This window comes from Streptomyces sp. NPDC029674 (assembly GCF_044903205.1).
GTDB lineage: Bacteria > Actinomycetota > Actinomycetes > Streptomycetales > Streptomycetaceae > Streptomyces.
In genome coordinates, this window is record NZ_JBJDPY010000015.1 from 1 (window position 1) to 55,510 (window position 55,510).

At 72.8% G+C, this 55,510-nt stretch carries 54 protein-coding genes (1 of these 54 cut by a window edge); 34 read left to right on the forward strand and 20 right to left on the reverse strand.

What is annotated here, in order from left to right:
- Positions 1–181 precede the first annotated feature (181 nt).
- Positions 182–1,603: an MFS transporter gene (locus ACI2L3_RS30475; protein ID WP_404755603.1), complete on the forward strand. Its 1,422-nt coding sequence runs from the start codon at positions 182–184 to the stop codon at positions 1,601–1,603.
- Between the two features lie 91 nt (positions 1,604–1,694).
- The gene (locus ACI2L3_RS30480) at positions 1,695–2,999 is read left to right on the forward strand and encodes a cation:proton antiporter (protein ID WP_404755604.1); all 1,305 of its coding nucleotides are present in this window, start codon (positions 1,695–1,697) and stop codon (positions 2,997–2,999) included.
- A gap of 51 nt (positions 3,000–3,050) precedes the next feature.
- On the opposite strand, the gene ACI2L3_RS30485 is transcribed toward ACI2L3_RS30480, so the two are convergent.
- The 6 genes from ACI2L3_RS30485 to ACI2L3_RS30510 are packed head-to-tail and all read right to left on the reverse strand — an operon-like array spanning position 3,051 to position 8,221.
- Positions 3,051–4,286, reverse strand: a complete 1,236-nt coding sequence (locus ACI2L3_RS30485) for a cytochrome P450 (RefSeq protein ID WP_404755605.1) — start codon at positions 4,284–4,286, stop codon at positions 3,051–3,053.
- A 13-nt stretch (positions 4,287–4,299) separates the two neighbouring features.
- Complete coding sequence (locus ACI2L3_RS30490; protein WP_404755606.1) at positions 4,300–5,508, reverse strand: cytochrome P450; 1,209 nt, start codon at positions 5,506–5,508, stop codon at positions 4,300–4,302.
- On the reverse strand, positions 5,505–6,116 hold the full coding sequence (locus tag ACI2L3_RS30495) for a GTP-binding protein (RefSeq protein WP_404755607.1): 612 nt from the start codon (positions 6,114–6,116) through the stop codon (positions 5,505–5,507). The genes ACI2L3_RS30490 and ACI2L3_RS30495 overlap by 4 nt, the downstream gene beginning before the upstream one ends.
- Positions 6,094–6,450: a DUF742 domain-containing protein gene (locus ACI2L3_RS30500; protein WP_404755608.1), complete on the reverse strand. Its 357-nt coding sequence runs from the start codon at positions 6,448–6,450 to the stop codon at positions 6,094–6,096. The genes ACI2L3_RS30495 and ACI2L3_RS30500 overlap by 23 nt, the downstream gene beginning before the upstream one ends.
- Complete coding sequence (locus ACI2L3_RS30505) at positions 6,447–6,869, reverse strand: roadblock/LC7 domain-containing protein (RefSeq protein ID WP_404755609.1); 423 nt, start codon at positions 6,867–6,869, stop codon at positions 6,447–6,449. Before ACI2L3_RS30505 ends, ACI2L3_RS30500 begins: the two co-directional genes overlap by 4 nt.
- Positions 6,870–6,871: 2 nt before the next feature.
- On the reverse strand, positions 6,872–8,221 hold the full coding sequence (locus ACI2L3_RS30510) for an ATP-binding protein (protein WP_404755610.1): 1,350 nt from the start codon (positions 8,219–8,221) through the stop codon (positions 6,872–6,874).
- Between the two features lie 660 nt (positions 8,222–8,881).
- On the opposite strand from ACI2L3_RS30510, the gene ACI2L3_RS30515 reads away from it, so the two are divergent.
- Complete coding sequence (locus ACI2L3_RS30515; RefSeq protein ID WP_404755611.1) at positions 8,882–10,723, forward strand: APC family permease; 1,842 nt, start codon at positions 8,882–8,884, stop codon at positions 10,721–10,723.
- A gap of 447 nt (positions 10,724–11,170) precedes the next feature.
- On the opposite strand, the gene ACI2L3_RS30520 is transcribed toward ACI2L3_RS30515, so the two are convergent.
- Complete coding sequence (locus ACI2L3_RS30520) at positions 11,171–12,025, reverse strand: alpha/beta fold hydrolase (RefSeq protein ID WP_404755612.1); 855 nt, start codon at positions 12,023–12,025, stop codon at positions 11,171–11,173.
- Between the two features lie 94 nt (positions 12,026–12,119).
- Positions 12,120–13,253: a glutamate--cysteine ligase gene (locus ACI2L3_RS30525; protein WP_404755613.1), complete on the reverse strand. Its 1,134-nt coding sequence runs from the start codon at positions 13,251–13,253 to the stop codon at positions 12,120–12,122.
- Between the two features lie 137 nt (positions 13,254–13,390).
- Between ACI2L3_RS30525 and ACI2L3_RS30530 the strand changes: the two genes are divergently transcribed.
- From ACI2L3_RS30530 to ACI2L3_RS30555, 6 genes are all read left to right on the forward strand, one after another.
- Complete coding sequence (locus ACI2L3_RS30530) at positions 13,391–14,356, forward strand: LLM class F420-dependent oxidoreductase (RefSeq protein WP_404755614.1); 966 nt, start codon at positions 13,391–13,393, stop codon at positions 14,354–14,356.
- Between the two features lies 1 nt (position 14,357).
- A complete protein-coding gene (locus tag ACI2L3_RS30535; protein WP_404755615.1) occupies positions 14,358–14,771 on the forward strand; it encodes a hypothetical protein in 414 nt (137 codons plus the stop codon).
- Positions 14,772–14,932: 161 nt separating this feature from the next.
- On the forward strand, positions 14,933–15,340 hold the full coding sequence (locus ACI2L3_RS30540) for a hypothetical protein (RefSeq protein WP_404755616.1): 408 nt from the start codon (positions 14,933–14,935) through the stop codon (positions 15,338–15,340).
- Between the two features lie 83 nt (positions 15,341–15,423).
- Positions 15,424–16,143, forward strand: coding sequence for a DUF6766 family protein (locus tag ACI2L3_RS30545; RefSeq protein ID WP_404755617.1), 720 nt, complete (start codon positions 15,424–15,426; stop codon positions 16,141–16,143).
- A gap of 18 nt (positions 16,144–16,161) precedes the next feature.
- Positions 16,162–17,604, forward strand: coding sequence for an MFS transporter (locus tag ACI2L3_RS30550; RefSeq protein ID WP_404755618.1), 1,443 nt, complete (start codon positions 16,162–16,164; stop codon positions 17,602–17,604).
- A gap of 132 nt (positions 17,605–17,736) precedes the next feature.
- The gene (locus ACI2L3_RS30555; RefSeq protein WP_404755619.1) at positions 17,737–19,047 is read left to right on the forward strand and encodes a hypothetical protein; all 1,311 of its coding nucleotides are present in this window, start codon (positions 17,737–17,739) and stop codon (positions 19,045–19,047) included.
- Here the strand turns inward: ACI2L3_RS30555 and ACI2L3_RS30560 are convergent.
- Positions 19,040–20,455 (reverse strand): NAD(P)/FAD-dependent oxidoreductase, encoded by a 1,416-nt coding sequence (locus tag ACI2L3_RS30560; RefSeq protein ID WP_404755620.1) that lies wholly within the window; start codon positions 20,453–20,455, stop codon positions 19,040–19,042. The genes ACI2L3_RS30555 and ACI2L3_RS30560 overlap by 8 nt on opposite strands.
- Positions 20,456–20,701: 246 nt before the next feature.
- Here ACI2L3_RS30560 and ACI2L3_RS30565 point away from each other — a divergent pair, with 246 nt between their 5' ends.
- A complete protein-coding gene (locus ACI2L3_RS30565; protein WP_404755621.1) occupies positions 20,702–21,820 on the forward strand; it encodes an agmatinase family protein in 1,119 nt (372 codons plus the stop codon).
- On the opposite strand, the gene ACI2L3_RS30570 is transcribed toward ACI2L3_RS30565, so the two are convergent.
- The 6 genes from ACI2L3_RS30570 to ACI2L3_RS30595 all read right to left on the reverse strand — a co-directional run bounded on the left by ACI2L3_RS30570 (position 21,769) and on the right by ACI2L3_RS30595 (position 25,405).
- Complete coding sequence (locus ACI2L3_RS30570; protein ID WP_404755622.1) at positions 21,769–22,125, reverse strand: DUF6092 family protein; 357 nt, start codon at positions 22,123–22,125, stop codon at positions 21,769–21,771. The genes ACI2L3_RS30565 and ACI2L3_RS30570 overlap by 52 nt on opposite strands.
- The gene (locus tag ACI2L3_RS30575; RefSeq protein ID WP_404755623.1) at positions 22,085–22,651 is read right to left on the reverse strand and encodes a nitroreductase family protein; all 567 of its coding nucleotides are present in this window, start codon (positions 22,649–22,651) and stop codon (positions 22,085–22,087) included. The genes ACI2L3_RS30570 and ACI2L3_RS30575 overlap by 41 nt, the downstream gene beginning before the upstream one ends.
- A 20-nt stretch (positions 22,652–22,671) precedes the next feature.
- Positions 22,672–23,715: an iron-containing redox enzyme family protein gene (locus tag ACI2L3_RS30580; protein WP_404755624.1), complete on the reverse strand. Its 1,044-nt coding sequence runs from the start codon at positions 23,713–23,715 to the stop codon at positions 22,672–22,674.
- Positions 23,712–23,975, reverse strand: a complete 264-nt coding sequence (locus ACI2L3_RS30585; protein ID WP_404755625.1) for a CDGSH iron-sulfur domain-containing protein — start codon at positions 23,973–23,975, stop codon at positions 23,712–23,714. Before ACI2L3_RS30585 ends, ACI2L3_RS30580 begins: the two co-directional genes overlap by 4 nt.
- The gene (locus tag ACI2L3_RS30590; RefSeq protein WP_404755626.1) at positions 23,959–24,681 is read right to left on the reverse strand and encodes a HemK2/MTQ2 family protein methyltransferase; all 723 of its coding nucleotides are present in this window, start codon (positions 24,679–24,681) and stop codon (positions 23,959–23,961) included. The genes ACI2L3_RS30585 and ACI2L3_RS30590 overlap by 17 nt, the downstream gene beginning before the upstream one ends.
- Positions 24,682–24,904: 223 nt before the next feature.
- A complete protein-coding gene (locus tag ACI2L3_RS30595; RefSeq protein ID WP_404755627.1) occupies positions 24,905–25,405 on the reverse strand; it encodes a DUF6328 family protein in 501 nt (166 codons plus the stop codon).
- Positions 25,406–25,529: 124 nt separating this feature from the next.
- On the opposite strand from ACI2L3_RS30595, the gene ACI2L3_RS30600 reads away from it, so the two are divergent.
- Positions 25,530–25,757 carry a DUF5133 domain-containing protein gene (locus ACI2L3_RS30600; protein WP_404755628.1) on the forward strand — a complete coding sequence of 76 codons (228 nt, stop codon included), beginning with the start codon at positions 25,530–25,532 and terminating at the stop codon, positions 25,755–25,757.
- A gap of 46 nt (positions 25,758–25,803) precedes the next feature.
- Here ACI2L3_RS30600 and ACI2L3_RS30605 read toward each other — a convergent pair whose 3' ends face one another.
- From ACI2L3_RS30605 to ACI2L3_RS30615, 3 genes are all read right to left on the reverse strand, one after another.
- The gene (locus ACI2L3_RS30605; protein WP_404755629.1) at positions 25,804–27,201 is read right to left on the reverse strand and encodes an NADP-dependent succinic semialdehyde dehydrogenase; all 1,398 of its coding nucleotides are present in this window, start codon (positions 27,199–27,201) and stop codon (positions 25,804–25,806) included.
- Between the two features lie 233 nt (positions 27,202–27,434).
- Positions 27,435–27,851, reverse strand: coding sequence for a CBS domain-containing protein (locus ACI2L3_RS30610; protein ID WP_404755630.1), 417 nt, complete (start codon positions 27,849–27,851; stop codon positions 27,435–27,437).
- Positions 27,852–27,977: 126 nt separating this feature from the next.
- Entirely contained in the window at positions 27,978–28,463 is a 486-nt protein-coding gene (locus ACI2L3_RS30615) for a DUF1348 family protein (protein WP_404755631.1), read from the reverse strand.
- Positions 28,464–28,568: 105 nt separating this feature from the next.
- On the opposite strand from ACI2L3_RS30615, the gene ACI2L3_RS30620 reads away from it, so the two are divergent.
- Positions 28,569–29,120 carry a TetR/AcrR family transcriptional regulator gene (locus ACI2L3_RS30620; protein WP_404755632.1) on the forward strand — a complete coding sequence of 184 codons (552 nt, stop codon included), beginning with the start codon at positions 28,569–28,571 and terminating at the stop codon, positions 29,118–29,120.
- 63 nt (positions 29,121–29,183) lie between these two features.
- Here the strand turns inward: ACI2L3_RS30620 and ACI2L3_RS30625 are convergent, their stop codons facing one another.
- Positions 29,184–30,074, reverse strand: coding sequence for a glycoside hydrolase family 19 protein (locus ACI2L3_RS30625; RefSeq protein WP_404755633.1), 891 nt, complete (start codon positions 30,072–30,074; stop codon positions 29,184–29,186).
- A gap of 243 nt (positions 30,075–30,317) precedes the next feature.
- Between ACI2L3_RS30625 and ACI2L3_RS30630 the strand changes: the two genes are divergently transcribed.
- The 17 genes from ACI2L3_RS30630 to ACI2L3_RS30710 all read left to right on the forward strand — a co-directional run bounded on the left by ACI2L3_RS30630 (position 30,318) and on the right by ACI2L3_RS30710 (position 49,054).
- On the forward strand, positions 30,318–31,070 hold the full coding sequence (locus ACI2L3_RS30630) for a FadR/GntR family transcriptional regulator (protein ID WP_404755634.1): 753 nt from the start codon (positions 30,318–30,320) through the stop codon (positions 31,068–31,070).
- Positions 31,063–32,451, forward strand: coding sequence for a CynX/NimT family MFS transporter (locus ACI2L3_RS30635; protein ID WP_404755635.1), 1,389 nt, complete (start codon positions 31,063–31,065; stop codon positions 32,449–32,451). The genes ACI2L3_RS30630 and ACI2L3_RS30635 overlap by 8 nt, the downstream gene beginning before the upstream one ends.
- A gap of 72 nt (positions 32,452–32,523) precedes the next feature.
- A complete protein-coding gene (locus ACI2L3_RS30640) occupies positions 32,524–33,381 on the forward strand; it encodes a GNAT family N-acetyltransferase (protein ID WP_404755636.1) in 858 nt (285 codons plus the stop codon).
- A gap of 81 nt (positions 33,382–33,462) precedes the next feature.
- Positions 33,463–35,364 carry an ABC transporter ATP-binding protein gene (locus ACI2L3_RS30645; RefSeq protein WP_404755637.1) on the forward strand — a complete coding sequence of 634 codons (1,902 nt, stop codon included), beginning with the start codon at positions 33,463–33,465 and terminating at the stop codon, positions 35,362–35,364.
- 86 nt (positions 35,365–35,450) lie between these two features.
- On the forward strand, positions 35,451–36,653 hold the full coding sequence (locus tag ACI2L3_RS30650) for a metallophosphoesterase (RefSeq protein WP_404755638.1): 1,203 nt from the start codon (positions 35,451–35,453) through the stop codon (positions 36,651–36,653).
- A gap of 93 nt (positions 36,654–36,746) precedes the next feature.
- Complete coding sequence (locus ACI2L3_RS30655; protein ID WP_404755639.1) at positions 36,747–37,094, forward strand: DUF6479 family protein; 348 nt, start codon at positions 36,747–36,749, stop codon at positions 37,092–37,094.
- A 111-nt stretch (positions 37,095–37,205) separates the two neighbouring features.
- The gene (locus ACI2L3_RS30660) at positions 37,206–37,622 is read left to right on the forward strand and encodes a CBS domain-containing protein (RefSeq protein ID WP_404755640.1); all 417 of its coding nucleotides are present in this window, start codon (positions 37,206–37,208) and stop codon (positions 37,620–37,622) included.
- Positions 37,623–37,922: 300 nt separating this feature from the next.
- Positions 37,923–38,885: an NAD-dependent epimerase/dehydratase family protein gene (locus ACI2L3_RS30665; RefSeq protein WP_404755641.1), complete on the forward strand. Its 963-nt coding sequence runs from the start codon at positions 37,923–37,925 to the stop codon at positions 38,883–38,885.
- A gap of 162 nt (positions 38,886–39,047) precedes the next feature.
- Positions 39,048–40,709, forward strand: coding sequence for a carbamoyltransferase (locus tag ACI2L3_RS30670; protein WP_404755642.1), 1,662 nt, complete (start codon positions 39,048–39,050; stop codon positions 40,707–40,709).
- A complete protein-coding gene (locus tag ACI2L3_RS30675; protein ID WP_404755643.1) occupies positions 40,709–41,803 on the forward strand; it encodes a glycosyltransferase family 2 protein in 1,095 nt (364 codons plus the stop codon). The genes ACI2L3_RS30670 and ACI2L3_RS30675 overlap by 1 nt, the downstream gene beginning before the upstream one ends.
- A complete protein-coding gene (locus ACI2L3_RS30680) occupies positions 41,800–42,462 on the forward strand; it encodes an HAD-IIIA family hydrolase (protein WP_404755644.1) in 663 nt (220 codons plus the stop codon). The genes ACI2L3_RS30675 and ACI2L3_RS30680 overlap by 4 nt, the downstream gene beginning before the upstream one ends.
- A complete protein-coding gene (locus tag ACI2L3_RS30685; RefSeq protein ID WP_404755645.1) occupies positions 42,459–43,595 on the forward strand; it encodes a glycosyltransferase family 9 protein in 1,137 nt (378 codons plus the stop codon). Before ACI2L3_RS30680 ends, ACI2L3_RS30685 begins: the two co-directional genes overlap by 4 nt.
- Entirely contained in the window at positions 43,592–44,557 is a 966-nt protein-coding gene (locus ACI2L3_RS30690) for a glycosyltransferase (RefSeq protein ID WP_404755646.1), read from the forward strand. The genes ACI2L3_RS30685 and ACI2L3_RS30690 overlap by 4 nt, the downstream gene beginning before the upstream one ends.
- Positions 44,554–45,837, forward strand: a complete 1,284-nt coding sequence (locus ACI2L3_RS30695; protein WP_404755647.1) for a glycosyltransferase — start codon at positions 44,554–44,556, stop codon at positions 45,835–45,837. The genes ACI2L3_RS30690 and ACI2L3_RS30695 overlap by 4 nt, the downstream gene beginning before the upstream one ends.
- 147 nt (positions 45,838–45,984) lie before the next feature.
- On the forward strand, positions 45,985–46,635 hold the full coding sequence (locus ACI2L3_RS30700; RefSeq protein WP_404755648.1) for an SIS domain-containing protein: 651 nt from the start codon (positions 45,985–45,987) through the stop codon (positions 46,633–46,635).
- Positions 46,632–48,050, forward strand: a complete 1,419-nt coding sequence (gene rfaE2, locus ACI2L3_RS30705) for a D-glycero-beta-D-manno-heptose 1-phosphate adenylyltransferase (RefSeq protein WP_404755649.1) — start codon at positions 46,632–46,634, stop codon at positions 48,048–48,050. The genes ACI2L3_RS30700 and rfaE2 overlap by 4 nt, the downstream gene beginning before the upstream one ends.
- Positions 48,047–49,054, forward strand: a complete 1,008-nt coding sequence (locus ACI2L3_RS30710) for a glycosyltransferase family 9 protein (RefSeq protein ID WP_404755650.1) — start codon at positions 48,047–48,049, stop codon at positions 49,052–49,054. Before rfaE2 ends, ACI2L3_RS30710 begins: the two co-directional genes overlap by 4 nt.
- 6 nt (positions 49,055–49,060) lie before the next feature.
- Here ACI2L3_RS30710 and ACI2L3_RS30715 read toward each other — a convergent pair whose 3' ends face one another.
- Positions 49,061–50,344, reverse strand: coding sequence for an MFS transporter (locus tag ACI2L3_RS30715; protein ID WP_404755651.1), 1,284 nt, complete (start codon positions 50,342–50,344; stop codon positions 49,061–49,063).
- A 613-nt stretch (positions 50,345–50,957) separates the two neighbouring features.
- Between ACI2L3_RS30715 and ACI2L3_RS30720 the strand changes: the two genes are divergently transcribed.
- The 5 genes from ACI2L3_RS30720 to ACI2L3_RS30740 form a co-directional block, all read left to right on the forward strand.
- Positions 50,958–51,704, forward strand: coding sequence for an SDR family oxidoreductase (locus tag ACI2L3_RS30720; protein WP_404755652.1), 747 nt, complete (start codon positions 50,958–50,960; stop codon positions 51,702–51,704).
- A gap of 166 nt (positions 51,705–51,870) precedes the next feature.
- On the forward strand, positions 51,871–52,848 hold the full coding sequence (locus ACI2L3_RS30725; protein WP_404755653.1) for an NAD-dependent epimerase/dehydratase family protein: 978 nt from the start codon (positions 51,871–51,873) through the stop codon (positions 52,846–52,848).
- Entirely contained in the window at positions 52,832–53,851 is a 1,020-nt protein-coding gene (locus ACI2L3_RS30730) for a glycosyltransferase family 9 protein (RefSeq protein ID WP_404755654.1), read from the forward strand. Before ACI2L3_RS30725 ends, ACI2L3_RS30730 begins: the two co-directional genes overlap by 17 nt.
- Positions 53,848–54,723, forward strand: a complete 876-nt coding sequence (locus ACI2L3_RS30735) for a glycosyltransferase family 2 protein (protein ID WP_404755655.1) — start codon at positions 53,848–53,850, stop codon at positions 54,721–54,723. The genes ACI2L3_RS30730 and ACI2L3_RS30735 overlap by 4 nt, the downstream gene beginning before the upstream one ends.
- A 31-nt stretch (positions 54,724–54,754) precedes the next feature.
- Positions 54,755–55,510: the 5' portion of a glycosyltransferase family 2 protein gene (locus ACI2L3_RS30740; protein ID WP_404755656.1), read on the forward strand. 198 nt of this gene lie beyond the right edge of the window; the window shows 756 of its 954 coding nt (coding positions 1–756); it begins with the start codon at positions 54,755–54,757; its stop codon lies beyond the right edge, outside the window.

The following is a 55,510-nucleotide window of genomic DNA, read 5'->3' on the forward strand; positions in this document are numbered from 1 at the left end:
CACCATCCCGGCCCCCCCCACTACACCCTTTCCCACACACTCACCCACCCCGGCCGCGGGGGCCCATGTCCCCTACCGTTATTCGGCGGCCAACACCCCCCCCCCCCCCCCCCGCGTGCCGTCAGCAGCGTGGTGCCCCCGAGCGGGGTCGACCAAGAGGAGAGAGGAGAAGTAAGCGATCGTGAGCAAGCACGCGACCTTGCGGAGCGGTGCCGGTGGTGCGGCGGCGTCGGACTTCGGGACCCGGCGATGGGCGCTCCTCGCCATGTCCGTGGGTGTGTTCTGCATTCAGCTCGACTCGTTCGGCCTGAACCTCGCCCTGCCGCGGATCGGTCGCGACCTGCACGCGGACGGGGCCGGCCTGCAGTGGGTGATCAGTGCGTACCTGCTGTCCACCGGGACGCTGATGCTGGGGGCCGGGCGGCTCGGTGACCTGTTCGGGCGACGGCGGCTGCTGGTCGCGGGGCTCGTCGTGTTCGCCGCGTCCACGCTGTGCTGCGCGCTCGCCCCGTCCTTGGCCGTCCTTGTCGGCGCCAGGGTGGTTCAGGGCGCCGGGGCCGCGATGATCATGCCGGTGGGGCTGGCGCTGCTGACCAACGTCTACCCGGTCGAGCTGCGCGGCCGTGCCACCGGCTGGGCCCTCGGCATCGGCGGGATCGCCACCGCCTGCGGTCCGTTCATCGGCGGCGCCCTGACCGCATCGGTGTCCTGGCGCGCCGTGTTCTGGCTCAACGTCCCGCTCGCCGTACTCGGCGCGGTCTGCGCCTCACGTACCGCCGAGAGCCATGACACCGGGGCGCCCCGCAGCGTCGACTGGGGCGGCCTGGCCGCTGCCACGGCCGCGCTCGCCGCGCTCAGCGTCGTCATCGACAGCGGTCCGCGCCGGCCGTGGCCCGCCGCGCCGGTGGGCTTGGCCGTCGCGGCCGCCATGCTGTTCGTGTACGTACGGCGTGAGCGGGCTGCGAGCCATCCGCTGGTGGAGCTCGGCCTGTTCCGCAACGCGCCGTACATGGCGCTCACCGCGGCCGGTGCCGTCGCCAACACCACGACGGTGATGTTCCTGTTCGTCGTGCCGCTCACGCTCCAGGGGCAGTGGGGCCTTCCGGTCGCCCTCGCGGGCACCGCGTTCCTCGCTCCCGCGCTGGCCATGGCCTGTGCCGGGCCGCTCGCCGGGCGGGTGCCGCAGCGGGGCGCGGTGCCGCTGATGGCGGGTTGCCTGTGCGGAGGGGCGGTGGCACTGGCGTGCCTCGCCCTGACCTCCTCCTTCATGTTGTACGTCGCCGTGGCCACCGTGGGTGGCGCCGTCCTCGGAGTGGCCAATTCGCTGACCCTCATCGCCACCCAGGCGGTGGTCCGGCCGGAGCGGGCCGGGGAGGCGTCGGGAGTCACCAAGACGGTCATCACCGTGGCCGCCGGCCTCGGCGTCGGGCCGGCCGGGGCCGTCACCGACCAGAACCCTGGTATGGGTGCGGAAGCGGCCGCCGACACGGCACTGCTGGCCACCGCGGCGGGCTGTCTGGCCGCGTGTGTCGTCCTCGCCGTGTGGATGAGAATGCGTCCCCGCGCCTTCGCCGGTCGCACGTGGAATTGTGAGCAGCGCTGATCAGAGCGACGCGCGGCCGCGCGGGATGCGTGCTGTGTGGTGTGCGGATCATGGGGCACATGTGATCTGTGGAAAGGATGGGCACAGCACAGTGACGCTTGGCGACGGCGTGTTCGTGTGGCTGGGAGCGGGAGCGCTGCTCGCCGCGGTACTGCCACGGGTGGTGGCCGGGCGGCCGCTGTCGTTGCCCGTGGTGTATCTGGTGGCGGGCATCGCCGTCTATCTGCTGCCGCTGCCCCTGCCCGCCGTCGACCCCGTGGAGCACCGGCTGCTGACGGAGCACGTCACCGAAGTCTGCGTCATCATCGCCCTGATGGGTGCCGGGCTGGCCCTGAACCGGCCGGTGGGACCGCGGCTGTGGGCCTCGACCTGGCGGCTGCTCGGCATCACGATGCTCCTGACCGTCGGCGTCACCGCGGTGGTGGCGTGGTGGCTGCTGGACTGGCCGCCCGCCGCCGCGCTGCTGCTCGCGGCGGTCCTCGCGCCGACGGATCCCGTGCTCGCCTCGGAGGTGCGGGTGGGGGAGCCCACCATGGACAAGCATGATGAGGACGAGGTGCGCTTCGCCCTGACCAGTGAGGCGGGGCTCAACGACGGGCTCGCCTTCCCTCTCACCTACGCGGCCATCGCACTGGCCGCCGCCGCGGGCGCCGGCTGGTCGGCCGACTGGGTCGGCGCGTGGGCAGTGGAGGACGTCGTGTTCAAGTGCGTCGTCGGCGTGCTGAGCGGACTGCTGATCGGGCGACTGCTCGGCTGGCTGTTCTTCCGGACCCGTGCGACGGTGCTGCGGCTGTCGGAGTACAAGGAGGGGTTCGTGGCGCTGGCCGCCACGTTCCTGTCGTACGGGGTGACCGAACTCGCGGGCGGATACGGCTTCCTGGCAGTGTTCACCACCGCGTGCACCGTCCGGGCGGCCGAGCGCGCCCACGGCTTCCACAACGTGCTGCACGACTTCGTCGAGCAGGTCGAGCGGCTGCTGACCGCGGTGCTGCTGTTCCTCCTCGGCGCCTTCGTCGCGCTGGGCGGTCTGGCCCCGCTGACCTGGCAGGGCGCCGTCACCGGGCTGCTGCTCCTGCTGGTGGTCAGGCCGCTCGCCGGCTGGGCCGGGCTGCTGGGCGGCCGGGTGCGGGGGCGGGAGCGGTGGGTGGTCGCGGCGTACGGCATCCGGGGCATCGGGTCGCTGTACTACCTCGCCTACGCGCTGGGCAGACAGAGTTTTCCCGTACCGGAGCGGGAGTTGTGGGCGGTGGTGACCTTCACCGTGCTGGCGTCGGTCGTGCTGCACGGCGTCACGGCCGGGCCGGTCGTCTCCCGGCTGGACCGGCGCCGAACCACCGACCCCGCTAAGGAGAGGGGAACGGAACATGTGGTGGACCGCAGCGGGCGCGGCTCGTAAGCAGGCCGTGGCCGACTGGCTGTCGGCCACGGTGATTCTGTGGCTTCCCGGCTACGCGGTCGGGGCGGGCCGGAGGCGGACCGGCAGGGACTGGTGGCCGTTGCTGATCAGGGAGCCGAGCGGCTTCAACTCCGCGGCGGGTACGGCCAGTTCGAGATCCGGGAAGCGGTCGAAGAGCAGGCGCAGGGCCGTGATGACCTCGAGGCGGGCGAGCGGGGCGCCGAGGCAGAAGTGGACGCCGTGGCCGAAGGCGAGGTGCTCCTTGACCGTGCGGGTGATGTCGAAGTCGTCCGCGCTCTCACCGTGCCAGTCGGGGTGCCGGTTGGCGGCCGCGTAGGAGGCGAGGATCGCCTCGCCACGGGCGATGGTCTGACCGTCGGACAGGGCGATGTCGGTCACCGCGTACCGCAGGGGCAGATGCCTGACGGCCGGTTCGAGGCGCAGGGTCTCCTCGACGGCCTCGCTCCAGTCGACCTCGCCCGACCGCAGCAGCGCGAGCTGTTCGGGGTGGGCGAGCAGCTGGGTGATCGCCTGGTCGATGACGTTGACGGTGGTCTCGTACCCGGCGCTGATCATCAGCAGCAGCGTGTCGCGGAGTTCGTCCTCCGACATGCCGCCCTCCTCGTCCTCGTCGCGCGAGGTGATCAGGAGGGAGGTCATGTCGTCGCCGGGCTCGCCGCGTTTCGCGGCGATGAGCTGGTGGAGGGCTTCGTAGAGCGCCTTGGTGTTGGCCTCGGACTGCTCGGCGGTCAGCGTGGTGTCGAAGACGCCGTCGACGACCCGGCGGAAGGCGTCCTGCTGCTCCTCCGGTACGCCCATGAGCCGGCTGATGACGGCGATGGGCAGCGGGTAGGCGAGGTGTTCGCGCAGGTCGACGGTCTCGCCGGGCGGGAGCGCGGACAGCCGGTCGAGGATGCCGGTGACGACCGTGTCTATGTTCTCCTTCAGCGCGGTGATGCGGCGGTGGCTGAAGGCGGGGGCGACCATGCGCCGCAGACGCCGGTGGTCGGCCCCGTAGGCGGTGAACATGTTCTCCACGGCGACCCACAGGGCCAGCGGCCACCGTTGGACGGTGTCGTTGAACTCCGGCCAGTGGGCGCGGGCATCCTTGGAGACGTTCGGACTGGTCAGCAGCTCCTTGAGGAGCGCGGGGTCGGTGACGGACCAGGCGGTCACGCCCAGGATGTCCACGCGGACGGCCTGGCCGTGCGCCCGCAACCGGCGGTGCTCGTCGTGTGCGCGGGCACCGGTGGGGTCGAGGATGATCGGCTGCGTGGGCACGGCCATGGTGGTGGTCCCTTCAGACGGATGAGGCGGTGGGGAACAGGACGGGCAGGGCGGTCAGCGCCCGGTGGAAGGGTCCGGGGCGCCAGACCAGGTCGTCCGGCGCGGCGGCGAGGTCCATCTCGGGCAGTGCGTCGAGCAGGTGCGTGATGGCGGTCTCGGCGATGAGGTAGGCGTGCGGGCGCGCGGGGCAGGCGTGCGGTCCTGTGCTCCAGGACAGGTGGGCGCGGTTGCTGGCGATGCGCTGGTCGCCGAGGGCCGGGTCGTTGTTGCAGGCGGCCATCGAGATGACGACCGGCTGGTGCGCGGGCAGCAGGAAGCCGTCCACGTCGACGGGGTGCGGCGGATAGCTGATGCAGTAGTTCGCCAGCGGCGGGTCGGTGTAGAGCACCGTGTCGAGCGCTTCCCGCACGGAGGAGCCGCCCGCGTGCAGGTCTCCGGAGAACTGGTCGTCGACGAGGATCCTGAGGACGGTGTTGGCGATGAGGTTCGTCAGGGGTTCGATGCCGGCGCCGTAGAGCGTGACGAGCTGGTGGGCCATCTCGACGTCGTCGAGCGCGGCGGCGTGTGCGAGGAGCCGGGAGGTGATGTCGTCCCCGGGCTGCCGTTGGCGCAGGGCCACCAGATCGGCGACGGCCTGGGAGAGGATCTCGTTGCCGCTGGCGGCATCCACCCCCTCGAAGATCTTGGCCATGCCGTCGGCGATGCGCCGGCCCATCTCGTCGGGGCAGCCGAGCAGGGCGCTGAGCACCCGGAAGGCGATCGGCCAGGCGTACTGGGTCAGCAGATCGGCGCCCTCCGAGTCGCGGAACTCGGCGATGGTCGCGTCGGCGACCTGCTCGACCAGCGTGCGCAGTCCGTGCTGGTCGACCCCGTCGATCGCGGCGGTGTTCGCCGACCGGTAGCGGGTGTGCTCGGGGCCGGCCGAGCGCAGCGCGTTGGGGCGGTACTCCATCATCGGCCGGACCGGGCACGTCTCGGGCACGGACTGCTCCCACGTCCGCGGGTCGGCCGGGAACCGCAGGGGGTCGTTGAGGATGCGCCGGGCCTGGGCGTAGCCGATGACGAGGGTCGCGGGGACGCCGGGGATGAGGTCCACCGGGACGAACGGCCCGAACTCCGCCCGCATCTTCGCGTACGCGGCATGCGGGTCGGCCGCGAACTCGGCGTCGTGCAGGGCGATGCGGCGCTCGGACACCGCTTCGGTCGTGGTCGGGCTGGTCACGGGCGGGGCTCCAAAACAGGTGCGTGCAGGTCGGTCAGGTACTCGCAGAGGGTGATCAGGGCCATGACGCTGGAGGTCCCCTCGCGCGCGTCACACGTCGTCAGGGGAGTGCGCTCGTCCAGGTCGAGGGCCTGCCTGACCTCGTCCAGGTCGTACCGGGGCGCCCCGTCGAACAGGTTGATCGCCACGGCGTACGGCGTGCCCTGCTCCTCGTGCAGCGCGAGGATCTCGAAGGAGGCCTCCAGGTTGCGGGTGTCGACCAGGACGAGCGCTCCCAGAGCGCCCTCGGTCAGCCCGGCCCACATGGGGCGGAACCGCCCCTGACCGGGCGTGCCGAAGAGGTACAGCACCAGGGAGTCGCTCAGATGCAGACGGCCGAAGTCCATGCCGACGGTCGTGGTCGTCTTCCGCGGCGTCCGCGCCAGATCGTCCACCCCGGCGCTGGCCTGGGTGATCCGCTCCTCCATGCGCAGCGGCGGGATCTGGGAGACGCTGCCCACGAACGTCGTCTTGCCGACGGCGAAACTCCCCGAGATCACGATCTTCGCGGACCGGGTCACACCGGGTGGCACGTAGATGAGGCCGTCAGACGAGGGCGCGGAGACCACGCAGTACCTCCTGGAGCAGATCGGTTTGGGGTTGGTCGTCACCGGCGGCGACCGGGCGCGTCAGCAGGCCTTCGTCGATGAGCGAGGAGACGAGGATGCGTACCGTGGAAGGCGGGAACTCCAGGGCGGCCGCGATGTCCGCGACCGCCAGGCCCCCGCCCCCGGCGTGGGTGAACAGGCCCATCACCCGCCGGGCGTCCGCGCTCAGGCCCTCGCCGGTGCCGCTCGCGGCGATCACCACGGTCTCCAGGCGCACGTCCGGATCGGCGCGGACCCGCCCGTCCGTACGGACGTACGGCCTGACCAGGTCCGGGTCCCGCCGCGGTCCACTCACGTCGTCGGCAGGCCGAGCGCAGGCGGCTGCGGCTGCCGCGGCGCGACCTTCATCTCGTGGCCCACCCGCTGGGCCAGCTCCAGCATGTGATGGGTGATCAGGCCGATGTCCGCGTCGGGGCCGCTGGTCTGCACCGACAGCATGGTGTTGCCGCCGGCCTGCGTGATCAGGCCCACGTGGTTGGTCAGCTCGATCAGCGCCTGCCGGGTGCCCCCGCCACCGGTCTCCTCGTCGTAGGCGAGCGCGGCGGCGCGGACGGCCGCGGTGATCGCGGCGAACTTCTCCGCCTCGTCCTGCCCGATCCCGGACGTCCGGGAGTGCAGCAGACCGTCGGAGCTCATGAGCACCGCGTGCCGGACGCCTTCGACGGACCCCAGTGCTCGGTCCAGCAGCCAGCCAAGTTCGTTGCCGGTGGTCACGGTCAGGCTCCTTCATGCGTGGTGGTCGGGTCTTCGGTGCGGGCGCTGCGGGTCCCCTTCGCCCAGGCGGCGGCGATGGAGGGCCGCCCGGGCGCCGCGGGCCGGTCCTCGGACGACGGCGTCCGCGGGCCCGCGGCGGCGGACGTCCGCGACCGCCCCGCGGACGACCGGGAGCGGACGGTCAGCCCGCTGGCGGTGGTGCGCTTGGCGGGGGCCGGCTCGGCGACCGCCGCGGGAGCGGGCGGGGGAGCGGCGGACGCGGTCAGGAGGCTCTTGGGGATGAACATGTACACGCGCGTGCCGCCGAACGGATTCGGCGCCTCCAGGTCGATCCGGAAGCCGTAGTCGGCGGCGAGGGCGGCGGCCGCCCGCAGACCGGTCTGCGGATGCGCGCCGAGCTGGTTGATGTCGTCGCGCTGCGTACCCGTCAGGATCCGCCTGGCCCAGGCCAGCTGCTCGTCGTTCATGCGCAGGCCGGCGTCGTCCACGATGACCGAGACACCGTGGTGCCCCTCCTGGAAGGCCACATGGACGCGCGCGGAGGAGGGGGAGTAGCGGACCGCGTTGTCCAGGAGCACCGCCAGCGCGTGCACCACGGGCCCGACCGCCCGGCTGGTCAGCGTGACGTCGAGCTCCTGGTGCTCGACGCGCTCGTACTCCTCGATGCTGCCCATCGCCGCCCGAACCACGTCGGTCAGCGGGGTGGCAGGCCAGCGACGCGACAACTTGCCTCCGGACAGGACCACGTAGTTCTGGGCGACGAGCAGCATCTGCTGGGTCGGGTGGTCGATGCCGACCAGCGTCTCGTACGCCTCGTCCCCCTCGTGCCGCCGCACGCCCTGGCTGACGCGCTGGCTCAGCTTGGAGGCCATGCCCACCATCGCGGAGGAGACGGCACGCACCGCCGCCCGGCTGGACTCCTCGGCGCTCTGCCGCGCGCGGGCGACCTCGTCCCGCGCGCTCTCCCGCACCTCGTCGATCTGGGCGCTCGTGCTGGTCTGCGCGTCGTACTGGACCTTGCGCACCGTGTGGGCCGCGGAGTCGGCCAGCTCCGCGAGGCGCTGCGCGAGCACCGTGTTCACCAGCGCGTCGGGCAGTTCGATGTCGACCCCGTGGCCGGTGCCCAGACGCTCCGCCTCGGCCCCCAGCCTGGGAATGACACCGCCGGCGAACTGCCTCAGCACGTCCTCGGTGGCGCGCTGCCGCCTGGCGGACTCCTCGGCCTCGCCACGGAGGCGGCCGCTCGTGGCGCGCTCGCCTCGGTACTGGTCCCAGAACCGCCAGGCCGCGCCGCCGGCGGCCAGGGCGAGAACCGAGGGCACCACGGTGGTGGCCTGTATCAGGTCTGTCATCACGTCCTCTAGAGGGGTCAGAGGTGTCAGAGTGTCAAAGGTTGTGAGGCGGCCGTGCGCCGCCGACCGGACGGGGTGACTGTGGGGGTGCGGGCGCCGGTGCGCACGATCGGCCGCGACGCACGGGATCCGCCCGGGAGGTACGCGGACACGTGGGCCGGCACGCCGGGGGCGGGTGCCAACTACGGCAGCAGCCCGACGGTTTGGCCGTCGGCCCTGGAGTCCGGCCGGAGAAAGGGTGTCCCCGGGAGGCCGAGCCGGTGGGCGCATCGAGGCCGTCCGCAGAGCCCGACCTGTCTCACTGCGCTCATCAGCACTTCCTGGCTTTCCTCGGTCGTGGCAGGCTTCCCACGACATACGTTTTAAGCCAATTGGCAGTTGAAAAAAGCCAGTTGGCCGTCGCTCGTCAACGATATCTTGTCGTGTTCACCGCCCGTGGTCCAGATCAGCAAAGGCCATGCCGAGTGACCTGGTCACCGGCGTGCCGCACCGCGGAGTCGGTACGTCCGCTTCGTCTCCTCACCGTCAGAGCCGCGTATGAAACGCGGCCCCCGGCATGAAGGACCCGTAAGGGGCGGACAATCACCGGCCCGAGCGGACGGAACCTGATCGCACTGACCCATGAAGTGCCCGAGAGGGCGCGTGAAGGAGTGCGCGTACATGTCCGTCCTGACTGTCGAGCCCGGCACCGCCCCCGCCGCGGAGCAACCGCCGGATACCGGCGAGAAGCACCGGCTGACCGCCCTCACCGGACTCGCCGCGCTCTCCCTCGACGCGATGGCGTCCGTCGCGTACGGGCCGGAGGCGATCGTCCTCGTGCTCGCCGCGGCGGGCGGCCACGGCCTCGGGTTCACACTCCCCGTCACCCTCGCCATCGCCGCTCTGCTCGCCGTCCTGGTCGCCTCGTACCGTCAGGTGATCGCCGCGTTCCCGGACGGCGGCGGCTCCTACGCCGTGGCCAAGCTGCACCTGGGGCGCCGCACGAGCCTGGTCGCCGCGGCCTCCCTCGTCCTGGACTACGTGCTGAACGTCGCGGTCGCCGTCACCGCCGGGGTCGCCGCGCTGACCTCCGCCTTCCCGGAGCTGTACGGCGACCGGCTGCTCCTCTGCCTGGGAGTGCTCGCCCTGATCACGGCCGTGAACCTGCGCGGCATCGCCGAGTCCGCCAAGGTCTTCATCGCACCCACCGCGGTCTTCGTCGTGGCGATCTTCACACTGATAGCCGTCGGCCTGTTCCGGGACGGACCCGTCTCTACGGCGACCGCCGAGGGCCATGCCTCCGTCCTCGCGGACAACGCCACCACGGTGGGGGCCCTGCTCCTGCTCAAGGCCTTCGCCTCCGGCTGCTCGGCGCTGACCGGCGTCGAAGCCATCGCGAACGCCGTGCCCTCGTTCCGCGAGCCGCGGGCCAGACGCGCACAGCACGCGGAGATCGCCCTCGGCGGTCTGCTCGGCGCGATGCTGATCGGCCTCGCGGTGCTCATCTCCCGCTTCGGCCTGCGGCCGGTCGAAGGCGTCACCGTCCTCGCCCAGCTCGCCGACGCCTCACTCGGGCACAACTGGGCCTTCTACGTCATCCAATTCGCGACCGCGGTACTGCTCGCGCTGTCCGCGAACACCTCCTTCGGGGGCCTGCCCGTGCTGCTCAAGCTGCTCGCCCGCGACCATTTCCTGCCGCACGTCTTCGCGCTGAAGGCCGACCGCCAGGTGCACCGACACGGAGTGCTGGCGCTCGCGGCCGTCTCGGCCGCGCTGCTGCTGTTCTCCGGCGGCGACACCAATACGCTCGTACCGCTCTTCGCGATCGGCGTCTTCGTCGGCTTCACCGTCGCACAGACCGGCATGGTGCTGCACTGGCGGCGCGAACGCGGCCCCAAGTGGCTGGGAAAGGCGCTGCTGAACGGCCTCGGCGCCCTGCTCACCGGCGTCAGCGCGATCGTCGTGACCGCCACCAAGTTCCACGACGGGGCCTGGCTGATCGTGGTCGCGCTGCCGCTGCTCGTGCTCTGCTTCGAGGCCGTCCACCGCGCGTACGCGCGAATCGGCGAGCGGCTCGGCATCGGCCGCGTGCCCGAACCCCCGCACCGCGACCACTCGTTGGTGATCGTCCCGGTCGGCGGGCTCTCCAAGCTGACCTGTGAGGCGCTGAACGCGGCGGTGTCGCTCGGCGACGAGGTGCGGGCGGTGACGGTCACGTACGACGAGCCCGAGGACCGCGAGGCCGCGGCCGCACTGCGGTGCGACTGGGAGCTGTGGAACCCGGGTGTCGACCTCATCGAGCTCAGGTCGCGGCGCCGCACGGTGGGACGCCCCGTGGCGGCGTACGTCAGGCGGATCTACGAATACCACCCGGGCACCAGGGTCACGGTCCTCATCCCCGAGACGGAGCCGGCCCGCCTCTGGCAGCGGATCCTGCAGAACCAGCGGGGCGCGGTCGTCGCGCACGCCGTACGCCGCGACACCGAGGCGGCGATCTGCCGGCTCCGGTTCCGGCTGACCTAGAGCATCCATAGATCGACGGCAACGATTACCTGATCGAGTGATACCTGGAAATCTGTCCTCGCTGGAGTAGACATTGGGTGGTCACCCGTCTATGGTTTCTCCCGTAGCCGAGATCGAGAAGGGCCCGGCAGACACGAACTGCCGGGCAGTGAACCAGGTGGCCCGCGGAGATCAGGGGCCGCCAGCAGCAGTTGAGCAAAGAGAGGGAAGAACGGAGGAATAGAGCGCCGTCAGGATCGCCCGGGCGGAAAGTGAACCCGGGTACCGCAGGACATCGATAGGCAGGTGGTCTCCGGTCACGCATCCGCGATCCCCGCACCCCCGTCAGTACGACGGACGACCGTGCGGATACGGAAAGCCGACGCAACACTGAGGTCGGCAGATGGTGTTGCAGTTCCTTCGGGGCCCCGGTGCGCTCGGCACCGGGGCCCCTCAACGTGCCGGTACCTACCGGCCGGTCAGCCCCGTGAGAAAGGGGACGACCGCATCGATGAAGTGCTCGTTCCGGTCACCGACCACCATGTGCCCCGCACCGGCCACCTCGACGTGCCGCGCGCGGGGAACGCCCGCACAGAACTCCTCGGCGATGTCCTGACGCACCACGTCGCTGCTCCCGCCCCGGACGAGCAGGATCGGCACGTCGGCGCCGCGCGCGGCGTCGAGGAGGCGCTCCGCCATGCCGGGCGGGTCCATCCGGTCCGCGAAGCTGTCCAGCATCCGCGGGTCCCAGTGCCAGACCCAGCGATCGCCCTCGCGGCGCAGACTGTTCCGTATCCTCTCGACGTCCTCCGGACGTGGCGGCCGGGCGGAGACCGCCGCGGCCGCCTCCTCGACGTCGGCGAATCCGTTCGGACGGCGGCGCATGAACTCGACGATCCGGTCGGTCCCTTGCGGGTCCGGCCGGTGGGCGACGTCGACGAGGACCAAGGCGCGGACGGCCGCCCCGGGCGCCTCTCCGGCGGCCAGCAGCGAACCCAGGCCGCCGAGCGAGGCGCCGACGAGCACCGGGCCGCCGCCGATCTCGGTGACGAGCGCCCGGACGTCGTCGGCGAACAGGCCGAGGTCGTAGTCACCGTCGGCCGACCACCCACTGGTGCCGTGCCCCCGCAGGTCCGGGGCGATGACCCGCCACCCCAGCGCGGCGAGCCGGGGACCGGTCCGGCGCCAGGCGTGCCGCGTCTGGCCGCCGGCGTGCAGGAGGACGAGCGGCGGCGCGGGCGCCTCGCCCCAGACGTCCGCCGTCAGCCGGACGCCGTCGCGGCCCACGAAGTGCCGGGTGCCCGGTGCGGCGCCGGGCGTCATGCCGTGCCCGGGATCCGTGCCGGCGCCGGCGGCACCGACCCTGGTCGGCCCCGCAAGCCCTCTCCGGCCTTCCGCATGTGCGCGCCCCCCTCTGTCACCGCTGCGTTCGGCGTACGCACTCCGTGACCACGTCCCGCAGGCTACCCGTCCGGTGCAGCATGTCCCGCTGGATGCGGGCTCCGTTGCCGTTCTTCAGAAGGTCCGCCACGGTCTCGCGCACCAGCTCGAGGTCGCCGGTCTCCTCCAGGGAGTCCTGTACGTGGTCGACGAGCGCCCGCAGGACCTCGGCGCTCGGCGTGGGCAGCATGGTCGCGGGGTGCAGCAGCGTGTCGTCCAGGCCGGACCGGGCGGCCCGCCACGCGGCGAGGCGGAGCAGGCCGATGCCGTGCGCCAGCGGCGGCCGGTCCGCCCGCCACTCACGCGCGGCCGTCTCGACCAGCCCCCGCGCCAGAGCCGCGATGAGGACGGTCGACGAGGACTCCAGGCAGACGTCAGCGACCCGTATCTCGACCGTGGGATAGCGGTGGGAGAGCCGGGCGTCGAAGTAGATCATGCCCCGGTCGCGCAGCACCCCGGTGTCGACCATGTGTCTGACCTGCTCCTCGTACCGGGCGGCGGAGCCGAAGAGCTCCGTGGGGCCCGCCATCGGCCAGCGGCCCCACACCCTGCTGCGGTAGCTGCTGTACAGGCTGTCGTTGCCCTGCCAGAAGGGCGAGTTGGCGCTCAGCGCCACCAGGACCGGGAGCCAGGGGCGGATGCGGTCTATGACGGCCACGCCCTCCTCGTCGGACTCGACCGACACATGGACGTGGCATCCGCACGTCAGCTGCTCCTGCGTGGTCAGGCCGAACTGCTCCTCCATCCACTGATAGCGGCTGCCCGTGTTGATCGACGGGCTCACGGGCAGGGGAGAGGTGGCGAGGGCGGCGACCGCGCCGCCCACGTCACCCGCGTGCCGTGCCGCCTCCGCCCGCCACCGCCCGATCTCGTCCGCGAGACTCTCCATGCTCGTCCGCGGCTGCGTCGCGAACTCGAGCTGCTGACTCTGCAGTTCCCTCTCGAACGTCTCGTCCTCGGGTTCGCGGTAGTCGTGGTCCTGCTTCTCGGCGTCGGGGTGCTCGCCGGTGTCCCTGGCCGCTCGCGCCAGGACCGCCGAGGAAAGGGCCCGGGGTTCCCCGCTCTCGCGGTCGACCAGGAGGAGTTCCTCCTCCACTCCTACAGTGCGCAAAGGGGACGCCTCTCTTTCCGTGGCCGCCATTGCTGTGATGTCGTTCCCCGGTACCCCCGCTTGCTGTCCGCATCCGTACGGTGGACTAACGATCCGTCGGATGTTTCAGCGGGAGCAGTTCGGCAAAACGATCATTTATGGTGCAAATCGGCTACACAATGATGACTGAGCAAGCCGGACCGCGCGCGCTCGTCGACGATCTGGTCGCCGCGGAACGGGCCGGCTTCGACTTCTCCGTCACCTCCGACCACTACTTTCCGTGGCTCGACTCGCAGGGGCACTCCCCGTACGCGTGGAGCGTGCTCGGCGCGGCGGCGCAGGCGACCTCGCGCATCCCGCTGATGACGTACGTGACCTGCCCGACGGTCCGCTACCACCCCGCCGTGGTGGCCCAGAAGGCCGCGACGATGCAGCTCCTCTCGGAGGGCCGCTTCCGGCTGGGGCTCGGCTCCGGCGAGAACCTCAACGAGCACGTCGTCGGTGCCGGCTGGCCCGCCCCGCAGGTCCGCATCGACATGCTCGAAGAAGCGGTCGGTATCATCCGCGCGCTCTTCACCGGCGACAACGTCAACCACCAGGGCGACCACTTCGACGTGTCGAACGCCCGGCTGTGGGACCTGCCCGACGACCTGCCGCCCATCGGCATCGCCGTCTCCGGCGGCCGGTCCTGCGCACTCGCCGGGCGGCTCGCCGACCTCGTCATCGCGACCGAACCCAAGGCGGAACTGCTCTCGTCCTTCGACGAGCACGGGGGCCGGGGCAAGCCCCGGGTCGGTCAGCTGCCCGTCTGCTACGACACCGACAAGGACGCGGCGGTCGCCCGCGCCCACGACCAGTTCCGCTGGTCCGTCGGCGGCTGGCCGGTCAACTCCGAACTGCCCGGCCCCTCCGGCTTCGCCGGCGCCACGCAGTTCGTCACCCCCGAGGACATCGCGCGGCAGATCCCGTGCGGGGACGACGTCGACGACTTCGTCGAAGCCGTACGCCCCTTCGTCGACGCGGGCTTCACGGAGGTCGCCCTCGTACAGGTGGGCGGCGACCAGCAGCGCCCGTTCATCGAGTGGGCCGAGAAGAAGCTCCTGCCCGCGCTGCGGGAGCTGTGACATGCCGGAGACCCGGGAATCCCGTACACCGCACGACCCGTCCCCGGACCTCGTACAAGTGGTCCTCGGCGAGTGCTCACCGGCCGACGCGGACACCGTCTTCAACGTCCTGCGCGCCCACTTCCCGTCCGACCGCGGGACGGACGCGCCACGTCAGACCGGGGAGTCGTGTCCCGCCGTATGGACCGGCGGGTTCCGCGCCGCCCACAGCCCGGACTCCGTGCGGGGCGTCCTGCTCGCCGGCTCGGTCACCGCGGACCTGCAAGGCGGCCCCGTCGCGGTGGACCGGCTGCGCCGCACGCTCGCATCCGCCTTCGTCGTGTCGACCACCGGGACCGTCTCCGGTGACCAGGAGATCGAGGTGCAGCTGCGGCTGACAGGACCCGAGCACGGGGCGCCGCCCGGGGACGGCTGACCGGGGCGGCGTCCGTTCGGGTGTACGTCCCGCGTGTCGGACGTGCGGGTTCCGTGTGCCGGGACGGTGTGACGGCATCGTCGGAGGGCCTGCACCCTGGCGGACCGCCGTCGCGGTGCGGCGACCACGAGCCGACGGGACCGCGAAGGAGAGCAGAACTGGTGCGCGGAACGAGGCGGGGCGTGGCCGCGGTACTGCTGTGCTGCACACTCAGCGGCTGCGGCGGCGGCATCGAGGCACGTGAGGACGGCGCCGCCCGGGCGGTGACCCGGTTCGAGACGAGTCTGCGCGCCTCCGACGCGGCGCGCGGTTGCGCGGCGCTCGCGCCCGGCACCCGCGACGAACTCGAGCAGTCCGCCGAACTGCCCTGCGCGCGGGCGCTGCCCGACGCGGGCCTGCCCACGGCGGCCGGCGTGCGGCACGTCGACGTGTACGGGCGCCAGGCGCGCGTCGTGACCGACGGCGACACGCTCTTCCTGTCGTCCTTCCCGGACGGCTGGAAGGTCACGGCCGCCGGCTGCACCGAGCGCCCCGAGAAGCCGTATCAGTGTCTGATCAAGGGTGGTTGACCGGTGCGGACGATGTTCACGGTGTATCTGCTGATGGTGGCCGCGGGGCTGACCTACTGCACGGTGCTGGGGCTGATGCAGCGATGAGGCCGAAGCGGGAAGAGAGGGCTGAGGGGGCGCAGGGTGTTCGTGGGTTTCTGCACGACAACAGCCTTACCATCGCCTTCGGCGTCGGCTTCGTCCTCACCCTGGCCGGACAGGCGGTCGCCGGGCACGCCGACTTCAACAACCAGCTCGCCGCGGAGGACCTGGCCCCGATGAGCTTCGGCGGCTATCTCCTGAGCTCCGACTTCGGCGTGGACGTGATGGAGAACTGGCAGTCCGAGTACCTGCAGTTCTTCCTCTACATCTTCGGCACGGTATGGCTCCTCCAGCGCGGCTCGCCCGAGTCCAAGGAGCTCCACAAGGCGGGCACCGAGTCCGACGAGGATCAGAGGATCGGCGAGCACGCGAAGGCCGACTCGCCGCGCTGGGCCTCCGTCGGCGGCGCGCGGCAGGCCTGGTACTCCCGGTCCCTCGGCGTCCTGATGTGCGCCCTGTTCCTGCTCTCCTGGTTCGCGCAGTCCGTCGCCGGCACCGCCGCGTACAACGAAGAGCACCTGCGCGAACTGCAGGCGCCGGTCAGCTGGTTCGAGTACCTCGGCGCCGCCGACTTCTGGAGCCGGACCCTGCAGAACTGGCAGTCCGAGCTCCTCGCCGTGGGGTCGATGGCCGTCTTCGCCGTCTATCTGCGCCAGCGCGGATCCCCGGAGTCGAAGCCGGTCGGCTCACCGCACGGCGCGACCGGCGTCGAGGGCGGCTGACGCCCGGAGGGAGCGCACGTGTCACCCCTGCCCCCCTCCCGGGCCAAGGGCCGCGGGACCGGAACACCCGCGGCCGAGCGCCAGGTCACCGCCACGGTCGCCATCGCCGTCCTCGGGGTGTTCGCGGTCTACCTCCCCATCAACGGGGTGGCCGGAGCGCTGAACGAGATCGCCGCCTCCACGGGTGCCGACACCGCTCAGCTGCAGTGGGTCTCCGACGCCTACGTCCTGCCGATGGCGGCCGCCGTCCTCTCCGCCGGTGTGTTCGGTGACCTCTACGGCCGCCGCCGGATCTTCTCCCTGGGCCTGGCCCTGACCTGCGCGGGAGGCCTTGTCGCGGCGCTGGCCGCACTGCCGGGAAACGGTGCGACGATGCCGATCCTGTGGGCCGGGCAGGCCGTCTCGGGCCTGGGCGCCGGGCTCCTGCTGCCCACCACCCTGGCCCTGATCGCCCACGCCGTCCCCGACGAGAACGACCGTGGGCGCTACATCGGGCTGTGGGCCGCCGGGGTGGCAGCGGGACTCGCACTCGGCCCCCTGCTCTCCGGCGGCATCCTCGAAGCCGGCGCCTGGGGGTGGATCTTCGTCCCCGCCTCGGTCCTCTCCTTCGTCGCGCTCGTGTACGGGCACCTGCGCCTGCCCGAGTCGATGAGCCCGGAGGGCCGCCGCCTGGACTGGCCCGGTCAGATCACCGCCGCCCTGGCCATGCTCGGCCTCATCTTCGGCGCCATCGAAGGCGGTTCCCGGGGCTGGACCTCCGCCCATGCGCTGACCAGCCTCGCCGTCGGCGTCCTCGCCCTGGCCGCCTTCCTCGTCGCCGAGCGCCGCGCCACCGCTCCGCTGATGGACCTGCGGCTGTTCGCCTCGCCCGGCTTCGCCACCGCCGCCTTCGCCTCCGTGATCGCCCTCTTCGCGACCGTCGGCTTCACCTTCCTGATCAGCCTCTACCTGGGCGACGTCCACCACTACTCGGCCCTGGAGATCGGCATCCGGCTCTTCCTCTTCGCCGGGGTCAGCGCGGTCGCCAATGCGCCGGTCGGGCGTCTGATGAGCCGCGTACCACCCCTGACGCTGCTCACCGCCGGCCTCGCCCTGGCCACCGCCGCCGTCTTTCTCTGCACCCAGGTCGGCCCCGGCACCGACCTCCCCGGGCTCGCCTGGCGGCTGGCCCTCTTCGGGCTCTCGGTCTCCCTGATGCTCACCTCCGTCGCCGTCGTCTCCGTCAACGCCGCCCCCTGGAACCTCGCCGGCATGGCCTCCGCCACCAGCACCGCACTGCGTCAGTTCGGCGGCGCCCTCAGCCCCGCCGTCGTGGGCTCCGTGTACGCCATCGGCCTCACCGGCGACGGCGACCCCACCTCGGCCTTCCACACCGCCCTGGTCAGCATCGGGGTCCTGCTGGCCGTCGGGTTCCTCGGCTGCCTCGCCGTCCTGGTGACAGGCCCGCGCCGCACGCCCTGAGCCGGGTTGCCCGATGCCCGGCGGCTCCGATAATGGAATGGTCCATTCGTGGCCGATTCGCTCATGTCTGTCCAAGTATGTGAGCGAGGTGTGAAGCCGTGCGGCGCCGAACGCGGAGCCCCGGGAGGATGCGTGCGTGCTCACGAAGACTCTGCCGGTGAACTGCTCGTCATCAAACAACCCGAACACCCCGAAGACCCCGCGGTCCTGCACCGCTACGACCCGCCCGCGGACTCCCGCCCCCGCCCCGTCCCCGGTAGCCAGGGGATGTGGCAGACGGCGCCCGCAGGCATGCCGGAGCAGGACAAGGCGGTCAGACGCGCGTTCCAGCGTGTGCGGACGCTCGGCGCGTACTTCGGCGCCGACGAGTTCGGCACGGGCACCGACGCGCTGATCGTGCAGAGCCGCAGGGACCGGGCCCACAAGGCGGTCTTCGCCGGAGCCGAGTTCCGCGGCAGCCGCCACCGCCTGCACATCAAGGGGGCGCGGAAACTCACCGGTACCGCCGACGACGCCGACCGTGCGGAACTGGTCAGCGGTGTCTGCCTGTTCAGCCACCGCAATCTGCGGTTCATCGACGAGCACGGCGACTGCGCGGAGCTGCTGCGCGCCGACGCCGCTCCGTCGGCCGCCCCGCTGCGGTCCATCGTCACGGAGGGCGAACTGTCGCTCTACGAGTACGAGACCGTCGTGCGACAGGCACGCATGATCGGTGACGTCGCCGCCATGCTGCCGTCCTCCTTGGCCCTGACGGTCACCGTCGATGTGCCCCGGGTCCAGTACTACCTCTATCTCCTCGACGCCTTCCAGCGCGGCCTGGTCGCCGCGGAGCTGGCCCAGCACTACTTCCGGCTGGTCGACGGCCGCTACACCCGGGTGCACGACCTGTTCCGCCGGCACATCCGCCGCGCGCTGGACGCCGCGGGCCGCCCGGACGCCGCCGTGCGCACCGCGCCCGGCCTCGATCCCCTGGCCGAGTGCCTGTGGGAGGCGGTGACCACCGGGGACATACCGTGCGACGACGACCTGCTCGCGCAGATGATCGCCGGTGGTGACCCGATGTGGAAGGAACTGCGCGAGCTCGACGTCCCGCACGGCCGCCAATGCCTCGGTTACACCAGCTATCTCGTGGAGCTCTTGCGGGCGGCCGGCCTCTCCGATGACGGCAAGGGCACCCTGAGCATCAACGTGGACAGCTTCGGGGAAGCGCTGCTGTTCGACCAGGCACGGCAGTTGCGGGAGCGCCTCGGCGCCCCGGACGACGACCTGCCGTCCCTGGGCATCTACGCCGCGGAGACAGTGCAGACGCTGCGCCCGGACGGCCATGCGGCCTCCCTGTACCTGACCGACCCCGGCCGGTACGCCGTGGACGAGGACGGCGCTTCCGTGGACCTCTTCCACCTGGTTGACGCTCTGTACGCCCACCCGCCGGGCGTCATTTGAGGTACGTGACGAGCAGGGACCACAGGGCCTCGGGCACGGGGGCCTGCTGCCAGGTGCGCCGGACCGCCGCGCCGCGCGGGTCGCTCCCGTCGGCGGCCAGGCCGCGCAGGCTCTCGTGCAGCAGGTCGGCCAGCACGCCCTGCATGGCGGTCGGTGTTCCGTGCGGGGGAAGAAAGAGGTCCACCAGGTCGGGCAGCCAGCGCTCGAGGGTCTCCGGCAGGGCGCTCGGTGTGATCGTGCGGGTGGGGTCGAAGGGGTGCTCGGTAACGGTGTCACCGGTGAGGTGACCGGCGATCATCTCGGCGAGGCGGGGGGCCAGCAGCATGCCGTTGCGGTAGGTGCCCGAAGCGATGAGGACCCGCGGGTCCGCGGTGGGACCGACCAGCGGAAGATGGTCGAGCGTATAGGGGCGGTACCCGACGCGGGTGTCGACGACCTCCCCTTCGTACAGCTTGGTGCTGAGCTCGTCGCCCGACTCCCGCAGCAGGTCGGCGAGTTCCATGACCAGCGGGTAGGGGACGGCCCCCGAGGGGGCGAGCCGGTTGGTGGCCCCCACGTAGACCATGCCGTCGGCGCGGGGCACCAGGTGCATCCCGCAGGCGAAGTCCCGCATGGGGGTACGGATCGCCGTCGGCAGCGGCATGGGCACGTGGCGCAGCAGCGCGCTGACTCCCTTGCCGGCCAGCATCGGCGGCAGCGACAGCGCCAGGTCCGGGCTGCCCGCCAGCAGGTCGGTCAGGCCGACGCCCACGGCCAGGACGACGCGCGGCGCGGTGATCCGGGACGCCTCGGCGCAGGTGATGGACAGGTCACCGGCTGCCGAGGGTGCCAGGGCGGTGGCCTCCGCCTCGGTCCACGCCACGTCGGCGTGGGCGAGCAGCACGTCGGTCAGGGCGCTCATCAGCTCGCCCGAGTCGATGGTCGCCTCACCGGGCAGCCACAGCGCCCCATGAGCGGTGCAGGACCGGGCCGGAGACAGGCCGGGCACCTCGCGGGGGTCGTGGCGCTCCGCCCGGTGGCCGTGGGTGACGGCCGCGTCTTCGATGGCGTCCAGCTCCGTCGCGTCCCCGCGGCCGCCGGTGGTGGCCACCACCCACAGTCCCGGTGTGAGGGGGAGAGGCCGGCCGCTCGCCTCCCGGAGCGGCGGCAGCCAGGAGTCGTACAGGTCCCGGGCGGCGACACGTTCACCCACTTCCAGGGCGACGCGCTGCGGGCTGTCGGAGGCCGCCACCTCACTGAACGGGGCGAGCATCGCGCCGGCCGCGCGGGACGCCTGCCCCCGGTGCTCGCCCGAGCGCGGGCCGATCAGACGCACACGGAGCCCGCGGCGGACCGCCTCCCAGGCCGTGGCAAGGCCGATGACGCCGGTGCCCACGACCGCGACGTCCGCGCCCTCCGGCCTAGCCACCGCACACCGCCGAGGCCCTGGCGCACAGCTTGGGCACGTCACCGCGCAGCATCAGCTCTCCTCTCGGGTGGCTCGGGTGGCACGCCATCAACCATCCGCACGGGGCAGGGCGCACGCACGCCCGGTTGCGCCGTCCGAGGGCTGTCACGGGCCGTACTGGCGGGGTGCCGACCGCCGCGCCGCTCCCTCGGGTTGGGTGACGTCCGCGGAAGCCGGCCGGACACCACCGACAAGTAGGGAGCCCCTGTGGAAGACGTACCGGCGGATGCCTGGAGACAGCGGATCGACCGTACGTCCGGGCCGGGGCGCGAACCCGGCCCGATCAACCTCCAGCGGTACGCGTTCACACCCCCCTACGCCGGTATCGCCACGCTGTTCGGGCTGCCGCTCTGCCTCAACCAGGACGACCTGCGCGCGGGCGAGGTCGACGTGGCGGTGCTGGGAGCGCCGGTGGACATGTCCACCGGGCACCGGGGCGCCGCCTTCGGTCCGCGCGCCATCCGGGCGGACGAGCGGTGCCTTCCGCACACCCCGCAGCTGCTCATCAACCCCAGCACGCGGGTGAAGCCCTTCGAGGAGCTGACGGTCGTCGACTACGGCGACGCGGCGGTGGACTGGTTCAGCATCGACGCCTCCATGGAACCGATCCGCGCGCTGGTCCGTGAGATCGCCGAGACGGGCGCGATCCCGATCGTGCTCGGCGGCGACCACTCGATCCTGTGGCCCGACGCCGCCGCCATGGCCGACGTCTACGGGGCGGGCAAGGTCGGTGTCATCCACTTCGACGCGCACCCGGACTGCGCTCCCCACCTGTCGGGCCACCTCGCCTCGCACGGCACCCCGATCCGCCGGCTGATCGACGACGAACACATCCCCGGCCGCAACTTCGTCCAGATCGGCCTGCGCAGCGCGATCGCACCGGACGACGAACTGCTCGACTGGATGCGCGACAACGGACTGCGCGCGCACTTCATGGCCGAGATCGACCGACGCGGCTTCGACGCGGTCCTGGAGCAGGCCATCGAGGAGGCGCTGGACGGTCCCGAGCACCTCTTCGTGTCCTTGGACATCGACGTGCTCGACCCGGCCTTCGCGCCCGGTACCGGCACCCCCGAGCCGCCGGGTCTGACCAACCGCGAACTGCTGCCGGCCATCCGCCGCATCTGCCACGAGGTGCCGGTCGTCGGCATGGACATCGTCGAGGTGGCACCTCACCTGGACCCCGGCTGCACCACCACGATGAACGCCCGCCGCGCCATCTTCGAGGCGCTGTCCGGAATCGCCATGCGACGCAAGGGCCTGCCGGGCCCCGACTACTTGGACCCGCGGGTCTCCGGACCGCCGCCCGAGGGACGGTCCGGTTGAGCGAACTGCGTCACCACCACTGCCACCTGCTCGCACAGTCCGTCCAGGAAGTCGGCCGTGTGGTCGTGGTTCTGCGGCCCGGTGAGGACGTCGTCGATCCGGGTGCGCACGGCGACCAGCCGCGGTTCGCTCGCCTCCTCCTGTTCGAGCAGTTCCAGCACCCGGGAGGCAGCACCCAGGCAGCGCATCGGCCCGTAGTCCTTCGGCTCGTCCAGCAGTCCGCGAGCGCTGCTCAGCAGGTTCGCGGCGAGCAGCACGAGCTCCTCACGGACCGACGGCTGGAGTGTGCTGTCCGCAGACTTCATAGCTGATCACTTCGCTCCGGGGTCGGCGCTCGGACATCTGACGTTCCCCTGCCGGGTAGCCCAACGGCACCATGAACACGGGCTCGATCTCGTCGGGCAGCGCCAGCAGCACCCGCAGGACTCCCGACCGGAAACTGGTGACGGGGCAGGCGCCGATCCCGTACGCGTGGGCCGTCAGGAGCAGGGTGTTGACGGCCATGGTCACGCACAGCTCCGGCGCGCCGTCGTGCGACGCCTGGTCGAGGCGGCTGCCGTCCACGCACGCGACCACCACGACCTGAGGCTTTCCCACCAGCCCGGGAGAGAACGCCCTCAGGCGCCGCAGGGCGGACGGGTCGCGCACCACGACGAACGACCACGCCTGCGCGTTGCTCCCGGTAGGGGCCGACAGCATCGCGTCCAGCAGCTCCTCCAGGACGTCGTCCTCGATGGGATCAGTGGTGTACTTGCGCACGGCGCTGCGCGTACGCACCACCTGCACGAAGGACTCGGGTGACAGCACGTCACCACGTCGGCCATCAGTCACATTTCAGATATATACGGCCGTCAGTCATGCGGCCACTCGAGCAGCGCGCTCCGCCCCTGCCGCCACGAGTCCAGGAGCAGCGCGCCGAGCCGGTCCTCGAGGAAGCCGGTGGCACGGACCCCGAAGGCGACATCGGCTTCGAGTCCGGGCTCGGCGGCCAGCAGGCCACCGACGACATCGCGGCGCACCACCTGTTCGTGCACGGCGTCCGCCTCCACGTGCTCGTCGTAGAACCGCTGAGCGGCGGGTCCCGCGCCGGTCCGGCGCAGCGCCGCCGACAGCCGTCGGGAGCCGGGCGACGAGGTCACCTCGACCCAGGCGAAATGCCCCACCAGTTCCCCGCGATGGGCGCGGTGCAGGCCGAACAGGGACATCAGGTTGACGGTCGCGAGGACCTCGGCGGGCGCGGCGTTCACGTAGTGGCCGTAGGACGTCTCCAGACCGAGGTCGGCCATGAGTTCGGCGAAGAGGCGGGCGTGGATGTCGTCGGCGCGGCCCGCGCCGAACTCGTCGTACTCGATGGCCACCATCGCCGCCTTGGCCCGGCCGTGCAGCCGGGGGATGACCCAGGCGTGCGGGTCGGCTTCCTTCAGGTGGTACAGGGAGCGCAGCGCCGCGTACTCCTTGAGCTGCCAGAGCTCGCCGTCGCGCTGGAGGTGGTGGCTGACGCTGGACCCGTCGTGCCCGACCGGTTCCACCAGGAGCGCCGACAGGGCCTCTTCCGCGTCCTCGCACGGGGGCACGTCGGCGCGCAGGGCGTTCAGGAAGCGCCGCTCCAGCGCGCGTCGCAGGGCCAGCAGGGCCGGGTCCCACTCCCACTCGTCGGCGACCTCCGCGAACCCTTGGTAGTGGAGTTCGTAGAGGACGTAGAGCGCGAGCTGGAGATCGTCGCCGTACGGGGCCGCCTGCTCGGCGTCGCGCGGTGCGGGGACCGGGCCGCCGTCGCGCAGCGCGGCGAGCACGCCGTGGGACAGATCGCCGCGCGGGGACGGCAGCCGGGGGCTGCGATGACGTGATTCGGATTGGGGCGGGACGGTGGGGCGCGGTTCGGCGGGGGCGGTCATGACGCGTTCTCCTCCCGGTGCTTCACCTTCTCCTCGTGCTGTTCCACCGGATTCTCCTCGTGCTGCTTCACCCGTCGGCGGTGGCTCGTGTCGCACCACGGGTACGTACGGCTGCGGCGGCAGGTGCAGATCGCGACCTGGAAGCGCCGCGAGACGGAAACGGTGCCGTCGTCGCCGACCACCTCGACCGGGCCCTCCACCAGGAGCGGCCCGTCGCGGTCGACGGTGACGCGGCGCGGGCGGTCAGCGGCGTTCGGCACGGATCACCACCAGCTCCTCGCAGGTCTCGTCGTCGCGCAGGAGGTTGCGGCGGCGCAGCCACGACTCGCGGGAGCGCAGCACGGGCCCGAAAGGGACGAACTCCCGGTCGACGACGGCGGGTTCCATGCCCCGGCCCGCGAGCCGTTCGAGCGAGGCGTCCACGTCGCACAGTGCCGAGTGCACCATCAGCAGGACGCCACCGGCCCGCAGGGCGCCGGGAGCGGCGTCACAGACGCGGTCCACGACGGCGCGGCCGGCCGGCCCGCCGTCCCACGCCCGCGCCGGGCCGCGCCGGGGGAGCAGCGGTGAAGGAGAGGGCACGTAGGGCGGGTTGCTGACCACCAGGTCGTACGGTCCTGCCGGCACCCCGGCGGTCATGTCGCCGCGGCGCACGGTGACCGACTGCCCGGCGAGCCGCGCGTTGAGCCAGGTGGACAGGACCGCCCGCCGGGAGATGTCGAGGGCCGTGACACGCGCACCCTGCCGGGCCGCCGTCACCGCGAGGGCCCCGGAGCCGGTTCCCAGGTCCAGTACGGAAGCGCCGTCGTCGATACGCTCGCGGTACAGGGCGCGGGCCAGCATCTCGGTGTCGTACTGCGGCGCGTAGACGCCGGGGAGAGCGACCAGGCGCCCCGGCCGTGCCGGACGGGCCGGGCGTACCGGACGGGCCGAGGACGGCATGGGTGACCGCGTGTGTGTGGTCATGTGGCATCTCCCGTCTCTGGGAACGGCACTAGAGGCTCCTCCTCCCACACTCCGCCCCTTCAGCACCGGCCACCACCCGAAAAGTGACGCATGGTGATTGGTGGTGACTTGTTGCGAACAGTGTGGATTTGCTGCCTGCTTCGGTTCTGACACTGGGTGCCCCGGGCGCAGTGATCCACACCTGGCCCATGGCTGTTCCGCGGCGGGAAGGGCCGAACGCGGGTCAGCCAGCCGTCGTGTACCGGTGCCGCACCCACGCGGGCAGCACGAACCAGCACAGCAGGTACCAGGCGACGACACCGGTCACCAGCCAGGGCACCACGGAGTCGTGCGTGGCGACCCGCAGGACGAGGAGGAGCGCCGTCGTCAGTGTGCAGAGGAGGAGGATCAGGCCCACGAAGGTCAGCCGGGACGCCCACACCACCGCCTGCGGTTTGATCTTCCGGCCCGAGACGATCCGGTGGAACGAGACCGGCCCGATGAGGGCGCCCGTCGTCACCGAGCCGAGGATCACCGTCACGATGTAGATCTTCCGGTCGGTGTCGCCCAGCTCCGCGAACCGCGGCGTGAAGACGACCGTCAGCAGGAAGCCGAAGAGGATCTGCACGCCGGTCTGCGCCACCCGGACTTCCTGGATGAGCTCGGTCCAGCGGCGGTCGGCGCGCTCGCTCGCGGTCTCACGGCGGTCGTCGTCGTTCCGGGGCTTGCTGTTCGACGCGTCCACACCGTCGAGTCTGACCACGAACCGGCGGATCGACAAACGGAAGCGACCATCGTGATTCGAGTCGGTGCGCGGGGGCAGGCGGGACGTTGAGCAACCGTTGTACCCGACCCGAGGGAGGCACCCCGTGCTGCTGGCGCACCCCGCCGTACTGGAAGACCTGCTGGAGCGCTACAAGGCCCTGGCCGTGCTCCGTGCCGACCAGGGAAGTGCCGAGAGCCGGCAGGCGTACGAGGACGTCGCGTACAGCCTGTGCCTGGCCACCGGCACCAGCGACGTCGATGCCGCGGTCGTCGCGGCGGGACTCCGGCTGCCCGGCGCCAGGACCATGGACGACTCGCTGCTGTCGGCGTGACGGTCACCGTCCCGGGGCGCCCGCGGGCACCCCGGGACTCCGTGGTTCACTCCGCGGCGCCGTACCAGACGGTCGTGGCGTTGCAGAACTCGCGGATGCCGTGGCCCGACAGCTCACGGCCGTAGCCGGAGCGTTTGACGCCGCCGAACGGCAGGCCGGGATGGGACGCGGTCATGCCGTTGAAGAACACGCCGCCCGCCTGCAGATCGCGTACGCACCGCGCGATGTCGGCGTCGTCGCGGGTCCACACGTTCGAACTCAGGCCGAACGGCGTGTCGTTGGCCAGCTCCACGGCCTCGTCCAGGTCCGCCACGCGGTAGAGCGTGGCCACAGGCCCGAACGTCTCCTCGCGGTGGATCCGCATCTCCGGAGTGACGTCCGCCAGGACGGTCGGGGAGTAGAACCAGCCGCGCTCCTGCTCCTTGGGGCGCTGACCGCCGCAGAGCGCGGTGGCGCCCCGGGCCAGCGCGTCCTCGACGAGCTCCTCCAGGTCCGCGCGGCCCCGCTCGCTCGCGAGCGGGCCCACGTCGGTGTCCTCGTCCATCGGGTCGCCGACGGTCAGCTCCCGCATACCGGCGACGAACCGGTCGCGGAAGGCGTCGTAGACGTCGGCGTGCACGATGAAGCGTTTGGCGGCGATGCAGGACTGGCCGTTGTTCTGGACCCGGGCGGTCACCGCGGTCGCGGCGGCCCGCTCGACGTCGGCGCTCGGCAGCACCAGATACGGGTCGCTGCCGCCCAGTTCCAGCACCGTCTTCTTGATCTCGTCGCCCGCGACGGACGCCACCGAGCGTCCCGCGGGCTCGCTGCCGGTGAGCGTCGCCGCGGCCACCCGCCGGTCGCGCAGGATGTCCTCGACCTCGCCCGAGCCGATGAGCAGCGTCTGGAAGCAGCCTTCGGGGTAGCCGGCGCGGCGGAAGAGGTCCTGGAGGTAGAGGGCGGTCCTCGGCACGTTCGAGGCGTGCTTGAGCAGCGCGACGTTGCCCGCCATGAGGGCGGGGGCGGCGAAGCGGACGACCTGCCAGAGCGGGAAGTTCCACGGCATCACGGCCAGCACGACGCCGAGCGGCCGGTAGTGGACGACCGCCCTGGAGGCACCCGAATCGGACACGTCGTCCTGCGGAGGATGCTCGTCGGCGAGCAGCCCCTCGGCGCGCTCCGCGTACCAGCGCATGGCCTTGACGCACTTCGCGGCCTCCGCCCTGGCGGCCTTCACCGGCTTGCCCATCTCGGCCGTCATGGTGCGGGCGATGTCCGCGGTGTCCTCCTCCAGCAGGTCGGCGGCGCGGTTCAGTAGCCGGGCGCGCTCGGCGAAGCTGCGGGTGCGGTGCTGGGCGTACGCGGATTCCGCCGTCGCGAGGCGTTGCTCAATCTCGTCGGCGGACAGCGGCTCGAAGGTTTCGAGGGTCTCACCGGTGGCCGGGTCGACCGTGGCGATGGGCATGCGGTTCCTCCTCGGGGTGCCCGGGGCCCGGCTCCGAGCCACGTGTCCCCGGAACCCCACCGTAGGACGACCCACGGGCGGGGGCATGCCGGAGGCGGGCGCGCCGGGGGGGGGGGGGGGGGGGGGGGGGGGGGGGGGCGCCCCCCCCCCCCCCCCCCCCCCCCCGGCCGGCGGCCCGGGTGGCGTATGAGCGGCCCGGACGGATGGTCACTCGATGGGCGGTGCGGGGGCGGTCAGTCCGTGGAGAGGGCCTCCAGGAGCTGGCCCGCCTTGGGGTCGGTCAGACCGCGGGCGGCGTCGGCGAGCGCCACCATGCCCACCAGGGAGTGCCCGTCGATCACGGGGAGCCGCCGCACCTTGTGCGCGGTCATGGTCGCGAAGACCTCGTCGACGCTGTCGTCCGCGCCGATGGTCACGGCCTCGGCCTGCGCGAGCTCACCCACGAGGACCTTCGAGGGGTCCTTGCCCTTGCCCAGCACCTTGACCACGATGTCGCGGTCGGTGATGACGCCCTTGAGGCGGTTGTCCGTCCCGCAGATGGGCAGCGCCCCGACGCCCAGCTCGGTGATCTTGACGGCGGCCTGGAGCACGGTCTCCTCGGCTCCGGCGCACTCGGCGCCCGGCGTCATGATCTCGCGTGCGGTGGTCATCTGGATCTCCTTGCCGGTCGGCGAACTGTTCGGCCTCGTCGTCCCTGTGGACCGGGCCGTTGTCGCCGACCGGGTGCCCCGTGTGCGAGGGGGTAACACCCGGGCCGCGCGGGTGCTTTCGGCGGTTCAGAGACCGAGGTCGGTGAGGCCGGGGTGGTCGTCGGGGCGGCGGCCGAGCGGCCAGTGGTACAGCCGGTCCGCTTCCCGGATGGGCAGGTCGTTGATGCAGGCGTGCCGGGTGTGCATCAGGCCGCTGTCGTCGAACTCCCAGTTCTCGTTGCCGTACGAGCGGTACCAGTGGCCGGAGTCGTCGTGCCACTCGTAGGCGAAGCGCACGGCGATGCGGCGGTCGTCGTACGCCCACAGCTCCTTGATGAGCCGGTAGTCGAGCTCGCGGGTCCACTTGCGGGAGAGGAGGGCGACGATGGCCTCGCGCCCCGTGGCGAACTCCGCTCGGTTGCGCCAGCGGGAGTGCTCGCTGTAGGCGAGGGCCACCTTCTCGGGGTCGCGGCTGTTCCAGCCGTCCTCGGCGAGGCGCACCTTCTCGGTGGCGGTGTCCCGGGTGAAGGGCGGGACCGGGGGACGGGTGGGGGCGGTGGTGGCCGTAGTCATGTTCATCACGGTAGGAGAACGGTCGTTCTCGCGCAACGGTGCGGAATAGCCACGGCGCGTAGTACGGTGGGAGAACGCTCGTTCTCGACCGGCCGGGGGACCTCCATGGACAACGCGGAAGCGGAAGCAAGACTTCTCGACGTCGCCCAGCGGCTGTTCTACGAGCGCGGCATCCAGGCGGTCGGCATGGACGAGGTCCGCACCGCGTCGGGCGTCTCGCTCAAGCGGCTCTACCAGGTCTTCCCCTCGAAGTCGGAGCTGGTCCGGGCCTGCCTGGACCGCCGCGACCGCAGCTGGCGGACCCGCCTCGCCGCCTCTGTGGAAGACCGCCCCGAGGGCGCGGACCGAGTCCTCGCCGTCTACGACTGGCTGTACGAGTGGTTCACCGAGCCGGACTTCCGTGGCTGCGCCTTCATCAACGCGTACGGGGAGCTCGGGGCCGTCGACCCCGTGGTGGCCGACACGGTCCGCGCGCACAAGGAAGCCTTCGAGGATTACGTGGCCGGCCTGGTGGCGGACGCCGGGGTGCCGGAGTCGGCCGTCGGCCCCCTGGTCCTGCTCGCGGAGGGCGCCATGACGGCCGCCGCGATCTCCGGCTCGCCCGAACCGGCACGTCAAGCCCGGGACGGCGCCGCCCGGTTGCTCGCCGCGCGCTGACGTGAAAGTCCGGGCGGCTCCCGTGGAAGGGGGCCGCCCGGACCGTGTCGGCGATCGAGGGGTTCAGCAGCTCAGGTTGGAGCCCGGGGTGGTGCCGAGGATCTGGGTGAAGGCCTTGTAGCGGTCGATGCGGCTCTGGACCTGGGCGGGGTTGCCGCCGTTGCACTCCAGGGTGCCGTTGATGGCGCGGATCGTCTCGCCGAAGCCCGCGCCGTTGACCATCGCGTTGTGCGGGGTCATCTTGCCGGGGCCGCTCTGGGTGTTCCAGTACCAGAGGCCCGTCTGCCAGGCGATGGCCGGGTTCTGCTCGACCAGGTAGGGGTTGTTGAGCAGGTCGATGCCGAGCGCGTCACCCGCCGCCTTGTAGTTGAAGTTCCAGCTCAGCTGGATCGGGCCGCGGCCGTAGTAGGCGGCCTGTCCCGCCGGGCAGCCGTAGGGCTGGGTCTTGTCGCAGTAGTGCGGGTAGTTGTTCTGGTTCTGCTCGACCACGTACTTCAGGCCGCCCGTCTCGTGGCTGACGTTGGCGAGGAACGCCGCCGCCTCCTGGCGCTTGACGGTGTCGCTGCCGGTCTTGGCGAAGGCCGGGTAGGACTTGAGGGCGTCGGTCAGGCCCTTGTACGTGTAGAACGAGTTCCGGCTCGGGAACATCTGGTTGAACTGGGACTCGCTGACGACGAACCCGGACGGGTCGGGGTTGCCCGGGTCCGTTCCGCCGCCGCAGGTGCCCTGGTCGGACCAGACGTCGGCGCGGCCGGGTGTCTCGTTCTGGGTCCACCACTTGGCGGTCCAGTTGTGTCCGTTGTACGAGGCCGACTTGCCGCCCGTGTAGACGGACGAGGAGTTCCATGGTGCGGCGCACTCGGCGGCGGACGCCGAGGTGGCGGCCGGGCCCAGGACGATCATCGCGCCGAGCGCGGCGAGCGCGGCCGCGAAGCTGGTGATGCGTCGGATCATGCCAACTCTCCTTATGGGCGGCGCGGTTTGCGGGGGGCCGCGCCTCCAGGGGGTTGCGCGAACTCAAGCGAAAATGGTCTGGACCTGTCAAGGTCTAGACCAGATCTGGAAGGTAAAGCCTCACGGTGGACGCTCGTTTGACAGCGGAAACATGGGATGTTCCCATGTCCGACGGAGCGCAGGAAACATGGGATGTCCCCATGTCTTCATCTCCCCATGTCCCCGAAGAGAAGGTGCCGACCGATGCCGTTGCGCAGCGCCGCCCGGACCAGCCTCGTCGACCTCGTCATCGCCCAGATGGAGAGCCTCATCACCGACGGCGAGTGGAAGGTCGGCGAGAAGATCCCGGCCGAGCCGCTGCTCGTGGAGCAGCTCGCCGTGGGCCGCAACACCGTCCGGGAGGCGGTCCGCGCCCTCGTGCACACGGGGATGCTCGAGCCCCGGCAGGGCGACGGCACGTACGTGCGGGCGAGCAGTGACTTCGGTGCCGCCGTGCAGCGCAGGCTGCGCAGGGCGGGCGTCCTGGAGGCGTACGAGGTCCGCGCCAGCCTGGAGCGGGACGCCGCCCGGTACGCCGCGGAGCGCCGCACGGAGGAGGACCTCGCGACGCTGCGGGCCGCTCTCGCCGAGCGCGATCTGGCCTGGAGGAGCGGGAACACGGCCGCGTTCGTCGACGCGGACATGGCCTTCCACCGGACGGTCGCCGACGCGGCGCACAACAGCGTCCTCGCCGAGCTGTACGGGCACCTCAGCGACGCCCTGCGCTCCACGGTGCAGTCCGTCATCGGCGCGCCCGTCCCGGACTCGGTGCGCCACCAGCTCGAAGGCCACGAGGCGATCGTCGACGCGATCGAGGCGCGGGACCCGGAAGCCGCCGAGGCGGCGGTGCTCGCCCACCTCAACGAGGGGATGGCCGCCCTGCGCGAACACCCGCCCGCCGACGCCGACAGCGCCCCCGACGCGGGCAAGAACGAATCAGGAGCAGCACATGAGTGAGGCAGCAACGGCACCTGCCGGAGCCGCGTCGGCGGGTGCCGGTGTGGCATCGGCATCCTCCGGAGCGGCACCGGTACCCGCCGACAACACGCCGGCGCCCGCCGGAGCCGTGCCGGCCGGTACGGCGACGGCGGTCGCGCCTGGTGCGGAGGGCGCCCCCGGCTCCGCCGGCCCGCCGGCCCCCGCCCCCTCCCCGGCGACCGGGCGAGGCCCCCTCTACCTCGCCCTCGGCGTCGTGCTTCTCGCTCTCAATCTGCGGCCCGCTCTCGTCGCCGTGTCGCCGCTCGTCGACACCATTCGCGGTGACAGCGGGATGTCGGCCGCCGCCACCAGCCTGCTCACCGCGCTTCCGCTGCTCTGCTTCGGGCTGCTCGCGCCCGTCGCGCCGCGGCTGGGGCGGCGGCTCGGGATGGAGCGGGCGCTGTTCGGCACCATGGTGCTGATCTGCGCGGGCACGGCCCTGCGCATGGTGGACTCCGTCGTCGCGCTCTTCGCGGGCACCGTCGTCATAGGCGCCGGCATCGCCGTCGCCAATGTCCTGCTGCCGGGGCTCATCAAGCGTGACTTCCCCGCGAAGGCGGGGCTGATGACTGGCCTGTACTCGATGTCGCTGTTCGGCGGCGCGGCGCTCGCGGCCGGTGTGACCCTGCCCGTGCAGCAGGCGAGTGGCATGAACTGGCGGACGACGCTGGCCTGTTGGGGCGCGCTCGCGGTCGTCGCGCTGCTCGTGTGGCTGCCGCAGACCCGGTCTCGTACGCGGGTGGGCGCGGCGGCGGCACGGCAGGCGGCGCACCCCGTACGGGGCCTGTGGCGCTCCCCGCTGGCCTGGCAGGTCACCGCGTACATGGGCCTGCAGTCCCTCAACTACTACGCGGCCGCCGCCTGGCTGCCCACCGTGTTCCAGGACGCGGGGATGGCCGCGGGCGACGCGGGCTGGATGCTCTCCTTCTCCTCGCTGCTCGGCATCGCGGGCTCCTTCCTGGCCCCGGTGATCGTGGGCCGCAGGCTGCGCTCGGGCACCCTCGCCGCGCTCGGCGCCGTCCTGTGCGCGCTCGGCTTCGCCGGACTGCTCGTCGCACCGGTCGGCGGCGCCTATCTCTGGATGACGCTGCTCGGCCTCGGCCAGGGCGCGGCCATCAGCCTGGCGCTGCTCTTCATCGTGCAGCGGGCGCCCGACGCCCGGCACGCGGCCCAACTCTCCAGCATGTCGCAGTGTTTCGGGTACGTCCTCGCCGCCACCGGGCCGACCCTCCTGGGCGCCGTCCACGACGTCTCGCACAGCTGGACCGTACCGCTCGTCCTCCTGCTCGTGCTCCTCGTACCCCAGGTCGTGGCCGGGCTCGGCGCCGCACGCGACCGGCACGTGGCGGGCATCGGCTGACGCCGAGTCGGGCAGGATGCATCCGGTGCGGTCCTCCACGGCCCACCGTGACGGATCGAGAAGGGTGCGGCGATGACGGATTCGGCCCCCGGGCGGCTCGCGGTCTCACGGGCGACGCTCGACGACTGGCGAGTGGTGACGGGCTGGGCGGCGGACGAGGGCTGGAACCCCGGCCTCGGCGACGCCCCCTCGTTCTTCGCACAGGACCCCGACGGGTTCTTCCTGGGGCGCCTCGACGGCGAACCGGTCTCCGCGGTCTCCGTGGTCAACTACGGGACCGACTACGCCTTCCTCGGCTTCTACCTTGTCCGTCCCGACCAGCGCGGCCGCGGCTTCGGCCTCGCCACCTGGCGGGCGGGGCTCGCGCACGCCGAGGGCAGGGCCGTCGGCCTGGACGGCGTCCCGGCCCAGCAGGACAACTACCGCCGCTCCGGCTTCGAGTGGAGCCACGGCACGCTGCGCTACCTCGGCCCGCTGCCCGCGCCCGGCGCACCCGACCGGCACGTGCGCCCCGTCGAGGCCGCGGGCCTGCGCGCCCTCGTCGCGTACGACAGCGGATGCCTGCCCGCCGACCGGCCGCGCTTCCTGGAGTCCTGGCTCACCGCCCCGGGCCACCGGGCCCTCGCCCGCATCGTCGACGGCAGGCTGACCGGGTACGGGGTGCTCCGCCCCGGCCGCGACGCCCTGCGCGTCGGACCGCTGTTCGCCGACACCCGCGCCGACGCCGAGGCGCTCCTGGACGCGCTGGCCGCGGAGGCGGACGGGGCGCCCGTCGCGATGGACGTGCCCGAGACCAACCCCGAGGCGGTGGCGCTCGCCGAGGCGCGCGGCATGAAGCCCACCTTCGACACCGCCCGTATGTACACGGGACCGATCAGGGAGTACGCGGAGCGGCGCGTCTTCGGCGTGACCTCGCTCGAACTCGGCTAGCCCCTACGGGAGTCCCCGGAAATCCCCCGGAAGATGTCCGAGGCTTGACCTCAAGTTTAGTTGAGGTCATAACCTTCCAGCATGAGCATGGAAACGACCGCGTGGACGCAGATGTACAGCGTCATGAATGCGCAGCAGGACCGACGCCCCTTCGCCCGAGCCACGCTGCGCCGCATCGGCGCCTTCGCGCGGCCCCACCGCCGACGCATCTGGCAGTTCGTACTGCTGAGCGTCGTCACCGCACTGCTCGCCGTGGCAACTCCCGTACTGGCGGGCCATGTTGTCACGGCCATCGTGAAGGGCTCCGACTCTTCGACCGTCGCGCGGTACGCCGTGCTCATCGCCGTGATCGCACTCGCCGAGGCCGGCCTCGGGCTGCTGAGCCGCTGGCTGTCGGCGAACCTGGGCGAAGGGCTGATCCTCGATCTGCGGACCGCCGTCTTCGACCACGTCCAGCGGATGCCCGTCGCCTTCTTCACCCGCACCCGCACGGGCGCGCTGGTCAGCCGCCTCAACAACGACGTGGTCGGCGCGCAGCGGGCGTTCAGCAACACCCTGTCCGGCGTCGTCGGGAACGTCGTCACGCTGCTCCTGACCCTCGTCGTCATGCTGACACTCTCCTGGCAGATCACCCTGCTCGCGCTGGTGCTGCTGCCCGTCTTCGTCGTGCCGGCGCGCCGCATGGGCTCGCGGATGGCCAGGCTGCAGCGCGAGGCGGCGCACCACAACGCCGCCATGGGCACCCGGATGACCGAGCGCTTCTCGGCGCCCGGCGCCACCCTCATCAAGCTCTTCGGCCGGCCCGCCGACGAGTCCGCGGAGTTCGCCGCGCGGGCCCGCCGGGTGCGGGACATCGGCGTACGGACCGCGATGGCGCAGTCTGCGTTCATCACCGCGCTCACGCTGGTGTCGGCCCTCGCGCTGGCGCTCGTCTACGGCCTCGGCGGGTACTTCGCGCTGGAAGGGACCCTCGCCGCGGGCGACGTCGTCGCGCTGGCCCTGCTGCTCACCCGCCTCTACGCGCCGCTGACCTCGCTGGCCGGCGCGCGGGTCGAGGTGATGAGCGCGCTCGTCAGCTTCGAGCGGGTCTTCGAGGTGCTCGACCTGAAGCCGCTCATCGAGGAGAAGGAGAAGCCGGTACCGGTGCCCGACGGGCCCGTCGCCATCGAGTTCGACAACGTGCGGTTCGGCTACCCGTCCGCCGACAAGGTCTCCCTCGCCTCCCTCGAAGAGGTCGCCTCGCTCGACACCCGAGGCGGCGAGGACGTCCTGCACGGCCTCTCCTTCCGCGCCGAGCCCGGCCAGACCATCGCCCTCGTCGGCTCCTCCGGAGCGGGCAAGTCGACCATCGCGCAACTGCTGCCCCGCCTCTACGACACCGACGAGGGCACCGTCCGGATCGGCGGCGTCGACGTGCGGGACCTGTCCGCCGACTCGATGCGGGCCACCCTCGGCATGGTGACGCAGGACGGCCACCTCTTCCACGAGTCCGTCCGCGACAACCTGCTCCTCGCCCGGCCCGGCGCGAGCGAGGACGACCTGTGGGACGTGCTGCGACGGGCCCGGCTCGAAGACCTCGTGCGCTCACTGCCCGACGGCCTGGACACCGTGGTCGGCGAGCGCGGCTACCGCCTCTCCGGCGGCGAACGGCAGCGGATGACCATCGCGCGGCTGCTCCTCGCCGGGCAGCGCGTCGTCATCCTCGACGAGGCGACGGCCCACCTCGACAACACCTCCGAGGCCGCCGTGCAGGAAGCGCTGGCCGAGGCGCTCGAAGGCCGTACCGCCGTGGTGATCGCGCACCGGCTGTCCACGGTGCGGTCCGCCGACCAGATCCTGGTCGTCGAGGCGGGACAGATCGTCGAACGCGGCACGCACGACGAACTCCTGGCGGTCGAGGGCCGGTACGCGGAGCTGTACCGGACCCAGTTCGCCAAGGGCACGGAGCCGGCGGACCCGGCAGAGGTCGTGACAGCGGCCTGAGAGGTGCGAAGGCCCGTGTCCATTCGTCCACCAGGAGTTCATTGGTTCCCCACCATCCGCACGCGCTGCCGTGAGAGAAACCCTCCATGTGCGACGACGAGTTGATACCACCGAGTGCGGACCTGACCGAGGACCAGTGGCTGCGGGCCGATCCGGCGCTCGCCGAGGGGCCGGTGGGGGAGCGGGTGCGGGAGATGCGGGCGCCGCGCCGCCGGACCGTGCTGGGCGGTGTGGTGGCGGGAGCGGCGGCGCTGACCGTCCTGCCGGGCGGGGCGCAGAGCCCCGCGGCGGCGGCCGCCCGCACCGGCAAGTTCCCCCTGCCGACCGCCCCGAACAGGGCCGGGGAGTACGCGGTGCTCCTGACCGGCGACGCCGGGACGGGGGAGGAGGCCCAGCACGCGGTGGCCGCCGCGGCCCGTGAGGTGTGCCGCGCCGAAGGCATCGGCCTCGCGGTCGGCCTCGGCGACAACATCTACGAGAACGGCCCCGAATCCGCCGACGACTCGGAGTTCCGCACCAAGTTCGAGGACCCCAACTCCGGGGTGGACATGCCGTGGCTGATGGTCCTCGGCAACCACGACTGCTCCGGTCTGATACCGGGCAGCGGCGGCGACCCGTCGCGCGGTGATCGGGAGGTCGCCTACGCCCGGAGCTCGCCCCGCTGGTACATGCCGAGCCGCTACTACAACGTCGCGCTGCCCGCCGCGGCCCCCGAGGGCGACCCGGTGGTGGAGTTCTTCGCCATCGACACCAACCCCGTCTCCTCGTACGTCACCCAGCTCGACCCGCACTACCGGTGGAACGGCCCCTACATGCGCGAGCAGCGCGCATGGCTGGACGGCGCCCTCAAGGCCTCGCGGGCCCGCTGGAAGATCGTGCTCGGCCACCACCCGTACCTGAACAACGGCAAGCACGGCAGCGCCGGCTCGTACGACGGCTTCGTGATCGGCCACTACACCAGCGGCATCCACCTCAAGGAGCTGTACGAGGAGGTGGTGTGCGGCAGCGCCGACCTGATCCTGTCGGGGCACGACCACACCCTGCAGATCCTGGAGCCCACCGCCCGCACGCGCGGCACCCGGCAGATCGTGTGCGGCGCCGCCGGAAAGGCCGGCGACGGAAGGGCCCACTTCAACCATCCGGCGACCTGGCAGAACTTCTCCGAGCACGGCTTCATGGTGCTGAAGGTGTCCGAGCGGGCGATGACCGTCGAGGCGTACACCGTCGACGTAGCCACGCGCAGGGCCCGCCTCGCCCACCGCACGCGTACCGCCGCACCCGCAGGGTAGAAGGCGCGGGGGAGACGGCGCGGAGCAGAAGCCGCAAAAGGGCGATTTAAGCTATTTTTCGGGCGGGGCGGGTACATCCCTTATATGGAACCAATGGAACTGGCTGTCCCGCACACCGTGGCCCTGCTGATGTGGGTCGCCGGCATCGTCGTGGCCGGCGTGCTCCTGGCCGCCTTCTTCTGGGGCCGGCGTGCCCAGGCGCGCGAGACGCGCACCCCGAGCCCCGAGGAGCAGCCGAAACGGCCGTACGACGGACCCGTGCGAGAAGAACGGGAGTACCGCGAGCCGGACGAGATGCCGAAGGACGGCGGCCGTCTCACGCCGCACGAGCTCAACGACGGATACGGCAAGTCCGGCACGCATCCCAGCCCCTCGCAGGATCCGGACGACCACAAGAAGGGCAGCGGCGGCAGCTTCGGCAGCGGCGGCCTCGGAAGCTGAGGCGGCCGCCACGGCCGAGGCCGGAAATAGACCCGTACGGCGGCGATACACCCCGTGGCGCTCCCGGGAACCCATAGGTCTGCCCCTCAGCGGACCGACCCACGGAGTGACATGACCAGCGCCAGAGACATCATGACCGGCGGCGCGGAGTGCATCGGCGCCGAAGAAAGCGTCCTGCTCGCCGCCCAGAAGATGACCGAGCTCGGCGTCGGCGCGCTGCCCATCTGCGGCACCGACAACCGGCTCAAGGGCATGCTCACGGACCGCGACATCGTCGTGAAGGTCCTCGGCCAGGGCAAGGACCCGGCCAACACCAAGGCCGGCGAGCTCGCCCAGGGCGAGGCCGTCACCATCGGCGCGGACGACGGCGCCGACGAAATCATGCGGACCATGACGTCCCACAAGGTCCGCAGGCTGCCGGTGATCGACGGCCACGACCTCGTCGGCGTCGTCGCGCAGGCCGACGTGGCCCGCAGCCTGCCCGACCCGTCCGTGGGACAGCTCCTCGAAGCACTGTCCTCCGACTGACCGCCGGGCCCCGCGTTCCCGATGCCCGCCGTGCCCCCGCCATACCGGGGTGTGGCGGGCATTTCGCGTGATCCAAGGCGTGCGTTCCGTCTGTTTTGCAATCTTTTGGGGCTTGAGTCCACAACGGCTGGGAAACCAGTGGCTCAGGGTGCTCAAGTCACCCGTATGCCGTACACCACCGAGCCGTCCGCGCTCGGGTGACAGAGGCTGATCGAGAAATCGACGGCCCTGAAAGCCGTCGACGACCGGCGGTCGGCACCGCATCGGATACGCCGTCCCCCGCGCACGGAGGAGTGTTGGATGACCACAGCTCTGTCAGGAAAGTGGGAGCACGCCGTCGTCACCGGCGGCGGAGGCTTCGTCGGTTCGCATCTCTGCGCCGCCCTGCTGGCCGCGGGCACCGCTGTGACCTGCGTGGACGACTTCAGTACCGGACGGCCCGAGAACCTGACACCGCTCCTCGACCGGCCCGGGTTCCGGCTCATACAGGCGAACGTCTCCGAAGGCCTCACCGTGGAGCGGCCGACCGACCTCGTCCTCCACTTCGCCTCCCCGGCGTCGCCCGCCGACTATCTGCGGCTCCCCCTGCACACCCTGGACACGGGCAGTCTCGGCACCCGCAACGCCCTGGAACTGGCGCACCGGTCCGACGCCCGCTTCGTGCTCGCGTCCACCTCGGAGGTCTACGGAGACCCGCAGCAGAACCCGCAGGACGAGCGGTACTGGGGCAACGTCAACCCGGTCGGACCGCGCAGCGTGTACGACGAGGCGAAGCGCTTCGGTGAGGCCCTGACCACCGCCCACGCCGACGCCGAGGGCACCGACACCGGCATCGTGCGGCTCTTCAACACCTACGGCCCCCGGATGCGCGGCCACGACGGCCGGGCGGTGCCGACCTTCGTCCGGCAGGCGCTCGACGGCGAGCCGCTGACCGTCACCGGCGACGGAAACCAGACCCGCTCGCTGTGCTACGTCGACGACACCGTCCGCGGCATCCTCGCGGCGGCCGCCCACGGCATGCGCGGCCCGGTCAACATCGGCAACCCCACCGAGATCACGATGCTCGAGCTGGCACGCCTGATCATCGAACTCACCGGCTCCCGCTCGGAGATCCGCTTCATCGACCGGCCGACCGACGACCCGGCCGTGCGCTGCCCGGACATCACCCTGGCCCGCGACAAGCTCGGGTGGGAGCCGGAAGTCGCCGCCGAGGAAGGCCTGCGGCGCACCATCGACTGGTTCCGCGCCACCGCGGACCACTGATCGCCGGGCGGCGCCGCCACACCGCCGCCCGCCGCGGGAAACCTGCCTGCCCAGACCCAGCTTGGTCATGTTCCCCGTACCGCCGTCGCGCACGCGCTCACCCGCCGCCGACCGCGGATCCGGACACGTGCCAAGGAACGCCGACAGAATCTCGGATCTCCCATGCGCGTCCTCGGAATCAACGCCCTCTTCCACGACCCCGCCGCCGCCCTCGTGATCGACGGCAAGACCGTCGCCGCCGCCGAGGAGGAGCGATTCTCCCGGCGTAAACACGGCAAGCGGCCGCTGCCCTTCTCGGCCTGGGAACTGCCCGAGCAGGCCGCCGCCTGGTGCCTGCGCAGGGCCGGCCTACGGCCCGAGGACCTCGACGCGGTCGCCTACTCCTACGACCCCGAACTCGCCAGGCCCGCCGAGTCCATGGGCCTCGACGACCCCTGGGACCACCTGCGGCAGACCTACGCCCGCGAGGCCCCGAACTTCCTCAAGACCGCGTTGCCTGGCCTCGATCCGGGCATCGTCCGCTTCGTACCGCACCACATGGCCCACGCCGCGTCGAGCGCCTTCGCCGCGCCGGACGCGGAGGACTCCTCGGTCCTGGTACTCGACGGCCGCGGTGAACGAGCCTCGCACCTCGCCGCACGACGCGTCCGCGAGAAGCTGGAACCGCTGTACGCCCAGGACCTGCCGCACTCCCTCGGCCTCGTCTACGAAGAGCTCACCGAACACCTCGGATTCCTGCGCTCCTCCGACGAGTTCAAGGTGATGGCCCTCGCCTCCCACGGCACCCCGCGCATGCTCCCGGAGCTGCGCAAACACGTGTACCCGACCGGCGACGGAGGGTTCCGCGCCAGCGCCGTGCCATGGCACGAGCTGTGCCCGCCGCGCGGCGCGGACGAACCGTGGACCCAGGACCACGCCGACGTGGCCGCCAGCGCCCAGGCCGTCCTCGAGGAGACCCTGCTCGACCTGGCGCGCTGGCTGCACGGCAAGACGCACCACAGCGTGCTCACGCTCGCCGGCGGTGTCGCGCTGAACTGCGTCGCCAACTCCCGGATCGCCCGCGAAGGCCCCTTCTCCCAGGTGTGGGTGCAGCCCGCGGCCGGTGACGCGGGCACTGCACTGGGCGGCGCGCTGCTGCTCACCGCGGGCGAGGGCGTCAAGACGGAGCCCATGGCCGGCGCCGACCTGGGCCGCGACTGGTCGGACGCCGAACTCGGCGCCTGGCTGAAGACGGCCGCCGTGACCTTCGAGCGGCCCGCCGACATCGCCGCGACCGTCGCGCAGGCCCTGGCGGAGAACCGGATCGTCGCCTGGTTCCAGGGCCGGTCCGAGTACGGACCCCGCGCGCTCGGCCACCGCTCCCTCATGGCCCACCCCGGGCACGCGGGCAACCTGGAACGGCTCAACGACGTCAAGGGCCGCGAACAGTTCCGCCCCGTCGCCCCCATGGTCCTCGCCGACCGCGCCCCGGAGATCTTCGACGGGCCGATGCCCAGCCCGTACATGCTCTTCGTGCACGATGTCGCGGAACCCTGGCGCGACCGGATTCCCGCCGTCGTCCACGTCGACGGAACGGCCCGCATCCAGACCGTGGACCCGGCGCAGGAGCCCCTCGTCGCCCGCATGCTCGGCGAGTTCGAGAAGCTCACCGGACTGCCCGTCGTGGTCAACACCAGCCTGAACACGGCCGGCCGGCCCATGGTGGACGACCCGCGCGACGCACTGGAGTGCTTCGGCTCCTCGCCCGTCGACCTGCTGGCCATCGGCCCGTACGCGATCCGCCGACAGGACCTCTTCCGCACCTCCGAAGGCGGCGATGCCTGATGGCCGCGGACGAGAAGCGGAACGGGAACACCCCCGACACCACGTACGCCGTGGTCATCCCCACCCTCGGGCGGCCGAGCCTGAACGTGACCCTGCGCGCGCTCGCCGGCGCCGGAGGCCCCGCACCGGCCCGGGTGATCCTCGTCGACGACCGGAAGGGACCGGACGGCACGACACCGCTGCCCGCCGAGATCCCGGCCGCCCTGCGCTCCGTCACCACCGTCGTGAAGGGCCCGGCCCGCGGCCCCGCCGCGGCACGCAACACCGGCTGGCGGGCGGCCGGCCGCGTGCCGTGGATCGTCTTCCTCGACGACGACGTCGTCCCCGGACCGGCCTGGGGCGACGACCTCGCCCTCGACCTCGGCGCGGCCGCCCCGCGCGACGCGGCGGTCACCGCCCGCATCGACGTGCCGCTCCCCGAGGACCGCAGGCCCACCGACTGGGAACGCAACACCGCCGGACTCGCCACCGCCCGGTGGATCACCGCCGACATGGCCTACCGCCGCGAGGCGCTGGAGGCCGTCGGCGGCTTCGACGAACGGTTCCGGCGCGCCTTCCGGGAGGACGCCGACCTCGCGCTGCGGGTGCTCGCCGCCGGCTGGACGGTGGACGCGGGGACGCGCACCACGGCACACCCGGTACGCCCCGCCGACCGCTGGGTGTCGGTGCGCGTCCAGGCGGGCAACGCCGACGACGTCCTCATGACCCGGCTGCACGGACCCGACTGGTGGACCCGCGCCGCCGCGCCGCGCGGCCGGCTGCCCCGCCACGTCGCGGTGACCGCGGCGGCCGTCGGAACCCTCGCCTGCGCCGCCCTCCGCAGGCCCGGCGCCGCCGCCGTCTGCGCCGCAGGCTGGCTGGCGGGCACCACCGAGTTCGCCCTCGCCCGGATCCTGCCCGGACCGCGGAACCGGGCGGAAGTCACCGCCATGGCGCTCACCAGCGTGCTCATCCCGCCCGCCGCCGTCTGGCACTGGCTGCGTGGCCAGGTCGTGCACCGAGACGTGGAACAGCTCGCTCCGCATCCGGCCGGGACCGGCCACGGCTCGCCCCCGCCCGTCCGGCCCGCCCACGAGGAACGGGTGCGCCGATGAGCCGGCGCCCTCCGGAAACCCCGCGCGAGCCCTGGCTGACCGACGGCCCCCGCGCGGCGTACGACCATGACCGCGACGCCCCCGCGGCGGTCCTCTTCGACCGCGACGGCACCCTCGTCGAGGACGTCCCCTACAACGGCGACCCCGCGCTGGTGCGGCTCACACCGACCGCACGCGCCGCCGTCGACGCCGTACGGGCGGCGGGCGTCCCGGTCGGCGTCGTGAGCAACCAGTCGGGCGTCGCCCGCGGCCTGCTGACCCGGGAACAGGTCGACGCGGTGCGGCGGCGCGTCGAGGAACTGCTCGGCCCGTTCGCCGTCTGGGCGATCTGTCCGCACGGCCCCGGCGACGGCTGCGGCTGCCGCAAACCGGCGCCCGGCCTGGTCCTTGCCGCGTGCGAGCGGCTCGGCGTGCCGGCCGGCCGCGCCGCCGTCATCGGCGACATCGGCGCCGACATGGACGCCGCACGGGCCGCCGGAGCCCGCGGCGTCCTGGTCCCCACCCCGGTCACCCGCGCCGAGGAGATCGAGGCGGCCGACACCGTGGCCCCCGATCTGCTCACCGCGGTCCGGCTGGTCCTCGGCCCGCGGAGCGGGGCCCGCCCCGCGGCGGCCGTCTGCGCGCCCGGGACAGGCGCGGGGGAGGGGGAGCGACGATGACCCACACCCCGCCGCTTCAGCACACCGACAGCCCGTCCCTTCCGCGCACCCTCGTCGTACGTCTCGACAGCGCGGGCGACGTACTCCTCGCCGGGCCCGCCGTGCGTGCCGTCGCGGCCGGCTCCTCGTACACCGCGCTGCTCTGCGGACCGCAGGGCGTCCAGGCCGGCAAGCTGCTGCCCGGCGTGGACGACGTGCTGGTGTACGACGCGCCCTGGGTCGGCCTCGAGCCCGCGCAGGTGTCGCGCGAGGCGACGCGCCAGGTCCTCAACGCCCTGACGGCCGGCCGCTTCGACCGGGCCCTGATCCTCGTCTCGTACCACCAGAGCCCGCTGCCCGTCGCCCTGCTCCTGAAGCTCGCCGGAGTCGCCTGGACGGCCGCCGACAGCGAGGACTACCCCGGCGCCCTCCTCGACCTGCGCCACCACCGGCTGCCCCACCGCCACGAGGCCAGGGCCGCCCTCGACCTCGCCGAAGCCGCCGGCTTCACGCTGCCGCCCGGCGACGACGGGGCGCTGCGCGTGACGACACCGCCCGACACCACCTCCCTCACCGGTACCGAGCCCTACGTCGTGCTCCACCCCGGAGCCGCCGTGCCCGCCCGCGCCTGGAGCCCCGACCGGGCACGGCGCGCCGCCGCCGCCCTCGCCGCCGCCGGACACCGGGTCGTGGTCACCGGCGGGCCGGGAGAGCGCGAACTGACCGCGCGGGTCGCCGGGCGGCACGCCCTCGACCTCGGCGGCGCGACCGACCTGCGGCACCTGGCGGGCGTGCTCGCGGCGGCGCGGGTGGCGGTGGTCGGCAACACCGGCCCCGGGCACCTCGCCGCCGCCGTGGGCACCCCCGTCGTCAGCCTCTTCGCGCCGGTGGTGCCGGCCGAGCGGTGGGGCCCGTACGGCGTCCGGCACATCCTGCTCGGCGACCAGCGAGAGCGGTGCGCGGACAGCAGGGCGCGGACCTGCCCGGTGCCCGGCCACCCCTGCCTCGACGGCGTCGGCGACGCCGAGGTGCTGGCCGCCGTGGACACCCTCACCGCCGATGACGCCCGGACCGCCGACATCGCCGACGCCGACCGCACCACCGTCCACCGGACGCCTCCGCGACCGGTGACCGAACGAGGAGCGACCGTATGAACATCCTGCTGTGGCACGTGCACGGCTCCTGGACGACCTCGTTCGTGCAGGGCCCCCACACCTACCTCGTTCCCGTCACACCGGACCGCGGCCCCGACGGCCTCGGCCGGGCCAGGACCTTCTCCTGGCCCGACTCGGTGCGCGAGGTCACGCCCGAAGAGCTGCGCGACGCCGAGGTGGACCTCGTCCTCTTCCAGCGGCCGCACGAACCGGAGCTGGCCGAACGCTGGCTCGGCGGCCGGCGCCCAGGGCGTGACGTGCCCGCCGTCTACCTGGAACACAACGCACCGGACGGCGACGTTCCGAACACCCGGCACCCGTGCGCCGACCGCGACGACCTGACACTCGTCCACGTCACGCACTTCAACCGGCTGTTCTGGGACAACGGCAGCACGCGCACCGAAGTGATCGAGCACGGCATCGTCGACCCGGGGCACCAGTACACCGGCCGCCTCGCACGGGCCGCCGTGGTCGTCAACGAACCGGTGCGCCGCGGCCGTTACACCGGCACGGACCTCCTCGCCGACCTGAGCGAGGCCGCGCCGCTGGACGTCTTCGGCATGCGGACCGAGGGACTCGCCGAACACCTCGGCCTCCCCGAGGACCGCTGCCGCACCGCCGACCTGCCCCAGCGCGAACTGCACACGGCGCTCGCCGAGCGCCGCCTGTATCTGCACCCGGTGCGCTGGACGTCCCTCGGCCTCTCCCTGCTGGAGGCCATGCACCTGGGCATGCCGGTCGTGGCACTGGCCACCACGGAGGCGGTGGAGGCCATCCCGCCCGGCACCGGCACGCTCTCCACCCGTCCAGAGGTGCTGGCGCGAGCCGCCCGGCACTACCTGGAAGAACCCGAGGCCGCGGCCGAGGACGGTGCACGCGCACGCCAGGCCGCTCTCGAAAGGTACGGACTCAAGCGCTTCCTCGACGACTGGGAGCGCGTGCTGACGGAGGCGATCTCATGACCTCGACCATCGGCCCCTTCGACTCCGGCGCCCTCGGCGCCGAACCCGGCGGCCCCGGCGTGCTGTCGATCGCGCTCGTCTCGGAACACGCGAGTCCGCTCGCCGCCCTCGGCGGCGTCGACGCGGGCGGCCAGAACGTGCACGTGGCCTGCCTCGCCGGCGCGCTCGCCGACCGCGGCCACCGGGTGACCGTCTACACCCGGCGTGACTCACCCGACCTGCCCGAACGCGTCGCGCTGCGCGCCGGGGTCCAGGTGCACCACGTGCCCGCCGGCCCGCCCGAGCAGATAGCCAAGGACGAACTCCTGCCCCACATGGCGGAGTTCGGCCGCTACCTGGCGCGCATCTGGCGCGGCCGGCCGCCCGACCTGGTGCACTCGCACTTCTGGATGTCCGGCCTCGCCTCGCTGCGGGCCACGCGCGAACTCGGCCTGCCCCTGCTGCACACGTATCACGCCCTCGGCACGGTGAAGCGACGCCACCAGCAGCTCGCCGACCCCAGCCCGCCGAAGCGGATCGCCCTGGAGACCGAGGTGGGCCTCGGCTGCGACCGGATCATCGCCACCTGCCGCGACGAGGTCGCCGAACTGGGCAGGATGGGCGTCCCCGCGTCCAAGGTCGGCATCGTGCCGTGCGGCGTCGACACCGAGCTGTTCACCCCCCGCGGCCCGGTCGCCGAGCGCGGCGCCCACCGGCACCAGGTGCTCCAGCTGGGCCGCCTCGTGCCGCGCAAGGGCGCCGCGGTCTCCATCGCCGCACTGGCCCGGCTGCCCGAGACCGAGCTCGTCGTGGTCGGCGGCCCGTCCGCCGACCGCCTCGCCGAGGACCCCGAGGTCCGCAGGCTGCGCAAGCTCGCCCGCGAGGCGGGCGTCGCCGACCGGGTCCGCTTCACCGGCGGCGTACCGAGCGCCGACGTGCCGCCACTGCTGCGCGCGGCCGACGTCGTGCTGTGCCCCGCGGACTACGAGCCGTTCGGCATCGTGCCGCTGGAGGCGATGGCGTGCGGCAGACCGGTCGTCGCCAGCGCCGTCGGCGGGCAGCTCGACACGGTCGCCGACCCGGCCACCGGCCGCCTCGTGCCGCCCCGGGACCCGGAGGCGCTGGCCCGCGCCGTCGCCGAACTCCTCGCCGACCCCGCGCTGCGCGAGGCCAGCGGCGAGGCGGGCCGTCGCAGGATCCTGCGCCGGTACGGCTGGGGCCAGGTCGCGGCCGCCACCGAGGCGGCCTACTGCCAAGTCCTCGACGCCAAGCCCCTCGCGACGGGGGTCGGAGCGGTGTGAGCCACGCACCGGACAGCCCGGTGACCCGCCCAGGTCACCGCGGGCGCTCCCGACCGCCGCCGGCTCCCGCCGGCCGATCGTGAAGCACCGACACCCGAAGGAGGTGCGGGCAGCGTCGTCCTCCGTGACGCCGTACGCCCGACCAGCATGAGCGAATCCCCCGCACTCGACGCCGCGCAGTTGCACTGCCGGTCACTGGAGCAAGCGCTCGGCCGGCTGCGCCGGGACGGCCTCGGCCGGCTCACGGACTGGGGCGGCCGGCTCGCCACGGCCCTGCCCGCCGGAAGCCGGCTGCTCGCCGCGGGCAACGGCGGCAGCGCCGCCCAGGCCCAGCACCTGACCGCCGAACTCGTGGGCCGCTACCGGCAGGAACGGCCCGCGTACTCCGCCATCTCCCTGCACGCCGAGACGTCCAGCATGACCGCCATCGGCAACGACTACGGCTTCGACCACGTCTTCGCCCGCCAGGTCTCCGCCCACGGCCGCCCCGGCGACATCCTGGTCCTGCTCTCCACCTCGGGCCGCAGCGCCAACCTGATCACGGCGGCGGTCGCGGGCCGGGCCGCCGGACTCCGCGTCTGGGCGCTCACCGGGCCGGGACCGAACCCGGTGGGCGAGGCCGCCGACGAAGTCCTGTACATCGACGGCGACACCACGGCGACCGTGCAGGAAGCCCACCTCGTCGCTGTCCACCTGCTGTGCGAGGCCTTCGACGCGGCGCTCTCCGAACCCGTCGTGGCCACCGCGGGCCGCATCGCGCCCCGCGACGTGGTCCCCGTCAACGGGAACGTCTCGTGACCGCGCCGAAGCCGCTCGTCGTCGTCGGGGACGTCCTGCTCGACGAGGACATCGAAGGCGTCGCCACCCGGCTCTCGCCGGACGCCCCCGCCCCGGTGGTCGACGTCACCGCCGACCGGCGGCACCCCGGCGGCGCGGGCCTCGCCGCCGCGCTCGCGGCACGCGGCGGCCGCGACGTGACCCTGGTGACCGCACTCGGCGACGACCCCGCGAGCGAGGCCGTACGCCGTGAACTCAGCGGCCGGGTCAAGCTGGTTGAGCTGCCGCTGAACGGCACCCTGCCGGTGAAGACACGCGTCCTCGCGTCCGGCCGGCCGCTCGTGCGCTTCGACCGGGGCGGCGGCACACCCGGCGAACCCGACGCCGCGGTGCGCGACGCGCTGGCCGGGGCCCACGCCGTCCTCGTCGCGGACTACGGCAGGCACACCGCGAGCGCCGTACGCGAACACCTGGCGGCCGTCACCCCCCGCACCCCGCTGGTGTGGGACCCGCACCCCAAGGGCGACAGCCCCGTACCGGGCGCGCGGCTCGTCACCCCGAACGCCGCGGAGACCCGCGCGCTGTGCCCCGGCGACGACGAGACACTGCGCGCGTACGCCGGGCGGGGCGCGGAGCTGGCCGACCGCTGGCAGGCCGCCGGGGTCGCCGTGACCATGGGCGAGCGCGGCGTCCTCCTCACCCGGCCCGGCTCCGGTACGCCGATGCTCATCCCGGCGCCGTACCGCGCGAGCGGCGACCCGTGCGGCGCCGGTGACTGCTTCGCCGCCGCCACGGCCGCGGCCCTCGCCGACGGGGCGCTCCCGGAGGAGGCCCTGCAACGGGCCGTGGCCGAGGCCGCCGCCTTCGTCGCGGCGGGCGGCGCTACCAACCCAGGCCTGTGGCGCACGGCGGACGCGAGCCGTGCGGAGGACGAGCCGCGTACCGACGCGTTCGCCCTCGCCGAGCAGGTGCGGGCGCGCGGCGGCATGGTGGTGGCGACCGGCGGCTGCTTCGACCTGCTGCACGCCGGCCACGTCGGTCTGCTGGAGAGCGCCCGGCGCATCGGCGACTGCCTGATCGTCTGCCTCAACTCCGACGCCTCGATCACCCGCCGCAAGGGCCCCGGCCGCCCGCTCAACAGGGAGGCGGACCGCGTCCGCGTCCTCGAGGCGCTCGGCAGCGTCGACGCCGTGGCCGTCTTCGAGGAGGACACCCCGCAGGGGCTGCTCGACAAGCTTCGGCCCGACGTGTGGGTCAAGGGCGGCGACTACTCGGTCCAGGATCTGCCCGAGGCGGAGACCCTGCGCGCGTGGGGCGGACAGGCCGTCGTCCTGCCGTACCTCGACGGCCGCTCGACCACGCTGCTGGCCCGCAGGGCCGCGGCTGCCGCGACACCGAGAGGTCCGCTCGAACCCCCGGCCGAGAGGTGCCCTTGACCGTGCCCGAAGAGACTGTACTGGTGCTGCGCGCCCTGGGACTCGGGGACCTGCTGACCGTCGTACCGGCGCTGCGCGCCCTGCGGCGGCGGCTGCCGTCCCACGAGATCGTGCTGGCCGCACCCGAGCGGCTGACCGGGCCCGCCCTCGCGACAGGCCTGGTCGACCGGCTGCTGCCCGCGTCGGCCGCGGGCCGCGAGGTGCCGGCCGAGCTGCCGTGGACGGGCCCGCCGCCCGATCTCGCGGTGGACCTGCACGGCAACGGCCCGCCGAGCCACCTGCTGCTCCAACGGCTGCGACCCGGGCGGCTCCTCGCGTACGCCCACCCGGACACCCCCGACATCGAGGGCCCGGCGTGGCGGGAGGACGAGCACGAGCGGGACCGTTGGTGCCGGCTGCTCTCCTGGTACGGCATCGACGCGGACCCCACGGACGTCCGCATCCCGGTCCCGGCGACGCCCTCACCGGCACCCGGCGCGGTCGTCGTCCACCCGGGCGCCGACGCGGGCGCCCGGTGCTGGCCCCCGGAGCGGTTCGCCGCCGTGGCACGGGAGCTGGCCGCCCGCGGTCACCAGGTCGTGGTGACCGCGGGGGCGGGGGAGGAGGCGACCGGCCGGTACGTGGCGGCGGAGGCGGGACTGCCCGCGGACGCCGTCCTCGGCGGCGTCGTGGACGTCCCTTTCGACCGGCTGACGGCGCTCGTGGCGCACGCCCGCTGCGTCATCGTCGGCGACACCGGCCTGGCCCACCTGGCAACGGCACTCGGCACCCCCTCGGTCGTCCTCTTCGGCCCGGTGGCGCCCCGGCTGTGGGGCCCACCGGCGGACGCCCGCCACCGGGTGCTGTGGCATCCGGACGCCGACGACGCGGCTCGCCCGGGCGACGCCCACGGCCGCGAGCCGGACGAGCGGCTGCTGCGGATCACACCCGGTGAGGTCCTCGCGGCGGTGGCGGATCTGCCGCAGCCGCACCTCCCGCAGGCCGCGGGGGCAACGCCCGGATGACGGGCGTCAGGCCGCCGTCTCCAGGGCGGGCCGCGCCGCGACGCCCGGGTTCTCCTTGCTGAGGAGGACCGGCGCGGTGGTGCCCCGCCTGCGGAGCAGGAAGCCCGCGCCGATGGATCCGGCGATGAGCAGGCCGCCGGAGACGAGGGCGCCGCGGGGGCCGGCCAGTTCCATGAGGAGGCCGAGGGCGGGCGGGCCGCCGAGGCCCCAGGCGGTGCTGATGCTGCCCCAGACGCCGAGAACACGGCCGCGCATGTGGGCGGGCGGATCGGTCTGGAGGACGGTCGTCCCCGCGGTGTCGGAGACGGACTCGACGACGGCCATCGGCAGGACGAGGACCAGGAGGACGGCGAAGGAGGGCGAGAAGCCCGCCACCACCTGGAGCAGCGCGCCGGCCGCGGCCAGCGTGCCCACGAGCCGCACGGACGGCTTCCGCAGCCGGGCCCCGAGGACCGCGCCGATGATGCCGCCGACGGCGAGGACCGTGGAGACCGTGCCGAACGACCCGGCGCCGCCCGCGAGCGGCCCGGTGACGAGCACGGCCAGCGTGAGGTTGTAGTTCCGGCCGAAGACCGCGCTGACACCGGTGACACCCGCGAGCGCCACGAGCCGGGGCCGGCGCATGAAGTACGCCAGGCCCTGCCGGATGGTCATGTCCTCACCCACCGGCGCGGGACCGCTCGGCGCCGGGCCGGTCGGCACGGGAGCGACGGACCGGTCCGCCCCGGCCTGGCGCAGCGCGCCGTAGGCGGGGCGGAGGAAGGGGATGACGGAGGCGACGAAGAGGAACGACACTCCGTTGGCGGCGTAGGCCGCGGCCGTGCCGAGGAAGCCGACCGTGACACCGCCGAGCGCGGCACCCGCGAGCCGGCCCGCGCTGTGCACGAGCGAGCCCACGCCGATGGCGGAGGGCACGTCCTCCGGCGGCACCAGATCGTTGCCCAGCAGCGCACAGGCGGGTCCGTCGACCGTGGCGATGATGCCGGTGACGGCGGCGAGCACCATGAGGACCGTCAGATCGAGCCCACCGGTCGCCACGAGGACGGCCGTCGTGAACGCGATGGCACCGAGCAGCGCCTGGCTGACGGAGGCCGTGAGCTTGCGCGGCCAGCGGTCGACGGCGGCGCCGCCCACCAGGCTCATCAGCAGCGCGGGCGCGGCCTGGACGGACATGGACAGCCCCGTGGCGGCGGCGGACCCGGTGATCTGCAGGACCAGCAAGTTCTGCACGGTGAGCTGCATCCAGGTGCCGGCGTTCGACACGAAGTTGGCGACGGACCACCAGCGCATGCTCCGGTACCGCAGGGACCGCCACGGCGACCGGGATCCGGACGCGGAGGAATGAGTGGATTCCGACGGGGCAGGAGAGGACTGTGGGGAAGAGGGCGCGGGTGAGACAGGCGAGGAAGGCACAGAAGACACAGGGGCACTCGAAGACTCGGGGGTGAGTCCGGAGGGACTCAGGCGGAGGTCTCGGCAGGAGTTCGGAACACCGGCAGCACTGCGCGGTCACTCCACCGGATCTGTCTGGGGCACCGCGCCTCGGGGAGGGACGTCGAAGGGGCGCGCCAAGTGGCGCGTGGACGCTCCGGAAGTACGGCGATGACCATCGTGGCAGACGCGTTCGCCGCGCCTCGGGACGGCTCTGCCGATCATGGCTCCGGAAGCCCGCAAATGCCATGTGCCGCAAGGGGTTTGGCGCTTCTGGTGTGCTTGCTCACACGGCCTTCCGGCAGGCTGAAAATCTCGTCCGGAGGGCCCCTGCGGGTGACGCGGGCCACAGCCGCGCGCCGACCGCCGGGCGCCCGGCCCGAGGTGCCGGACTCCGCACTGGCCGTCACAGTGGGAAGCGGGGCGGTCGCGGAGCGCACCGCCGTCACCCGGAACGACGGAAGGCACAGGCATGGGCGGCGCACCACAGGTCGACCTCCACGGCAAGCAGGCTCTGGTGACCGGCGCGGCCAGAGGGCTCGGCGCCTCGATCGCGCGGAGACTGGCGGCGGCCGGTGCGTCCGTCCTGGTCGCCGACGTCCGCAAGGAGATGGCCGGGGAGCTGTGCGACGAGCTCACCGGCGAGGGCCGCGACGCCCGGTTCCTGGAGATGGACGTGCGGGACGCCGCGGGCGTCGCCGCGGCCTTCCGGGACCTGGACGAGGCGGGCCGCCCGCTCGACATCCTGGTCAACAACGCCGCCGTCGACGTCTCCAAGCCCATCGAGCACCTGACGGCCGACGAGGTGACGCGGGTCATCGAGACCAACCTGCTCGGGCCGATGTACCTGTGCCTGGAGACGTACCGGCGCATGATCGCCCGCGGCGGCGGCCACATCGTGAACATCCTGTCCACCGCCGCGAACCGGACGTGGACCGAGGCCGGGCCCTACGCGGCGGGCAAGTCGGGTCTGCGCGCGTTCACCCACACCCTGTTCCAGGAGGCGCAGCGCGACTGCGTGGGGATCGGCGTCACCGGGATCATCGCGGGAGGCATGGAGACCCCGTTCATCATGGAACGCTTCCCGGACGCCGACGTGACCATGCTGCAGAGCCCGGACATCGTGGCCGACACGGTCCTGTACGCCTTGTCGGTCCCGGCCGGCAGCGTGGTCGGGGAACTGGTCGTCGTACCGCGCAGGGAGCCGTCCTGGCCCTGAGGGCCCGGCCCGCCCGCGCGGCCCCACGCGTCGCACACGGCACGAACGTCCATGTCTGAACGCCGTACGGCAGGGCACCCGAGGCGCTGCCCGCCTCGGGAGGCGACGGCCGGCCGGCCCCTTCCCGCAGGCACTCACCCCCAACGGCGGAAGGAAGGTCTTGCCCATGACGCCGACGATGTTCTCCATGGCGCCGCAGCCACCGCCGCCGTGGCGGAGGGCCATGGTGACCGCGGGAGCCGGATTCCTCGGCTCGCACCTGTGCGAACGCCTGCTGGACGCGGGCGTGGCGGTCGACTGCGTGGACGACATGTCGGCCGGCTCGCCCGGCAACGTCGAGCACCTGACGGACCGCCCCGGATTCCGGGTCCTGGAGCTGGACCTCGCGCGGCCCGGCCGCGCCGACACGCTCACCGGACCGTACGACCTGGTGGTGCACTTCGCGTGTCCCGCGCCGGCGGCCGCCCAGGGCCCCCTGGAGACACTGGACGCGGGCAGCGTCGGCGCGGGCAACGCCCTTGCCGTCGCCGAACGTGACGGCGCCCGGTTCCTGCTGGCGTCCACCTGCCCCGTGCACGGCGACCCGTCAGGAACCGCGGAGGAGACCCAGCGCTTCTCGGAGGCGCTGACCACCGCGTACGTGAGCGCCAAGGAGGCGGACGCGGGCATCGTGCGGGTCTTCCCCGCGTACGGCCCGCGCATGGGCTCCGAGGACGGCCGGCTGATTCCCGATCTGATCCGGCAGGCCCTGAGCGGGGGACCGGTGACCGTGCCCGGCGACGGCGGCGACACGCCTTCGCTCTGCTACGTCGACGACACGGTCGACGGGGTGCTCCTGGTGGCCGCCAGCCGCTCCGTGCGGCCGGTCGACATCGGCGGCGACCCCGGGCCGACCCTGGAGGAGATCGGCCGCCGGGTGCTCGACCTGACCGGCTCCGACGCGCCCCTGAAGTTCACCGGGCGAACCCGCGACGAAGACCCCGAACCGCCCGGCCCCGCCACCGGCTTCGCCCACGAACTCTTCGGCTGGACGCCCAAGGTCTCCCTGGACGACGGCCTCAAGCGCACCATCGCCCACTTCCAGAGCGACGGGCGAGGCGCGCCGCGCGCGGAGGGAGGCGCCCGCCATGCGTGCTCCTGGTGACGACGCGCGGGGACGGGTCGACAAGGCGCTCGTCGTCTGTCTGGACGGCATGAGCGGCGTCCTGCTGGCCGGCCCCGCCGTCCGCGCCGTCGCCGCCCGCGCCGACCACGTGGCGATGCTGTGCGGACCGCGCGGCGCGCCCGCCGCGGCGCTGCTGCCCCATGTCGACGACGTCCTCGTCTGGGAGGCGCCCTGGGAGGGCGCCCGCCCGCCGTCCGTGGACGAGGCGGACGTCGAGGGCCTGCTGGGGCGCATGAGGGAAGCGGCATACGACGTCGCGCTCATCGTCACGTCCTTCGAGCAGAGCCCGCTGCCCATCGCCCTCCTGCTGCGGATGGCGCACGTCCCCCGCATCGGGGCCGACAGCGCCGACCACGCGGGCAGCCTCATCGACGTACATCACCGGCGGCTGCCGGGTCGGCACGACGCGGAAGCGGCCCTCGACACGGCCGCGGCCCTCGGCTTCTCGCCGCGCACCGGCGACGACGGCCGGCTCCGCGTGCTCCCGGCCCCCGACACGACCGGCCTCACGGGCAACGGCCCGTACGTCGTCCTGCACCCCGGCACCGCGGCGCCCGCCCGCGCCTGGGACGCCGGACGCGCGGCCGAGACGGTCGCCCTGCTCGCCGACGCCGGCCACCGCGTCGTCGTCACCGGCGGCCCCGATGAGACCGCCCTGACCCGTCGCGTCAGTGGCGACACGGCCATCGACCTCGGCGGCCGCACCGACCTGCGGACCCTGGCCGGCGTCCTGCGCACGGCCGACGTCGTGATCGCGGGCGACACCGGCCCCGCCCACCTGGCCGCCGCCACCGGCACCCCGGTCGTCTCCGTCGGCCCCCAGGACGTCCCCGCCGAACGGCGCAGCCCCTACGGCGTCCCGGCCGTCCTCCTCGGCGACCAGGACCAATCCTGCCCGGACACCGGCCGCCCCGGCCCGAACGAGGCACCGCCGGACGACGTGGTGCGCGCGGTGCAGAAACTGCTGAAGGAGAGCACGTGAGCGCAGAGTCACCGCGCACCACCGTCGCCGTCATCACCCGCAACCGCCGCGACAGCGTGCTGCGCACCCTCGACCGTCTCGCCGCGCTGCCGGAGCGGCCGCCCGTCATCGTCGTGGACAACGGGTCCACCGACGCGACGGCCGACGCGGTGCGCGCCCACGCCGTCGGCGCCCACGTCGTCGAGGCCGGACGCAACACCGGGGCCCTGGGCCGCAATCTCGCCGTGCGGCACGCCACCACGCCGTACGTGGCCTTCAGCGACGACGACTCCTGGTGGGCTCCGGGCGCCCTCGACACCGCCGCCGACCTCCTCGACGCGCACCCACGGCTCGGCCTCCTGGCCGCCCGCACCCTGGTGGGCCCCGAGACCCACGAGGACCCGCTCAACCAGGTGCTCGCGGAGTCACCCCTGCCACCCGTCCACGACCTCCCCGGCCGCCCCGTCCTCGGCTTCCTCGCCTGCGCCGCGGTGGCCCGGCGCGCGGCCTTCCTGGAGGCGGGCGGCTACCACCGGGTGCTGTTCTTCGGCGGCGAGGAGACCCTGCTCGCCTACGACCTGGCGGCCCGCGGCTGGGGCGTCACCTACGAGCCGTCCGTGACGGCCCATCACCACCCCGACCCCGCCACCCGGCCCGGCCGCTCCGCGGTGCAACGCCGCAACGCCCTCCTCACCGCCTGGCTCCGGCGGCCGGTCACCGTGGCCCTGCGCGGCACCGCGCACCTCGCCGCGGCGGCCGTCCGCGGGGAACGGGACGCGGCGACGGCCCTCAAGGGCGTACTCGTGCGCCTCCCCGCCGCCCTCAACGCCAGGGAACCGCTGCCCGCCCGCATCGAGAGCGCGGCCAGGCTGCTGGACCGGGCCCCTTCATGACCACCACCTTTCCCGAAGAGGATCAGCGCAGATGACGCACGAGACCGCCCCCATAGCCGGCACGCCGACCACGGACGAGCGGGACGCCGGGCCCGACCCCCGTACGACCGTCGTCGTGATCACCAAGGACCGCCGCCGCGAGCTGCTGCGCACCCTGCGCACCCTGCGGGACCTCCCCGAGCGGCCCCACGTGATCGTCACCGACAACGCGTCGAGCGACGGCACGGCGGAGGCGGTCGCCCGGTTCTTCCCCGAGGTCCGACTGCTGCGGCCGGGACGGAACCTGGGGGCCGTCGGGCGCAATCTCGCCGTCCGCCACGTCCGGACGCCGTACGTGGCGTTCTGCGACGACGACACGTGGTGGGAGCCGGGTTCCCTGCGGCGTGCCGCGGACCTCCTCGACGCGCATCCGCCCCTCGCCGCCGTGACCGCCCGCATCGTGGTCGAACCGTCGGGGGAGGAGGACCCCGTGGTCGCCGAGTTGCGCGACTCCCCGCTCTCGGGCCCCGACTGGCTGCCGGGACCCGCCCTCGGCTCGTTCCTGGCCGCCGCGACGGTGATCAGAGCCGACGCCTTCCGGGAAGCGGGCGGCTTCCACCCGGGGCTGTGGCTCGGCGGGGAGGAGGAACTCCTCGCCACCGACCTGCTGACGCGAGGGCACTGGCTGAGCTACGTACCGGACCTGACCATCCATCACGCGGCTTCCAAGGTCCGTGACTCCACCGACCGGCGCGTCCTCGGCCTGCGCAACACCCTGTGGTTCACCTGGCTGCGCCGCCCCTGGCCC

What these genes read in the sequence shown, in the direction of transcription:
- ACI2L3_RS30545 (WP_404755617.1), top strand. Translation starts at nt 15,424, where the DNA reads ATGAGGCCGAAGCGGGAAGAGAGGGCTGAGGGGGCGCAGGGTGTTCGT.
- ACI2L3_RS30630 (WP_404755634.1), top strand. Translation starts at nt 30,318, where the DNA reads ATGCCGTTGCGCAGCGCCGCCCGGACCAGCCTCGTCGACCTCGTCATC.
- ACI2L3_RS30685 (WP_404755645.1), top strand. Translation starts at nt 42,459, where the DNA reads ATGACCCACACCCCGCCGCTTCAGCACACCGACAGCCCGTCCCTTCCG.
- ACI2L3_RS30610 (WP_404755630.1), bottom strand. Translation starts at nt 27,851, where the DNA reads ATGACCACCGCACGCGAGATCATGACGCCGGGCGCCGAGTGCGCCGGA.
- ACI2L3_RS30650 (WP_404755638.1), top strand. Translation starts at nt 35,451, where the DNA reads ATGTGCGACGACGAGTTGATACCACCGAGTGCGGACCTGACCGAGGAC.
- ACI2L3_RS30700 (WP_404755648.1), top strand. Translation starts at nt 45,985, where the DNA reads ATGAGCGAATCCCCCGCACTCGACGCCGCGCAGTTGCACTGCCGGTCA.
- ACI2L3_RS30570 (WP_404755622.1), bottom strand. Translation starts at nt 22,125, where the DNA reads ATGAAGTCTGCGGACAGCACACTCCAGCCGTCGGTCCGTGAGGAGCTC.
- ACI2L3_RS30520 (WP_404755612.1), bottom strand. Translation starts at nt 12,025, where the DNA reads ATGACGCCCGGCGCCGCACCGGGCACCCGGCACTTCGTGGGCCGCGAC.
- ACI2L3_RS30635 (WP_404755635.1), top strand. Translation starts at nt 31,063, where the DNA reads ATGAGTGAGGCAGCAACGGCACCTGCCGGAGCCGCGTCGGCGGGTGCC.
- ACI2L3_RS30625 (WP_404755633.1), bottom strand. Translation starts at nt 30,074, where the DNA reads ATGATCCGACGCATCACCAGCTTCGCGGCCGCGCTCGCCGCGCTCGGC.
- ACI2L3_RS30720 (WP_404755652.1), top strand. Translation starts at nt 50,958, where the DNA reads ATGGGCGGCGCACCACAGGTCGACCTCCACGGCAAGCAGGCTCTGGTG.
- ACI2L3_RS30655 (WP_404755639.1), top strand. Translation starts at nt 36,747, where the DNA reads ATGGAACTGGCTGTCCCGCACACCGTGGCCCTGCTGATGTGGGTCGCC.
- ACI2L3_RS30580 (WP_404755624.1), bottom strand. Translation starts at nt 23,715, where the DNA reads ATGACCGCCCCCGCCGAACCGCGCCCCACCGTCCCGCCCCAATCCGAA.
- ACI2L3_RS30665 (WP_404755641.1), top strand. Translation starts at nt 37,923, where the DNA reads ATGACCACAGCTCTGTCAGGAAAGTGGGAGCACGCCGTCGTCACCGGC.
- ACI2L3_RS30725 (WP_404755653.1), top strand. Translation starts at nt 51,871, where the DNA reads ATGACGCCGACGATGTTCTCCATGGCGCCGCAGCCACCGCCGCCGTGG.
- ACI2L3_RS30670 (WP_404755642.1), top strand. Translation starts at nt 39,048, where the DNA reads ATGCGCGTCCTCGGAATCAACGCCCTCTTCCACGACCCCGCCGCCGCC.
- ACI2L3_RS30645 (WP_404755637.1), top strand. Translation starts at nt 33,463, where the DNA reads ATGAGCATGGAAACGACCGCGTGGACGCAGATGTACAGCGTCATGAAT.
- ACI2L3_RS30605 (WP_404755629.1), bottom strand. Translation starts at nt 27,201, where the DNA reads ATGCCCATCGCCACGGTCGACCCGGCCACCGGTGAGACCCTCGAAACC.
- ACI2L3_RS30535 (WP_404755615.1), top strand. Translation starts at nt 14,358, where the DNA reads ATGCCGGAGACCCGGGAATCCCGTACACCGCACGACCCGTCCCCGGAC.
- ACI2L3_RS30530 (WP_404755614.1), top strand. Translation starts at nt 13,391, where the DNA reads ATGGTGCAAATCGGCTACACAATGATGACTGAGCAAGCCGGACCGCGC.
- ACI2L3_RS30660 (WP_404755640.1), top strand. Translation starts at nt 37,206, where the DNA reads ATGACCAGCGCCAGAGACATCATGACCGGCGGCGCGGAGTGCATCGGC.
- ACI2L3_RS30615 (WP_404755631.1), bottom strand. Translation starts at nt 28,463, where the DNA reads ATGACTACGGCCACCACCGCCCCCACCCGTCCCCCGGTCCCGCCCTTC.
- ACI2L3_RS30515 (WP_404755611.1), top strand. Translation starts at nt 8,882, where the DNA reads ATGTCCGTCCTGACTGTCGAGCCCGGCACCGCCCCCGCCGCGGAGCAA.
- ACI2L3_RS30675 (WP_404755643.1), top strand. Translation starts at nt 40,709, where the DNA reads ATGGCCGCGGACGAGAAGCGGAACGGGAACACCCCCGACACCACGTAC.
- ACI2L3_RS30485 (WP_404755605.1), bottom strand. Translation starts at nt 4,286, where the DNA reads ATGGCCGTGCCCACGCAGCCGATCATCCTCGACCCCACCGGTGCCCGC.
- ACI2L3_RS30590 (WP_404755626.1), bottom strand. Translation starts at nt 24,681, where the DNA reads ATGACCACACACACGCGGTCACCCATGCCGTCCTCGGCCCGTCCGGTA.
- ACI2L3_RS30715 (WP_404755651.1), bottom strand. Translation starts at nt 50,344, where the DNA reads ATGCGCTGGTGGTCCGTCGCCAACTTCGTGTCGAACGCCGGCACCTGG.
- ACI2L3_RS30730 (WP_404755654.1), top strand. Translation starts at nt 52,832, where the DNA reads ATGCGTGCTCCTGGTGACGACGCGCGGGGACGGGTCGACAAGGCGCTC.
- ACI2L3_RS30640 (WP_404755636.1), top strand. Translation starts at nt 32,524, where the DNA reads ATGACGGATTCGGCCCCCGGGCGGCTCGCGGTCTCACGGGCGACGCTC.
- ACI2L3_RS30680 (WP_404755644.1), top strand. Translation starts at nt 41,800, where the DNA reads ATGAGCCGGCGCCCTCCGGAAACCCCGCGCGAGCCCTGGCTGACCGAC.
- ACI2L3_RS30620 (WP_404755632.1), top strand. Translation starts at nt 28,569, where the DNA reads ATGGACAACGCGGAAGCGGAAGCAAGACTTCTCGACGTCGCCCAGCGG.
- ACI2L3_RS30690 (WP_404755646.1), top strand. Translation starts at nt 43,592, where the DNA reads ATGAACATCCTGCTGTGGCACGTGCACGGCTCCTGGACGACCTCGTTC.
- ACI2L3_RS30695 (WP_404755647.1), top strand. Translation starts at nt 44,554, where the DNA reads ATGACCTCGACCATCGGCCCCTTCGACTCCGGCGCCCTCGGCGCCGAA.
- ACI2L3_RS30510 (WP_404755610.1), bottom strand. Translation starts at nt 8,221, where the DNA reads ATGACAGACCTGATACAGGCCACCACCGTGGTGCCCTCGGTTCTCGCC.